We start from the raw sequence: 46,407 nt of genomic DNA, 5'->3' as shown, positions 1-46,407 counted from the left end.
TCAGCTTGGCAGTACTAATAGGTCGAGGGCTTGACCATGAACTTTGGTTCAAGCAATCTGCTTCTTTATTCAGTTTTGAGGGTGCAAATCCCTTTTATATACAGCTTACCCAATAGGGTAGGCTGTTTTTTTGTATGAATAATACATAAAAAATAAAACATTAAATTATCTGCGTAAAATGCACCACGAATGTGAAATACTATTTGTGGTGCATTTTTACTATTTTATATTATTGAAATCACATTAATTTTAATATTTAAGGCTGATTACTTACATAAATCATATATCAAGTACAAAGTTTACCAGAAAAAGCCCTTTTTTTACCAGATATAACAAAATTAAAAAAAGTTATGTTATAATTCTATAAAATAGGAATGAAAAAAGATTTTGCTAATAACGATATAAAAGCGGTGAAAAGAGAAATTTATATCTAATTTTTTATTAATTTAGTGAAAAAAACTGTTGACAATTTATTTGATACGATTTATAATACAATTACCATATTGATTATAAATACAATATATTAGAAGCTTCGTTGTTTTATAATTAATGTGAGATATATTAAAAAGGAGATTTTGTTATGAAGGTAAAAAAAATAATTGCAGGCGTTTTTGCTTCAGCACTTTTCGTTTCTGCGGCACTTAGTGTTTCTGCAGCAACAGAAACAAGAAATATTAGCAGAAATATGAACGAAGATTTTTCTAAGAGCACTAATAATGGAGTAGGATATATGTACTACCATGTTGGAAGTGTTAGACCATATGATGATGTTTTTGCATATTCTGAAACGAAGGTTACGAGCGGAATGGATGGTTATGCAGGTGTATCAATAACTGGAACGAATAATGTTCCGTCAGCCCAATATTCTGATAAGATTATAAACGGTAGTTATATACGCACGGATAATGCTGTGGTAAGTAGTTGTGATGTAGCTAAAAGGGTAAACTTTACAGGTGCGAGAAGGCAAGCAAATACCGACCAATACACTGGATTTAATTATAATATTAACTAAACTTTAGTTTAATTTAAACAATACTTGAAAATATGCTAAAACTGTGCGTTATATTATGCACAGTTTTAGTGTTATTTATAAGGGGGTAGATTATGAAGACTCTAAGGCTTGCGATAAGTAGAATACTTACTTATTTTTCGGAAAATAAGACAATATTTGTCTTATATTTCATAGGTACTATATCGTGCGTTATTATGATGATTTATTACTATGGAAATACGCTTAACTATATGACAGGCTATTCTCCTTTTGATGATATAGAGTTTAGAAAATATAAAGTGGCTTTCTCTTCACCAACAGAGGTAACAGAAGATACTATCGAAAAATTAAAGGAATTTGAACAGAAATATGGTATACAGGATATAGAATTAACAACAATTATTGATTTAGATGGAAATAATATTGAGTTCTCAAGTAATGATGAGGCAATTAATGATTATTGGGTAAAAAAACTCGGAAATCGCGACTCATCAGATACAGATAAAAAATATATTATACTTAGTACATATCTTAATAATAATGAGGATAATTCATTTTCTGATACAAAAGGACGCTTGTTTACCGACGAAGAGCTTTCTAAAAATGTTGCCTCAGTGTCACTGGGTAAAGCTAAGAGCATAAAAGTAGGTAATACTACATTTAATGTTGTTAAAGAAAAAACAGCACAAGGCGATCTCGAAGGTAAGATTGAGAAGTATTATATTCCGGCAGATGCTTACTTTAAAACCGGAATAAAAACATGGACGGTAGATATAGTTATTAAAGAGCGTTTCTCGCAAAATATGATGTATCGCTATGTAAATCATCTTCGTGATGTTTTTAATATAAAATTTGATCCGGCTGTTGATAATGATGGCTTATATGATTATGTTAAAGGACCAAATATATATTATTTTGAAGATGCCAACCAAGTATCATCGCAATTTTATTCTATAGTATATATATTTATGTTGTCTTTGATTTCATTTATGTTCTTGCTGAAATACCTTATGGATTCAAGCAGACGAGAAAATAGTATACTTATGATGGTTGGTGCAAAGAAAAGGGTTGTTATGCTTATAAACTTTATTGAGAATGTTACCCTTATAGTTATTTCTACGCTTATAGCAATCGCAATACATATATTGCTTTATAGCAGTGTGTTCTCGAAAGCTAATTTGTATGAAAATATAAAGTATTCGGTACAGGACTATGCAATTATTGCCTTACTTGCTATCGGACTTTCTATCATTGTGCAAATACCTTTTATATTTACATATTGGTTTAAGAATGTAAGAAATATAAAGGAGGGCAGTAAATGAAAAAGCTTAATCTATTTATAATGTCATTTTCTCAAAATATCATATCTTCAATTATAATGCTTATTATACTTTCATTTGCCCTAATTTCTATGCAAGATGTTATAGGTCAATATAGATATATAACATACTCAAGATATATTATAGAAAACCAATATCTGCAAAACAGTGATTACTTTATGATTAATCCAGAGATAATGATGGTTCCTGACCCAAATGAACAACTCAAGCAGTCCAATTCAATTAAAGAAAAAATATCTAAGTTTGATGGGGTTGAAGGTGTAGCAGTTGCTCAACATTCTAAGGCATCATATAGGTCAACTACTATTAACACTGAAATATATAACGATTCTATGCAAAAGGCTTTTAGTAAAGAGCTAAGCGAAGGTGTATGGTTTGAACAGGCAGATAAGTCTGATATACCTAATGTGGTTATTGGCGGTGCGGTTTTTAATGATATTCCTATCGGCAGTGATATTGAAATAGAAATGCTCGACAAAAACGAAAACTTAGTACAGCAAAAGGTTCATGTTATAGGAAAAATAGGCTATCCGTGGTATGCTGTTAGCTACTCAACTATATCAAATGATGTATCTACAAAGGATTTTCTTATTCAGGTAAATACCATTATATTTGATGACGATAAACAAACAAGTGAGATACTGAGCAAATATGATTCATTTCAATCGCTTTCATTCTCATATTTTGTTATTTATAATAAAGAGTGTACAGACGAACAAAAAGAAGCTGTAAGAGATTACTATAACTCTGTGGGTACATATGAAACCTATGATCAGATACTTGAGAATACAAACGATTATATTCGTGATAATCTTATGAAAAAGATAGTTACACCAATATTCTTGCTAATAATAGCAACATTAACGCTTATAAGTATAGCTACCCTGAATACTTATAAAAAGCTCAAGGACCACTCTATATATTATCTATGCGGTTGCAGCAGAAAGAAGAGCTTTGCCTATCTTTTTGTAGAAATAAGTATCGTAGCAATTTTGGCTACAATCATAAATATTATATATGTTTCGGTAATTATGAGTCGGCTTTCCGCAGGTACAATGAGCTATGCTGGCAGCATAATAGATTATAAGAATATTATATATTCGATGATTTATTGTATAGTAACTATTGTTATTACGGTTATTCTTCCGTTTATTGTCTATAAGAAAAATACACCGCTTGAGGTTTACAGGAGGAATCATAATGATTGAAATATCTAAGCTTAATAAATATTATAAAGTTGGCAAGAGCAAAATGCACGCCCTAAAAGATATAGATTTGACTATAAAAGATGGAGAAAGTCTTGCTATTCAAGGAAAGTCTGGTGCAGGTAAATCTACGCTTATGCATATTATGGGTCTTCTTGATAGCTACGATAGCGGAAGTCTTAAAATTGACGGACAAGAAATTAAAGGTTTGAGAGATGGCAAGCTTGCAGCTATCCGCAATCAAAAAATTGGTTTTGTTATGCAGGATTTTTCGCTTCTTGACCATAAAAATGTTATTATGAATGTTATGCTGCCGCTATATTTCAATCATAAATATAGCTTTAACAAGATGAATAAGCTTGCCCTTGAGGCTTTAGAGCGTGTTGGGATAAAAGAACAAGCTAATAAAAAAGCAAATCAGCTTTCAGGAGGTCAGAGGCAGAGAGTTGCAATAGCGAGAGCCATAATTTCAGAACCTGAAATTATTCTTGCTGATGAGCCTACAGGAGCATTAGACAGCGAAACTTCTGTTGAAATTATGAATCTCCTCAAAGAGCTTAATGAAAAAAATGGTATTACACTTATAGTCATAACACATGATGATTCGGTAGCGGACTATTGTAAACGAAAGATTATTATTAAAGATGGCTGTATAGTGGAATAGATTTTCAGAATTTGAGAATATTTTATATATGAAAATTCCGCAGTATATGTGCTGCGGAATTTTTTGTGCAAACTTTTAAGCAAAGTAAAAAGCCATAATAAAATATCAGGATTTTTCTTTTTCTGATAGATAAAAATTAAGAAGTCAAGGAGTCAACAGGACAACGATATACAAATTAAAAATGGATATAAAACACTTTATAAAATATTTTATAACATTTAATCGACACAAAACACATATATCAAGTACAAAGTTTACCAGAAAACGCACTTTTTTTACCAGATATAACAAATTTAAAATAAATTATGTTATAATTAACATCTAACTCGCAAATATAATAAAGTAAAGTTAAGTTTATAAAATAAATTATAAGAGAGGTAGAAGAATGAAAAAAAAGAAAAGGTTATTGGCTATACTATTGGCAGTAATACTTTCTGTTAGTGCAACGGCGTGCAGTAAACCCATACAGCAGAGTGGAAGCACATCGGAAACAACAAGCAGTAAAAGAATGACTACTGAAGATGTTAAGAAAAAAATTATAAATGAAGCAACAGAATACTTAAAGAAAAATTACCCTGATGATAAGTTTACTTTTGTTTCATTTGGATCGACTAACTGGGCTTATAATTACTACAGATTAAGTTTTAAATCCGAGAATTATAATAATCAACAAGTTATGGTTTATGGTAGCTTGAGTGATAAAAAAGATGAAGATGGCTTCACGATATATACCTATTCAGATGATTACTATCAGTACTATATGAAGGATGATGCAGAAAAGTATTTTTCTTTAAAATTAAAAAAATATTTAAAAAATGAATTTGTAATTAAGGTGAGATTTAAGGATGGAATTGGTTTTACAAAAGCTGTAAATAATAATCAGACATGTGCTGAAAATATTGAAAATGATAATTTTAGATGTTTAGTATATATTTTTTCCGATCAAAAATTTAAAAATGTTGATAATCAAATTGAAAAGTTTGTAAAAGAAATAGCGGATAATAAAATTACTATAAGGTTGTACTATATCTATACTAAACAGTTAACAACAGTATCTAAATATACTACTAACAAAATCTTTGATGAGATTAAATATTATAGTCTTGATGGAGATATAACATTTAAATATTCTACATACGATGGTGTTGTAAATAAATCTTAAATTTATAGAAGAAAAGGAGAATTTTTATGTCAGAAATTACAAATACACAATTACTTTTTTTAGATAATTTAATATATTTAGATTTATATTAAATTAAAGGTGAGTATTATTAAGAGTATTGATAAATAAATTTAGATAAAGAAAAATCCTTGATAATTTTATCAAGGATTTTTAGTGGTTGCGGGAGCCGGATTTGAACCAACGACCTTCGGGTTATGAGCCCGACGAGCTACCAAACTGCTCCATCCCGCGATATGCTATTTTCGAAAGCTTTATTATTATAACTCTTTCGAAATGAAATGTCAATAGTTTTTTAAAGATTTTGTTTTGAAAATATACAATTTCGTTTTGTGTACTTAATAATAGTATATGAGTAAAAAATAAAAGTATTCCGAATGATTTAAAAAAAATTGAGCAGAATATAAGGGCAAAGACGCTTTTTTAGAATAATATATAAAAAACTACTGCAAAATATAAAATTCTCGAAAAGTGAAAAATAAATTTAAGAAAATTTTGTTAAATTTTAAACAAACACTTGTATTTTTTCTCAAAATGCTATAAAATAAAAGCAGTAAAAACTTAGGAGGTATAATTACAATGTCAGTTAAAGTTGCTATTAATGGTTTCGGCCGTATCGGTCGTCTTGCTTTCCGCCAGATGTTTGGTGCAGAGGGTTATGAAGTTGTTGCTATCAACGACCTCACAAAGCCTTCTATGCTTGCAGATCTTCTCAAGTATGATACAGCACAAGGCGGCTACTGCGGTAAGATTGGTCAAAATCTTCACACAGTAGAGGCTGATGACGAGGCCAACACAATCACAGTTGACGGCAAGACTCTTACAATCTATGCTAAGGCTAACGCTGCTGAGCTCCCATGGGGCGAAATCGGTGTAGATGTTGTTCTCGAGTGCACAGGTTTCTATTGCTCTAAGGCAAAGTCACAGGCTCACATCGATGCTGGTGCTAAGAAGGTTGTTATTTCTGCTCCTGCAGGTAGCGACCTTAAGACAATCGTTTACAGCGTAAACGAGAAGACTCTTACAGCTGATGATACAATCATTTCTGCTGCTTCTTGCACAACAAACTGCCTCGCTCCTATGGCTAAGGCTCTTAACGACTATGCTCCAATCCAGAGCGGTATCATGTCAACAATCCACGCTTACACAGGCGATCAGATGATTCTTGATGGTCCACACAGAAAGGGCGACCTCAGAAGAGCAAGAGCAGGTGCTGCTAATATCGTTCCTAACTCAACAGGTGCTGCTAAGGCTATTGGTCTTGTTATTCCTGAACTCAACGGTAAGCTCATCGGTTCTGCACAGCGTGTTCCTGTACCAACAGGTTCTACAACTATCCTTACAGCTGTTGTTAAGGGCAAAGATGTTACAGTTGATGGCATCAACGCTGCTATGAAGGCTGCTTCTTCTGAGTCTTTCGGCTACAACACAGACCCAATCGTATCTTCTGACGTTATCGGTATGAGATATGGTTCACTCTTCGATGCTACACAAACAATGGTATCTAAGATTGCTGATGACCTCTATGAGGTACAGGTTGTTTCTTGGTATGATAACGAGAACAGCTACACAAGCCAGATGGTAAGAACAATTAAGTATTTCGCAGAGCTTGCTTAATCTTAAAACTGTTTAAACTAAACTGATTTATAGGAAGCACTTCGTCATTATGGCGAGGTGCTTCTTTTTGCTTACAAAAAAGGAGTGGCTGAAACCACTCCTTTATTCATTCATCTTTATTATCGAAAGGAATTTCTCCCTCCGTTTTTTCAAACCCTTTTATGCACTGTCGAATAAGATATAAAATTTGTGCATTGGCAGAACGCCCCTCATATTTTGAGATGTAGTGTAGTTTGTAATGAAGTTCAGGGTCTATTTCTATTCCCAAATGTTTATTTTTCTTATTTCTCATATAAAAATACCTCAAAAAATCTTAATTTTAATGTAATAACAATAAAGAGCAACTCATATTTTATTGAGTTGCTCTTTTCTTATGGTGCGGGTAACCGGACTTGAACCGGTACGGAGTATTAGTCCGAGGGATTTTAAGTCCCTTGCGTCTGCCAATTTCGCCATACCCGCAAAATATATATGAGATTTAACTTTTAAATTATAACATAACTTTTTTCACTTTTCAAGCGTTGTAAGAAAAAAATTATTCTTATTATAAATTTATATGGAAATTTTATTGTTAAGGCAAGTAATGAGGTGCGAATGAAATTCGCACCTTTGTGGGAAAAGAATGTTAAGGGCTTTGCCCTTAAAACCCACCAAAGGCTCTGCCTTTGGAAACTGCAAGCTTTTGAAAAAGCTTGACCAAAACTTTTAACTGTCTTAGATGAACTTGTTAGCTAAACGGTAGTTCATTGGAAATTACTTCGACCGCGGTAATAATCTTCATTTATCAACACCGAGCGATTCTGTGTCTTGTCCTGTGTGGTCACGCACCGCGTCTTAGGAGCGGAGGCTCACCGCCTTAGAGAAGTCTGCTAATAACAAAACGGTGATTGCCTTATGCAATCACCGTTTTATAATAGGTCGGATATTTAGATTTATAGAACCTTAGATAAGAAATCTTTGAGTCTTTGGTTCTGAGGATTTCCGAATAATTCCTTAGGATTGTTTTCCTCTTGGATTATTCCATCATTGATAAACATAACTCTGTTTGCAACCTCTCTTGCAAAACCCATTTCGTGAGTGACTATAACCATTGTCATACCCGATTCTGCGAGGTCTTTCATAAGAGAAAGAACTTCTCCAACCATTTCAGGGTCGAGTGCTGATGTAGGTTCATCAAAGAGCATTACATCAGGATTCATTGCCAAAGCCCTTATAATAGCGATTCTTTGTTTCTGACCGCCAGAAAGCTGTGGCGAATATAAATTTGCCTTTTCGGAAAGACCGATTCTCGCAAGAAGTTCATCAGCTTTTGCCGATGCCTCATCTTTTGTCATCTTGCCAAGCTTGACAGGTGCGAGCATAATATTTTGCTTGATTGTCATATTAGGGAAAAGATTGAACTGCTGGAACACCATACCGATTTTTTCACGCATTTTATTTATATCTACGGACTTATCGGTTATATCTGTACCCTCAAATTTTATGACACCGCTTGTAGGTGTTTCAAGGAGATTAAGAGAGCGGAGAAAAGTAGATTTTCCGCAGCCTGAAGGACCTATAATAGCGATAACATCACCCTTTGAAATAGTGGTGTTTATGCCTTTTAGAACCTCGTGTTCACCGAAGCTTTTGCAGAGGTCTTTTACTTCTATAAGAACTTGATTTGTGCTTTTATCTTGCATTGTCATTTTTAAGCTTCCTTTCGAGTTTATTTACACCGGCGGTTAAGAGCATTACTATTATGAGGTAGATAAGTGCAACAGCGATAAGTGGTATGAATGCCTCGAAGGTCTGACTTCTGATAATATCGCCAGCCTTTGTAAGATCTGTAAGTCCGATATAACCGCTGATAGCTGTTTCCTTGAGAAGACTGATACACTCATTGCAGAGTGCAGGAAGGATATTTTTAAAAGCTTGTGGAAGAATGATTGAAAGCATAGTCTGCTTATATGTAAGACCAAGACTGCGACCTGCCTCAAATTGTCCCTTATCTACTGAGTTTATGCCTGAACGGATAACCTCGGCAACATAAGCGGCTGAATTAAGACCGAAAGCGACTATAGCAACAAGAACTTTATCAATATTGACTGACGCAAAGATTACATAATAGATTATAAGGAGCTGAATCATTGCAGGAGTACCTCTTATAATGGTGAGGTATAGCTTGCATATGAAATTCAAAATTTTAAGCTTGTGGTTTTGGTCGTGTATGGTTCTTACGATTGCGATAAGAGCACCAAGCACAATACCGATTATAATAGCAAAGAGTGTAATAAGAAGTGTGTTGCCAAGACCTGTGACGATATAGCTCCAACGGCTGCTATCGACAAAATTCTGTTGGAGTTTCTCGAAAAATGATATGCCAGTTGCACCTGCTTCTGTATTTCTTACAACAATAACTTGTCTTGTTTCAGCGTAGAAATTTGAGAAATCAACATTCTTTTTTCTATCCTCAGTAACAGACATACCGGCAGCACCGACATCTGCTTTACCGGATTGAACGGAAGTTATAATGGAATCAAATTCTATATCTTCAATTTTGAGTTCCATTCCAAGCTTATCGCATATAGCTCTCATCATATCCATATCAATACCGACGATTTTTCCGTCCTCGTAGTATTCATATGGCTTAAACTGGGCGTTTGTTGCAACAACTAAAGTGCCGTTTTTGCGGTCAACATTTTTTTCATTATATGGCTTAGTTCCTATTTCTTTTTCAGAGCCGGTATAGTTTGTAACTATATCTGATAAAGTGCCGTCTGCTTTTAAATCATCTATGGCATTATTGAGTTTGTCGAGAAGTTCTTTATTACCTTTTTTTATACAGAGAGCGTATTGTTCCTTTGCAAATTCTTCATCAAGAATCTTAATATCTGAATTTTTCTCCGTAAAGGATTTTGCTGTTTGTTCATCAATTACAACGCAGTCAATTTTCTGCTGTTTAAGAGATTGAATAGCGTCGGCAGCTTTGTTATAGCGTTCAACTTTCGTGCCTTTTTCATCGCCCTCATATTTGGTGATATATTCATCGCCAGTAGTACCAAGCTGAACACCAACTTTTTTTCCCGGAATGTCTTTAGCACTTGTAATAGTGGTATCGCTTTGACTTGTGGTATCTGCCGCATTTGCTGTGCTGAGCATAAAACAGCTCAAAAGCGCTGTGACGGCAAGTAAAATGCAGATAAACCGCCAAGCCGTCTGATTTTTGTTTCTACTTTTTAACATAATAACTTCCTCCTTCAATATATAAAAAAACTATATCACATATTTTTACTTTTTACAATGAATAAGAAGAAAATTAGGCAAAATGACTTCCTTAAGACAATTAAAAGTTTCGCTCGAGCCTTTGAAAAGGTTCGTAGGTCAAGGGCAACGCCCTTATCGCTCTCCGCAGAGAGCGACATACCTTTGTGCGAAGCCCAACATTTCTTTTTTCTTAAATCGGAGGATTTTATCCGCCGATAAATTCCTCTTGTCAGCAACATTAGTCCCTAAGGGCGGACAAAGTCCGCCCTTGAAAGTCAAGAGATGTTAAGGGCGTTACCCTTAAAACCCACGAGGGACTTCGTCCCTCGACCCTGCGAGCCTTTAAAAAGGCTCGAACGAAACTTTTAAGTGTCTTAGGGAAATCTGTTAGCTTATCGGTAGTTTCTTCGACCGAGTTAACTATCTTCTTTAACTTCACTACGAGCGAGGCAAAGCCGAGCGATTCCGCGTCTTGTCCTGTGCGGTCACGCACTGCGTCTTGGGAGCGGCGGCTCGCCGCCTTGAGCAAAACTTTTAAGTGTCTTAGGGAAATCTGTTAGTTTATCGGTAGTTTCTTCAAATGCGTCAACAGGTTTCTCTTATAAGTGTCGAGCAAATATTAAGGAATTTCTTGCCTTAGAGGTGATATTGTTTTATAATAGCAATAGAATTAACGAATTATTGCTGAAAGGATATGTTATTTATGGAAAGAAAGGCTTCTGATTTTTTTGAATCTCTTAATGGCAAAACGGTTGCTCTCTGCGGTATCGGCGGAAGTAATTTGCCTCTTATAAAAATGTTTGCAAAATACGGTGCAAAAGTTCTCGCTTGCGATAAGAGAGAAAGAACCGCTCTCGGTGAAAATGCCGATAAAGCCGAAGAATATGGTGCAGAACTTCATCTTGGCGAAAATTATTTAAAAAATCTCGGAGCGGATATTATATTCAGAACTCCCGGTATGAAATATTATATGGACGAACTTGTAGAAGCAAGAAACAATGGTGTTGCTGTTACAAGTGAAATGGAAGTGTTCTTTGACATATGTCCTTGCAAAATAATTGCAGTTACAGGAAGTGACGGTAAAACAACTACAACTACAATTATTTTTGAATTTTTAAAGGCAAGCGGAAAGACTGTTCACCTCGGTGGAAACATTGGACACCCACTTTTGCCTGATATAGAATCAATTTCTCCTGAGGATTATGCTGTTGTAGAGCTTTCAAGCTTCCAGCTTATTTCTATGAGAAAAAGCCCTGATATTGCAGTTGTAACAAATCTCGCACCGAATCACCTCGATATTCACAAGGATATGCAGGAATATATTGACGCTAAAAAGAATATCGTTCTCCACCAGAATGCCTTTTCACGCACAGTATTAAATCTTGATAACGAAATCTCAAATAGCTTTAGCGAGTATGTTCGTGGTACTCTCTATAAATTCTCACGCAGAAATTCTGTAAGAAGTGGTGCTTATATGAAGCCTGACGGTGAAATAGTTATGAGCATAAATGGAGAAGAAACGCACATAATGAAAGCTGAGGAGATTAAAATTCCTGGCTTGCATAATATAGAAAATTACCTTGCCGCAATAAGTGCAGTATGGGGCTTGGTTGATGTCGAAACTATCCGCAAGGTTGCTATGGAATTTGCGGGAGTTGAGCATCGTGCGGAACTAGTCAGAGAGCTTGACGGAGTTCGTTGGTATAATGACGCTATCGGAACAAGTCCTACAAGAACCGTCAAGGGTACACTTTCACTTTATGACCGCAAAATTATTCTTATTGCCGGTGGATATGACAAGAAAATTCCATATGACGAAATGGGCGAGGTCGTGCCTAAGACAGTTAAGCTTTTAATTCTTATGGGAGCTACAGCAGATAAGATTGAAGCGGCTACAAGAAAAGCGTCTACATACAGCGAGGGAAATCCTGAAATAATCAGAGTAAATAGTATGGAAGAGGCTGTTAAGATTGCACGAGAGAAAGCCAAGAGTGGAGATATAGTTTCTATGTCACCTGCAAGTGCAAGTTTTGATATGTATAAGAATTTCGCCGAAAAGGGATTACATTATAAAAGATTGGTTATGGAATTGAAGTAATTTCCAGTGAATTACCACTTAGCTGATGTACTTGTTTTAGACAATTAAAAGTTTTGCTCGAGGCGGCGAGCCGCCGCTCCCAAGACGCGGAATCGCTCGACAAGTCTCGCTCGACACTTTCAAGATAAGTTTGTTGACGCGGTCGAAGTAATCTCCAATGAACTACCGAGCGGGCGAACATAGTTCGCCCCTACGATTAGCTAACAAGCTTATCTAAGACAATTAAAAGTTTCGCTCGAGCCTTTAAAAAGGCTCGCAGGGTTGAGGGACGGAGTCCCTCATGGGTGTTAAGGGCAAAGCACTTAACATCTCTTGCCCTCTTAGGGGCGAATGAAATTCACCCCTAAATTTCTTTTGGCAACAACATTAGTCAACAATGGCGGACAAAGTTCGCCATTTAGAAGTAAAGAATGTTGGGCTTCGCCCAAAGGTGTTTCGCTCTCTGCGGAGAGCGACAAGGGCGTTGCCCTTGACCTACAAGCCTTTAAAAAGGCTTGACCTAAACTTTAATTTTCTTAGGAAAGATAAATATTGATTTTAGGACGGAGCCTCTTGTAGTTTTATATGGTGTTGATAGGAGGATTATATGGAAAACATAAAAGAAATACTCACTAAACTTTTGCTTGCTGATGGCGTTTCGGGCGATGAAGATTTCGCTTGTTCTATCGCCGCAACAATTTTGAGAGAATTTGGCGAGGTAACATATAGAGATAACGGAAGTGTTATTCTCACAATGGGCGATAAATCAAGCGATAAGCATATTATGCTTGATGCACATATCGACAGAATAGGTCTTATCGTCACATATATTGACGATAGAGGCTTTATTAAGGCGGCACCTTGCGGTGGTATGGATATGCGTGTTCTTCCGTCAAGTGCGGTAACTATTCTTGGCAAGGAAAATATTACAGGCGTAATCTGCACATTCCCTCCGCATTTAATCAAGAATGACAACGGCGACGCCATTACTAAGGATAAAATATGGATTGATACCGGACTTCCTGTCGAAAAGGTTAAGAGCCTTGTTGAGCTTGGCGATAGAATTATTGTAAGAAGCGAGCCTAAGGAGTTGCTTAATAACAGAATTGCTTCGGCGGCTCTGGACAATCGTGCAGGCTGTGCGGCTCTTATCGAAACAGCAAGACTTCTTAAAGATAAAAAACTTCCTTGCAAGCTTTCAATAGTTCTAAGTTCCCAAGAAGAAACAAGCGAGCTTGGTGCAAGAACTGCCGCATTTGCACTTGAACCGACAGAGGCGATTATAGTTGATGTTGGATTTGCAAAGCAAGCCGAAGTTCCGGAAGAATCAAGCGGAAAATTTGGCTGCGGCGGAATTATCAGCATAGCGCCTGTTCTTTCGAGAAAGGTTACAAATAAACTGATTGAGATTTCGAAGAGCTTTGGCTTAGAGTGCGAATATGAGGTTAACGGCGGAACAACAGGCACAAATGCCGATGTAATCGCAGGAAGCAGAGGAGGAATTCCTTGCGGAGTTCTTTCTATTCCCGAAAGATATATGCACACACAGGTTGAAGTTGTTTCACTTGAGGATATAGAAAGTGTTGCAAAGATTCTTGTAAAGTATGTTGAGGACGGAGGTGCATTTTAATGAACATTGAGCTTTTAGAAAAATTATGCACAGCTTGCGGAGTTTCCGGAGATGAGGACGCTATAAGAGAGATTATCCTTGCAGAAATCAAGCCATATGCAGATGAATTAAAGGTTGATTCTCTCGGAAATATTCTTGCTTTCAAAAAGGGCAAGCAAAGAGCAAAATCAAAGCTTCTTATCTCGGCACATATGGACGAGGTGGGCTTTATCGTTACTAACATAGAAAGTAATGGTACACTGAAATTTGCCACAGTGGGCGGAATCGATAAAAAAGCCGCTTGCGGAAAGGCTGTTCTTATCGGTAAAAACAAATTACCCGGTGTAATTGGTGCAGTTCCTGTTCATGTGCTTAAAGCTGACGAAAGAGCAAAGAATCCTTCCATAGATTCACTTTATATAGATATTGGTGCAGATACTAAAGAACAAGCCGAGAAATGCGTTTCTCTCGGTGACTGTGTTTATTTTGATTCAGTTTTTGAGGCTGATGAACGCATAATCGGAAAGGCTATTGATGACAGAGCTGGCTGTATGGCTCTTATAGAAATGCTTCAAAGTGAGCTTGAGTATGACACATACTTTAGCTTTGTAGTACAAGAAGAAATCGGCCTGCGTGGAGCAAAGGGTGCGGCATTTACACTTAATCCTGCCGTGGCTATTGTTGTTGAGGCTACAACAGCTTCGGATATTCCTGATGTTTCTGGGGCTGACAAAGTATGCTCGGTCGGTTCGGGTGCGGTTGTTTCTTTTATGGACGGCGCAACTATGTATGACAGAACACTTTACAAGCTTATAATGGATAATGCAAAGCAAGCCGGAATCCCTGTTCAAACCAAGACAAAAATTGCCGGAGGAAACGATGCGGGAGCAATCCACCAATCAAGGGGCGGAGTGCGTACAGCGGCAATTTCAGTTCCGTGCAGATATTTACACAGTTCAACATCTCTTATAAGTCGAGATGACTTACAAGCCGTCTGTGACACACTTAAACTTGCGGCAGAATTGGCGGCTGGAAATGATTTTACTCGTTGATGAAAGCAATCGTGCCATAGCCGAAAAATATCTGGATAAGCCGAATCCCTTTGCTTGCCGAATACTTTCACAGCTTTTAGCCTATGGAACAGGTGAACACTTTTTAGAGCATTGGGTTCAGCTTGAGGATAACAAGCCGAGAGCGGTAATCTCCCGAATGGACGGCAATATTACTATTTTCTGCGAAAATGTCAATAATGAGCTTTTAGAATTTATTGATGCCGTGGGATATAACGCAGTTTTTGCGGATAAGGAGCTTTTTCCTCAATACTGGAACGGAGAAGTCTTGATGAAGTGTATCGGAAAATCTGAAACTGAAAATTCCGATAATATAGACATTAATCCTACTATAAGGGAAATTTATTCCGTTCTTGAAAGATGTCGGGGAGAGGGTTTTGAAGTTCCTGACTTTGATAGTTTTTATCCCGATATGTCGCACAGGGTACGACATAATTTGTCGAGAGTTCTGGCATATAGGCTTGACGGACAGGCTATCGCTTGTTGTATGACCTCGGCTGAAACGGATAATTGTGCGATTATAAGTGGAGTTGCGTGTCTGCCCGAATGTAGGGGTAAGGGATACGCAAGCAAGCTTGTTGCGAAAATTGTAGAATCTTTGGGTGATAGAGATATTTTTGTTTTTTGCAGAGAGGAATTAGTTGGGTTTTATAATAGATTGGGGTTTATTGTTGAATAAATCTGAACTTAGGGCTTAAAACTTTCCTACCAAACGGGCGAACACAGTTCGCCCCTAAATCTCTGAAAGCAATTTTTAATTTTTGAGGTATTGTATGAATTATTTTGATTTTGATAAAAAGATAATTTCCGCTTCTGAAAAGGCGGAAGGAATGGCTAATGAGGCATTTCAGAAAACTAACTATATAACAGAGCTTAATCAGCGAAAAATGCTGAAAGCTTTCCAGAATGCAAGAGTCAGCGAAAGCCATTTCACAGCAAGTACAGGTTATGGATATGGCGACAGAGGCCGAGAGGCTCTTGACGAGGTATTCGCATTTGCACTGAATGCAGAGGACGCTCTTGTAAGATATAATTTCGTAAGCGGTACGCATACAATTACTACCGCGCTTTTTGGCGTTCTTCGTCCGAATGATACTATGCTTTCGGTTACTGGCATACCATATGACACACTTCAAGGTGTAATCGGAATCACAAGCGATGGCAAAACTATTTCGGGCAACACAGGTACACTTATTGACTTCGGAATAAATTACGAACAACTTGACCTTTTACCGGACGGAACAGTTGATTATGAAGGTATGAAACAGAGAATCACACCTGATGTTAAGATGGTATACATTCAGCGTTCAAGGGGATATTCGCTCCGTCCGTCACTAAGATGTGAGGAAATCGAAAAAATCGCAAAGCTTGCACACGAGCTTGCACCAAACTGCATAGTTATGCTTGATAACTGCTATGGCGAATTTGTACAGGAATATGAGCCAACTATCGGAAATGTTGACCTTATGGCAGGTTCACTAATTAAAAATCCGGGCGGAGGAATTGCTCCCACAGGCGGTTATATAGCAGGCAGACACGATTTAATAGAGCTTTGCTCGTATCGTCTTACAACTCCCGGTACTGGCAAGGAAATCGGCTGTACTCTCGGACACAATCGAGAATTATTTATGGGAGCATTCAATGCACCTCATGTAACTGGTGAGGCACTCAAGACAGCTATATTTGCTTCTGCATTTTTCGAGCTTTTCGGCTATGGAGTTACTCCAAGATATGACGAGCCTCGTGCGGATATTATCGAATCAATTATGCTTGGCGGAGAAAAGGAGCTTGTCGCATTTTGTCAGGGTATACAGCAGGGAGCGCCTGTGGATTCGTTTGTAGTTCCTGAACCTTGGGATATGCCGGGATATGATAGTCAGGTTATTATGGCGGCTGGTGCATTTACACTTGGTGCGTCAATAGAGCTTTCGGCAGACGCTCCACTCAGAGAGCCATATGCCGCTTGGATGCAGGGGGCATTGAACTATCACAGCGGTAAGCTTGGTGTACTTCTTGCCGCACAGAAAATGCTTGAAAAAGGCGTTCTCAAGCAGTGAAAACTTTAAAAAACAGGCTGAATTTTGTCGGTCTGTCGCTTATTGTAGGAACTATTATTGCGGTTTCTGGCTTAGTATCGCTTATTCCGCAGGAAATGTATATTACAAGACTTGCTTTATTGTCCTTTGCAAAAAATTTATTGCCGTTTATTGTACTTGCATATTTTTTTAAACAGCCGTTAAAGCTTAAAAAGCCGACTAAGCAAAAAATATCTGCGTCGGCTTTGCTTTTATTTACAGTATTTGCTTTTGTGCTATGCTTTTCGTGCAATATCATGACGAATTTAATTTCATATGCTACAGGAATTGACGCAAATTCAAGCTATATATTCAATCCGCTGGATTATCTTGCAATGGCATTTATCCCGTCAATAATAGAGGAAATAGCTTTTCGTGGACTTATTTTAGGAGGATTTTGCGAATATGGGGCGAAATTTGCGGTGCTTATTTCGGCTATGATTTTTGCGATGTCGCATACAAGCTTGACGGCAGTTATGTATTCATTTCTTTGCGGAATAATTTTAGGCTGCTTATATATCAAGACTAATTCGCTTATTTCGTGTATGACAGTGCATTTTTTGTGTAATGCTCTTACCATAACTTGTGGATTGTTTCAAGGTTTATATAATGTGGCAATCGGAATTTGTATTTTGCTTTCGGTGATAATTTTGGTGGTTATAAAGCTAAAACGAAAAATAATATTTCCGCAAGAACCGCAAAAATCGGATATTTTATCATTTAAAACGGCTTTTACAAACCCAATGATAATAATTTTATTCGTCATAGAAATTATAAATATAATTATGATTTATTTTTAAGCAAGGAGATGACGGCAGGTGAGCATTGATGAAGAATTTATGCTTGAGGCTTTAGCAGAGGCACAGAAATCCTATGAAATAGGAGAAGTTCCTGTCGGTGCAGTTGTCGTCAAAGACAGTGAGATTGTCGGGCGAGGTCATAATCTCCGTGAAACCGATAAAAATGCCTTGCGTCACGCAGAACTTATTGCAATAGATGAGGCTTGCACGAAATTAGGCGGTTGGAGGCTTTGGCAATGCGATTTATATGTTACGCTTGAGCCTTGCCCAATGTGTACGGGTGCGATTATAAATTCAAGGATTAAGCGTGTTGTATTCGGAGCGTTCGACAAAAAGGCAGGCTCGTGTGCATCAGTTGTAAATCTCTTTGAATTGCCTTATAATCACAAGCCGGAGCTTATTTCCGGAGTTATGGAAAATGAATGTGCGGAGCTTTTGAGCAGATTTTTTAAAGAACTCAGAGAACGCAAAAGCAAGAAAAAATCCGTTTGATTTTTAGAGGTGACAATATATGACGAAAGAATACGCATTAAAGCAATTAAAAGGACTTCCGCTTGATATGCGAGATGCCGCAAAAAAGGATATAGACCGCAGAGCGTATAAAACAGTTGAAATCGTTCCAAGCTTTGAAATATGGGGAAATTGCTTTCAAATGAGCGTGTATTATAAATTTAAACTTCCTGACGGCAAGGAACTTTATGGCAGAGCGGCAAATTTATCTGTATTTGGCGAAATGCACGATATTGCCGCCAGAGGAGGACCTTTCACAGTAACTTATCTTGAAAATTCGGGGGTAATATTAGAAATAGAGGAAACCAACCCTTAATAAGACAAATAAAAGTTTCACTCGAGCCTTTGGTGGGTTTTAAGGGTGAAGTTCTTAACCTGTCTTGCCTATTAAAAATTCTTTTGTTAGCAATATTAGTCAATGAGGGCGGACTTTGTCCGCCCTTTGGGGATAAAGAGATGTTAAGGGCGTTGCCCTTAAAACCTATGAGGGACTCCGTCCCTCAACCCTGCAAGCTTTTGAAAAAGCTTGAGCAAAACTTTTAGTTTAACAAACTTGGACGCGAATAATAAGCGTTAATTTAACAAAAAAGTAGAACGCGTCTTGCGGAGCGGCGGCTCGCTGCCTTGAGCAAAACTTTTAAGTGTCTTAGAGAAGTTTATTAGATAAGTTGTAGTTCATTGCTAATTTATTTAACCGCGGCAACCAACTACTGCCGCAAATATCGAGCGATTACGCATCTTGTCCTGTACGGTCACGCACCGCGTCTTCACCGTGGGTCGACACTCACTACTTGATTATATTGAATAATTTGGTATAATAAAAAATAGATTAAATTTTATATAGCGGAGGACGGAAAATTATGTCTGATACAGTAAGAACACGATATGCACCAAGCCCAACAGGCTTTATGCATGTAGGAAACCTCAGAACAGCCCTTTATGAGTATCTTGTTGCAAAATCTCAGGGTGGTAAGTTTATTCTTAGAATTGAAGATACAGACCAAGAACGCAAGGTCGAAGGAGCAGTTGACCTCATTTATAGAACACTCGAAAGAGCCGGACTTAAACACGATGAAGGTCCTGATGTAGGCGGAGATTTCGGACCATATGTTCAGAGCGAAAGACTCGGAATGTATCTTCCTTATGCTGAACAGCTTGTAAAAGAGGGTAAGGCTTATTATTGTTTCTGTTCTAAGGAAAGACTTCAATCACTCAAGGATAATGATGAATTCGGTACAGGATATGACAGACATTGCCGCGATTTGCCAAAGGAAGAAGTTGAAAGACTTCTTGCAAGTGGTGCGGAGTATGTTATTCGTCAGAAAATGCCACTTGAGGGCAGCACTACCTTCGAGGATGCTGTTTTTGGAACAATTACAGTTGAAAATTCTGAGCTTCAAGACCAGATTCTTATAAAAGCAGATGGTTTCCCGACATACAACTTCGCTAATGTTATTGATGACCATACTATGAATATTACCCATGTTGTAAGAGGTTGCGAGTATCTGTCTTCTACACCGAAATATAATCTTCTCTATGAGGATTTCGGCTGGGAAATTCCTACTTATATTCATCTTCCACTCATTATGGGTAAGAATGAGGATGGATCTGTATCAAAGCTTTCTAAGCGTCACGGTGCAACAAGCTTTGAGGATTTGACAAATGAAGGATATTTGCCGGAGGCAATCATTAACTATATTGCACTTCTCGGCTGGTGTCCTGAAGATAATACAGAAATATTTACTCTTGAAGAGCTTACAAAAATTTTCAAAATAAGCGGTATAAGCAAATCTCCGGCTGTATTTGACTATGATAAATTGGAATGGTTCAACGGTGAGTATATCAAGGCTATGACAGTAGAGCAGTTTGCAGAAGTGGCAAAGCCATATTTCGAGCAAGTTATCAAAAAACCGCTTGATTTCGTGAAAATTGCTTCTATACTTCAAAAGCGTACAACAAAGCTTACGGATATTCCTGAGAAAGTAGCTTTCTTTGAGGAACAGCCTGAATATGACAAGGAGCTTTTTGTCAATAAGAAGAGTAAGACTAATCTCGAAAATTCACCTGTAATCTTAAAGGCGGCTATTGAAGAGCTTGAAGCTCTCAGCGAGTGGAATTTTGATTCAATTCACGATTGCCTTATAGCTTTTGCTGAAAAGCAAGGTATTAAGAATGGTACAGCAATGTGGCCTGTAAGAATTGCCGCCTCCGGAATGACTGTTACACCGGGCGGAGCAGTTGAAATTCTTGATATTCTCGGTAGAGAGGAATCCTTGAGAAGACTTAATGCAGGTCTTGCAAAGTTCAATTGAAAAGCAAAGTTTAATTAAAGTCTTTTTTGGCTGATATTTTGACCGGAGGGTTATACATGGAAATTTCAAGAGCAAATGAAGAGGATTTGCAGGAAATCCTTAATTTACAATATCTTGCTTATCAAAGTGAAGCAAAATTGTTTAACAGCTCTGATATTCCTCCCCTTAAACAGACCATTTATGAAGTTCGTGAAGAATTTCATAAGGGTATTATACTAAAAGCAGTAGATGACGGTGTGATTATAGGTTCTGTAAGAGCATACTGCGAGGATGAAACCGTTTATATAGGTAAGCTTATGGTTCATCCAATACAGCAAAGAAAAGGAATCGGAACAAGGCTGCTTTCTAAAATTGAAAAATATTATCCGAATAAAAGATATGAATTGTTTACAAGCACTCGAAGTGTTAATAATATTCTAATGTATGAAAAACTTGGGTACATTGCTTTTAAAGAGAAAAGAATTAATGATGAACTGAAATTTATATATTTAGAGAAAAATAAATTTGAGTTTGGAGTATAAAAAGGAGTACAGAATTATGGCAGATGAAATTTTAGAAAATGAAGTCGCCGGTAACTTTATCCACGACTTTATTAAGGAAGATATAGCCGAGGGCGGCAGATTTGAGGGTAAAGAGGTTCATACAAGATTTCCGCCTGAACCTAACGGATATTTGCATATAGGTCACGCAAAGGCTGTATGCATAAACTTCGGAACAGCAGAACGCTTTGGAGGAAAGTGTAACCTCAGAATGGACGATACAAACCCAACCAAAGAAGATGTCGAGTATGTTGATGCTATAAAAGAGGATATTGCATGGCTTGGCTTTAGTTGGGAAGATAGATTCTACTTTGCATCGCAGTATTTCGATAAGATGTATGAATTTGCTATTGAGCTTATTAAAAAGGGTTTGGCTTATGTTTGCGAGCTTTCACCTGAGGAAATGCGTGAAAATCGTGGCGATTTATCCCACCCAGCAAAAAGTCCTTATCGTGACAGACCTATTGAAGAAAGCCTTGACCTCTTTGAGCGTATGAAAAACGGAGAATTCCCTGACGGAAAAATGACTCTTCGTGCAAAAATCGACCTTACATCAGGCAACTTTAATATGCGTGACCCTGTTCTTTACCGTATAAACAGAATTAAGCACCACCGCACAGGCGATAAATGGTGCATTTATCCTATGTATGATTTTGCACACCCTATTGAAGACGCACTTGAGGGTATTACTCATTCTCTCTGCTCACTTGAGTTTGAGGACCACCGTCCACTTTATGAATGGGTTATAAATAATATTTCTGTACCTTCAAAGCCAAGACAGATTGAATTTGCAAGGCTTGGTATTAACAATACAGTTATGAGCAAGAGAAAGCTCCGTAAGCTTGTTGAGGAAAATTATGTAAACGGTTGGGACGACCCAAGAATGCCTACTCTCTGCGGTTTGAGAAGAAGAGGCTATACACCTGCATCTATCCGGAATTTCTGCGAAAGAATAGGTGTTGCAAAGGCTACAAGCACAGTTGAATATAGCTTCCTTGAGCATTGTTTGCGTGAGGACTTGAACGAAACTGCACAGCGTACAATGGCAGTTCTTCGCCCTGTAAAGCTTATTATTACAAACTATCCAGAGGATAAGACAGAAACCTTTGAAGTTGAGAATAATCCAAATCGTCCAAAGGACGGCACGAGAACAGTAACATTTTCTCGTGAACTCTTTATAGAGCAAGATGACTTTATGGAGGAACCTGTAAAGGGATATTTCAGAATGTTTCCAGGAAATGAGGTTCGTCTTAAAACAACCTATATCGTAAAATGCACAGGTTGTAAAAAGGACGAAAACGGCAATGTTATAGAGGTTTATGCAGAATACGACCCCGAAACAAGAGGCGGAAATGCTCCTGACGGCAGAAAAATCAAGGGTACTATCCATTGGGTTGACGCAAAGACAGCCGCTACAGCAGAAGTCCGTCTTTATGATAATCTCTTCACTGTTCCTGACCCAGATGTCGGCGATAAGAATTTTCTTGATTATCTCAATCCAAATTCTCTTGAAATTCTCACAAACTGCAAGGTTGAGCCAGCTATGGCAAGTGCAGAAGCACCGAAATCATATCAGTTTATGCGACTTGGCTATTTCTGCGTTGATAAAGACAGTACACTGGAAAAACCAGTATTTAACCGCTCAGTATCTTTAAAGGATAGCTTTAAGAAAAAATAATATCTTACTGATACAAAAATACCGCCTATGCTTTAAGCAAGGCGGTATTTTTGTTGACAAGATATTACACATTATAATATAATCAAACATAGAGCGTATCACAACGATAGGCGGTCAATCCTGCTCCCAGAAATGGGGGTGTTACATATGGAAAGTTATATTACTTGGTCTGATTTAATTCAGTTTGGTATATTGATAATTGCTATTATCAAGCTTTTCAATGATAATAAAAGGAAATAACCGCCCCACGACCAAATAAGGCGGTTATTTCATAAACAACTTACATTTGGGAGCGACCGTTTTGTGATACGCTCTATCCTTATCTATATTATATAACATAAGAAAATATATGTCAATCTATAAAAACTGGATTTTTAAACAAAACCGCACGAAAGTTAAATACTTCGTGCGGTTTTTGTATGGGAGGAATATAAATATATTCTTACACTCTATAAATTATTTTTGATTAGCAGCTGGGTCGTAGCGTAGGAATTCTATCGTATGATGACCTCTGCCTTGAGTTGCCTGTCGGATGAAGGTTGAAAAATCACTCGTTTCTGCCATAGGAATTTCTGCCTCGATTGTTTGATAACCGTTTCCGGCAGGATTCATACCATAAACACGACCTCGGCGTTTATTGATTTCGCCCATAACATCGCCCATTGCGGAATCAGGTACAGTAGCTTTTAATGTGCCGATTGGTTCAAGGAGAATCGGGTCTGCACTTTCCATAGCTGTCTTGAATGCGATAGCCGCAGCCATTTTGAAGGACATTTCGGAGGAATCGACAGGGTGATAAGAGCCGTCATAAAGAGTAGCTTTAACACCAACAACAGGATATCCAGCAATAGGGCCTTTCTGCATACACTCACGCAATCCTTTTTCAACAGCAGGGAAGAAGCCTTTTGGTACAGCACCGCCGACAACTCTTTCATCAAACTCAAAATCGCCGTCAAATGGCTCAAATTCTATCCAGACATCGCCAAACTGACCATGACCGCCAGTTTGTTTCTTATGTTTGCCCTGTGCTTTAACTTTTTTGCGGATAGTTTCACGATAAGCTACCTTAGGTGTGCTGAGCGTTACCTCAACACCAAATTTACTTTTTAATTTGGAGACAATGACATCAATATGCTGTTCACCGAGAGCAGTAAGAATCATTTCGTGAGTTTCGTTATTGGTTTTAAAGTGAATTGTTGGGTCTTCTTCAGAAAGCCTTAACAAGCCTTGGGCGACCTTTTCTTCATCGCCTTTATTCTTTGGATAAACTGCTTTAGAATAAGAAGGTTCAGGATATTCAATATCCTCAAGAATAACCTTTCTTGCAGGAGCACAAAGAGTATCGCCTGTATTGGTAGATTGTAATTTGGCCGCCGCACCTATATCGCCGGCGGTAATATATGGAGTATCAATGAGCTTTTTGCCACAGATAGTCATAACCTTGGTCAAACGCTCAATCGTACCTGTACGCATATTCATAATAGGAGTTTCAGGAGAGATTTTTCCTGAAATAACCTTAAAGTAAGATAGTTTGCCGACAAATGGGTCTGCAACAGTTTTGAAAACTATTGCAGCAGGAAGAGCGTTTTCGTTTACGGAAAGCTCAACAGGATTACCCTCGGTATCAAGTGCAAGCTCTTCAGATTTATCTTCAGCAGAAGGAGCAAGCCATATAAGACCATTCAAAAGCTGTTCGATACCGTATGTAAGGAGTGCGTCACCACAGAATACAGGGCTGATTTTACCCTCTTTAACGCCCTTACTTACGCCGACAATGATTTCCTCAGGAGTGAATTCTTCGCCTGAAAAATATTTCTCGAACATTTCGTCACTTGTTTCGGCGACAGCCTCGCAAATAGCGGTTCTGAGACCTTCGAGACGAGTTCCCATATCAGGAAGCGGAACGGTTGTGATTTTTCCGTTCTCATATTTATATGCTTTATACTCAAGAAGATTGATATAGCAATCTGCCTGACCGTCAACTATATAGGGAACAACAACAGGGCAGACGGACGGACCGAATGATGCCTTAAGATTTTCAAATACACGGTAGAATCTTGCACTCTCATCGCAAAGGCCGTTTACGAAGAAAATCTTTGTAAGCCCACGCTTATCGGCGGCGGCAACAGCTTTTTCGGTACCAACGCAAACGCCGTTCTTGCCGGAAACATTAATAAGAACTGAATCTGCGGCACGAACACCCTCATAAAGACCGCCTTCAAAATCGAACAATCCTGGGGTATCTATAAGATTTATTTTATGATTTTTCCACTCTACAGGAGCGGTAGCCGCTACAACAGAGCTTTTTCTTTTAATTTCTTCAGGGTCGCAGTCGAGTACGGTATTACCTTCAGATACTTTACCAAGGCGTTCCGAGCCGCCGCAGGTATAGATAATAGCTTCAGCAAGAGAAGTTTTACCGGAACCACTATGACCGGCAATAGCGATGTTAAGGATATTTTTTGCATTATATTGTTTCATACGGGTTTAATTCTCCTTTCGTAGGTAGGCAAGAATCTAAGAAAATTCGCAAAGATAATTGCATAATAATTTATAACATATTATAGATTATTTATGCAAGAAATACAAGAGGAAAATTAAATTTTTTTGTAAGATAGTAGATTAAATATTATTAAGAGTAAGAGAAATTTTTTGTTTTTATAATTTTACCTTATAATAATGCTCCAATATTCCTTTATATCCGATACCCTCCTTAGCCATTTCATTCGCTCCGTATTGGCTCATTCCAACATTATGCCCATAGCCTTTAACTTCAAACTGAAATTCATTGTCATACTTAATGCTAAAGCAAGCACTTCTTAATCCCAAAATTTCTCTTACTTTACTACCGCTAAATTCAATACCTCCGATTTTAATGCTTTTAACACTTCCTGAATCTGTCAATTTAATATTGCTAATCCATTTATCAGCTTTTTCTGAAAAATCAACCTTATCTGAACTTTTTTCAAAAGCTTTCTTGAAATCCTCCTCGGAAATATTTTTTTCGGATTTATAATTTGGTGCAAAGGCGTCATAAGGACTTGAAACTGCTGTAAGATAAGGTAAATCCTTGCCGAAAATATCCTTAAAGCTATCAGTTTTTCCGCTTGAAATTGCAAAATAAGTACAGGTGATAAGTTCGCCTTTATAGGTTAAAACCTCGCCTTTTACACATTCGACAACACCCTTATATTTTGAATAAATTTCTTCGTAGTTTTCTCCGCAGTCTTCTTTCATTCGGTCCGGCGTAAGATAAACTTGTTTTTTTGATAAATCAGCCGAAAAATCTGCACCGTTCAATTCTTCGTGGGGATTGTCTCTCTCATCGGCTCTTTTTTTAGCATAACAAGTGTATGTAGCAACGCATTGAGCCTTTAAGGCCTCTGTTTCATAGCTTGGAGGCATTTCTGCGGCAACTGCTCCGATTAAAAATTCTTCGTCTGTAAGTGTAAGAACTTCATTAGTAGAAGTGTCGAGAATTTTAAATTTTCCATCGGCAGATATTTTATCGCCGTTGCTTACTTCAACATGGCTTTCCTGTGAGCTTTCGGAAACTGATGATGTAGCCTTGCTTTCAGCTTTTTTAGATTCGGCTTTAGAAGAAGTTTTTTCAGCTTTGTTTTCAGGTTTAGAACTTTTGACATCTGATGAAACGGCAGACATATCGGTGTTTGCAGACTTGTCCACACCATATGAAGCACCAATCGCAAAAAGCGGCAAGCTTGCCATTAAAACAAAAATAGCTGTACAGATTAAAAATTCACGCTTGATTTTCATAATTTCCTCCCTTTTGATATATAAATGAAAGAATTTATCAGAATTGTTTCAATAACGATAGGGTATATTCCGAATAAATCGTTTCTAAAGATTTTATTTTGAATTTTAACAAGCGAATTCTTGCAAAAAACTGACAATAAATTATAAATTCCGCTATGGCTAATTATGTAAAGTAATGAATATTTTTTCGTGTACTCTTACTTTCTTGACAGCATAAAGTAATTAGAATAAAATATAATTTATGGCGTATTGTCGGCAGAGTATCGATAATACTTTTAAGAATATAAATCGGAGGCGTTGTCTTATGACACTTGCAAGCACTGACTTCACTAATAGATTATCACAATTATGCGAAGAATATCGTCAGAATAACGGGTTTACTCAGGAAGATTATACTACCTATAATGTTAAGAGAGGTCTTAGAAACCCCGATGGCACAGGCGTTATGGCGGGCCTTACGAGAATTTGTAATGTTCATGGCTTTTTAGTAGATGACGGCGTTAAGATTCCTGACGAGGGTAAGCTTACATATCGTGGAATAGATGTTAATGATATTATAGATGCCTGCATAGCAGAAAACAGATTTGGCTATGAGGAAACGGCTTGGCTCTTGATGTTCGGTAAATTGCCGACCAAGGAACAGCTTGAAATGCTCAAATACTTTCTCTCGGAAGCAAGAGATTTGCCGGAAAATTTCGCTGAGGATATGATTCTTAAAGCGCCTTCAAGGGATATTATGAATAAGCTTGCCCGTTCTGTACTCGCTATGTATTCATTTGATGATAACCCAGATGATAACTCTCTTGAGAATATAGTTCGTCAGTCTATTTCTCTTATAGCTTGTTTGCCTACAATTATGACCTATGCTTATCAGGTTAAACGCAGACATTTTGAGAATAAGAGTATGTATTTTCACCCGATTGATAAGAGTCTTTCTACGAGTGAATCTATTCTTCACGCTTTGCGTCCGGATTGCAAATTTACAGATTCCGAAGCAAAGCTCCTTGACCTATGTATGATACTTCACGCAGAACATGGCGGTGGTAATAACTCTACATTTACAACAAGAGTGCTTTCATCTTCAGGCACAGATACATATTCTGCTATTTCAGCAGCTATTGGTTCACTTAAAGGTCCTCGTCATGGCGGCGCTAATGTTAAGGTTAAGCATATGATGGATGAACTTCTTGATAATATCAAGGATTTGACGGATGAGGAAGAAATTTCTGACTATCTTGGAAAGATTATTAATAAGGACGCCGGCGATGGTTCAGGTCTTATCTATGGTTTTGGTCATGCAATTTATACTCTTTCTGACCCAAGAGCAAAAATCCTCAAGAAAAATGCCGAAAAGCTTTCTGCCGAAAAGGGTATGAGTGATATTTACGAGTTCTATAAAAGAGTAGAAAAACTTGTTCCAAGTGTTTTTGATAATGTAAAGGGCAGCAAGAAGGTTATCTGTGCAAATGTTGACTTTTATTCTGGCTTTGTGTATGATATGCTTGGAATTGAGAGCGACCTCTTTACTCCGATTTTTGCTGTTTCGAGAATTGCAGGCTGGTGTGCTCACAGAATTGAGGAGATTACATACGGCGGAAGAATCATTCGTCCGGCATATCGTTCTATGGTTAAATCTACGGGATATATTCCTCTTGACGAACGTACAATAGACTAAATATACCGTTGAAATATAAACATTTAATAAAAAATCCTTTTTTTGTTGTGCGTAACATTGCAATTATCGGCGGTTTGGTATAAAATATAAGAATATCACTGGTGCATTTACCGTACAAATTTAAAAAGGAGTGCTAATTGAATGAAAATTAAATATAATTGGATTGTCCTTATAATAACGGCGGTCGCATCTCTTGGTTTGGGTGTATGGCGTTCTGTCGTTATTAATAATGGGGGAGAATTCTTCCTCGATAAGTCTATGTATTCAATAGTTATTTTTGGATTAATTATTTTAGGACTTATTGTGGGAGCGGTTCTTACTATTCTCGATAGAGAAACCCCGCAAAATTATGATATTGGGAAAAATTTCTTTGCAGGCTTTTTCGGCTTGCTGATTTCAATTTGCTTTATTACTCATGGCATACTTGGATTTATGTCCATTTCAAATGTTCCTGAAGATAATAATGTGATTTTATATACCATAACAAAACTTTTTGAACTTTTAGCCGGTGGAGTATTCCTTATGGAATCTGTTTCATCACTTATCGGCAGAAATCTTATAAAGACAAAGCCGTTATTTACGGTTATAGTTCCAGTAATGTTCGCATTAAGACTTATAAATCTTTTCTTTGAATATACAAAAGTTTCAGTTCAAAGCTCAGAAATGTTTGATATAGTTGCTGTTGCTATTGCAGCGTTATTTATCTACTATCATGCAGTTATGTTTGCAGGTTTGAAGAAAAGCTGTATAAAATCTTTGTTTTTATTCGGAGCACCTATGATTTGTGCGTGCTTTGCATATGGAGCTGATGTTGTAGTTTCCGCTATCATTTCAGGTAATTTTAAAATAGATGATATGATTATGAAAGTTTCAGACATACTCCTTTGCTTCTATACAATTTCGCTTCTTGTAGAAATTACAAGCAAGGCTGGTAAACAGTATCTTCATAAGCAGGCTGAAGAACTTGAGGAAGCAGAAAAATCTGAACCTAATGAAAAATCTGATGTTCTAGAAGAACAAGCTTATAGCTCTTTTGAGGATATAGCTTCTTTCGGAAAATCTGCACCGCACATTCGCAGAGAAACCATTCTTTCTGAACCTGCTGCAAGTGTAGAGCCTAAGCAGGAGGAAGCGGGAGTTGCTTCTCATGCAGATGCACTTCACAGCGTACTTCAAAACAGCCTCGAAACGCAGGAACCTGAGGTGGAATTACCACAAGCAGCAGAACAAGAACCGGAGCCTGAACCGATTGTTAAAGGAAACCATGTAGCAGAGGCTACTACATTAACAGACAGCAATCCTGATATAGCAAGCGAAAAAATTCCAGCACCAAGTAAGTCTTCATATACACCAACAACAGATGGTGTTGATATGGATAGAATTAATCGTTTGCTTTCAGAATTTGAAAAAGATAAATAATAAGTTAAAAAGGGCGGCTTTGAGCCGTCCTTTTTGCATTAGCTGTAGAATTCTGCTCTGTTCTTTACCCAAATTATTGACATAGAATCCAAATTTTGATAACATTAATGATATTGTTGCATTAAGAATCGAAATGCAAATTGAAGATTGGAGCAATATTTTAAAAAAGGATTTTTGCTATTTAAACAAATTTGCACAAATAAACATTTAGAAGATAAATTGAACAAATCAATTTTCTTTGTGGTTATGTATATTTATGATAAATCGATTGCTATGGCTGCATTAAAATAACTTTCGGAGTTGCCGCAAATAAGCGATAAAAAAGTTAGATATTGTTTTTAGTCAGCGTGTATACTAAGCTAAATTACTGTAATAATGGTTATCAATAGCAAGTCATCGATTATTTGCTGAAATTCGCAAAAACAAAAGGTTTTACCGATATTACACTTACTACTAACACACCTTATGCAATATATATTTATGAAAAGCTTGGTTTTAAGCAAATATCAAATAAATATTTTTAATGATATAAAAACTAACCTTGCTAATAAATAATCTCACTTTGAATTATGACAGAAATTAGTATTATCAATCAATAAGCGATTTTAGACAAGCGTGGAAAATATGAACACAAATGAGCTAATTAATCAAATTGCAGGTGATTTGCAATTAGGAAAAGTTACAGATACAAGTCAATTAACAGGCGGATTTATGCACCGAATGTTTAAGGTAGTGACCGACCAAATGGCTTATGTTATAAAGCTGTTAAATCCCAATGTTATGAAACGACTTGACGCTCTCGAAAATTACAAAAACGCAGAACGATTTGAGAATATACTTGAGCAAAATAATATTCAAGCAGTTTATTCTCTGGAATTTAACGGCTGTAAAATGCAAAAGTTAGGCAATCAATATTATTATGTTTTTGATTGGTATGACGGCAAAACTTTGAAAGACGGAGAAATCACTGTTGAGCACTGCAAAAAAATTGCTAAAGCTCTTGCAGAGATACATAACATTGATTTGAAAAATGAAATGTATAATCGACCTGAAATTCATATTGATTGGCAAAAATATATTGACCTTGCTCGAATCTGTAATTCGCCGATTTATGATATTATAAAAGATAAAATTGATATTCTGAATGAGAGTATGAATAAAGGCAATCAAGCAATAAAAAATATACCACCTGTAAAAGCAATTTGCCATAATGATATGGATAGCAAAAATGTTCTCTGGAGTAACGATGAATTTAAACTGATTGATTTGGAATGTTTGGGCTATTCAAATCCATATCTTGAGCTTTTTGAACTTGCGCTTTGTTGGTCAGGGTATGAAAGCTGTAATATTAACTTTGATTTGTTTAATACTTTTATAAATTCATATTTTGAAAATAGTCAACTTAATAAAAATATTGATTTTGAAACATTATATTACAGCAATTTTGGTCGTCTTGAATGGCTTGAGTATAATATAAAAAGAGCATTAATGATTGAATGTGATACCGAAGAAAAACAACAGCTCGGCATTAGTGAGGTTAAAGAAACTATGGAACATATTGTTTATTATTATCGTATTAAAAATTTGATATTGGAGTATGCGATAAAACTTTAAATTAAATGAAACATTAAAAAGCAGTTGATGTTTCTACAGGCTGAATACGGCAGGATTCCTGTTGTATTTTACTTGAATATAAAGTTATGATTTCTTTATATACTTATTAACTTAATTTCTGATATTATTTATAGTTCCAACCCAAGTCATAATATCATTAACTTTTAATTTTTATGTGATGCTTTGTTCTTTTGCCATTTAGTCAATAAGCTTATTTTCTGTTTTGGCTGCCAATAAATCAATATTGTTAAGATATGAGTTAAGTTTGCCACTTGTGATAAGACGGTGGTATTTGTTTTTGCAATTATCTCTTATGCCTTAGTCCCAAAATACCGATAGAATACTGCTCACTATCAGAAACAGTTCAGTAGGGAATATAGTAATCACCATAATAAATTACACCTACAATCCAATCATTCTGACTTATTACAAAAGCCTAAGGGAGACTACTTCCTTATGAAGTGTCTCCCTTGAGCTGTCTCTTTAGTAATAAAATAGCAGAAAAGGTAAAAAAATACAAGAAATAGCTTGACACGATTATTCATATTATATTATAATTTATATATATTTTTTAGGAGATGTTGTTATGAATAATTATCCACAGGACCCACAAAATCAGCAAAACCCTCAACAATATCAGCAACCACAGTATCCACAGCAGTCATATCAGCCACCACAATATCAACAGCCACAGTATCAGCCACAATATCCAAATCAAAACCCAGAAGACCCGGGCAAGGGTATGGGTATAGCTTCTATGGTTCTCGGTATTATCGGTCTTTGCACAGGCTGGTGTTGGGGCGTTGGTGCTATCCTTGGTATTATAGGTATAGTTCTTGCCATTATGTCAGGCAATAAGAGTAAACAAGTAGGCTTAAAGCAAAATGGTCTTGCAATAGCAGGTCTCGTATGCTCTATCATCGCTGTTGTTTGTGGCGCTGGTTGCCTTATCTGCACAATATCAGCTATTAATGCAGTAAATTCTGCTCCTTATACTACTTATAAATATAATTATAATTGGTAAAAATTAAGCTGATATCAGTTTGTAAATGATATTAGGGTTTAGATTAATCCTATTAAAATCAAAAAGAAGCGTTCATAGTTTATGAACGCTTCTTTTTTAAGAGGTTTTTGAGTTATGTTTCCTGCAATAAATATTTTTGGAATAAATATTCCAAGCTACGGCATATCAGCTATTTTGGGAATAGCGTTAGCAGTTATATATATATGGTTTAGAGTAAGACGGAGAGAAGATATTGACCGTACACAGCTTATAAATATACCGGCAATGGCTTTTATAGGTGCATTTATAGGCGCTCATATACTCTATGGAATAACTCACTTAGACAAGATATGGTGGTGCATAATGCACCTTGACAAGGTTTTCAGCTCGTGGCAGAATTTTTGGTTTTATACTACGGATATTTGGGGCGGAATGGTATTTTATGGCGGACTTATAGGTGGAATTATTCTTGGTGTAATTTATTGCAAAAAACAAAAGCTTGATACAATGTTTTATGCTGATATATATGCTCCTGCGATACCTTTGTTCCATGCATTTGGCAGAGTGGGGTGCTTTTTGGGCGGTTGTTGCTATGGCATAGAATGTAGTTGGGGCGTTGTTTATAATAATCCGAATGTTCCAGAGGCTAATGGTGTAATAAGATTACCAATACAGTTAATTGAGAGTGCCGGAGATTTAATAATATTTGCAATATTGCTATTTCTTTCATATAAAAAGCTTAGAAAGGGAACTCTTTTTCTGCTATATCTTTTTATGTATGGAATATTAAGAATGACAACAGAATTTTTCCGAGGAGATGAAATAAGAGGTTTTCTCTTTGGAATATCTACATCTCAGTGGATAAGTATACTATTGATTATATGTTCATTGACTATCTTGATTTATAGACGTATAAATTCTCAGAAAGAATAAAGGAACGGTTTAAACCCGTTCCTTTTTGCATTATAATATATGATTGCATTATTCAACCTCAACATTATCAAGCCCAAACTCAAGCAAAATTCCAATTATTTCATTTCTGGAGCGATTTGTCTCTTTTGCAAGCTCGTCAAGACGATGTATGATTTCGTCTTTTATTCGAACTGAAATAACCTTGCTTCCGTCTTCACCCTTTAGTGGATTGCGTTTTTTAATGGTTAGCTTGCTTTCTGCCATTACTATCACCTCCAATACAAATTGTAAGATTTTTAGATTAAATAATATATGCTACAAAAAGCTTACTATACTTAAAACATTAAAAATGTAAAAAATACAGTTGACAAAATTGCCAAAATGTATTACAATTTGTAGTATAACGAATACTTTTTAACTATGCTTAAAGTTTGTTTTGAGAAGTATAGTTATATGGAATTGTAGAAAATTATATATGCAATTTATTGAGTTGTTGGTTATATATTATTTATAGATTAAAATATAATTATTAAAGGGTGGTTAAGTATGGAGAAAGCGATAAACTTTAAGATTGACAGCGAACTTTATAAAAAAATTAAGATTAAAACTGTAATGGAGGATATTACTATTAAGCAGTATATTCTTGCTTTGATTAAGAAAGATATTGAAAATAGTGAAGAAAGTATCTCTGATTTTGTAGAAAAATAAGCTTTATGAATAGGAGTGGTCGGAAATAATGGCCACTCCTTATTTATATATTTTTACTGTTCATTCTGCTATATTTTTTAAAGGGTCTTGAATTTAAATTAGAAATATGTCATAATTACTATAAAAATATTTCCAAAATTTATAGGAGGTTAATATGAAAAAGAATGGCTTTTTAAAATCGGGTATTGCGTTTATTCTTGCAGCAATGCTTGTAGGCTCAGCAGTTGGCTGTAAGGGTAATACTGATAATAATGAGTCTAACACAAGCACAACACAGTCTACAACAGAAAGCAATACAGAAAAAGCAAGCGTTAATTATGGCTTGACAGATAACATAAAAGATGGTGCAATTCTCCACGCTTGGTGCTGGTCTTTTAATACTGTAAAAGAAAGTATGCAGGATATAGCTTATGCAGGCTATTCTACAATTCAGACTTCACCAATTAACGAGTGTCTTGTTGGAGAAAATGGCGGTATGCAGATAAGCGGCGAGGGTAAGTGGTATTATCATTATCAGCCAACAGACTGGACAATCGGTAACTATCAGCTTGGCACAAAGGACGAATTTAAGGCTATGTGCGATGAGGCTCATAAATATGGCATTAAGGTTATCGTTGATGTAGTGCCGAACCACACAACACCAAAGCTTGACCAAGTAAATAAAAATCTTCTTGACGCTGTCGGCGGCAAGGAAAATCTTTATCACGCAAACGGCTTTAAGGAAATTACAAAGTGGGGCGACCGCTTTGAGTGTACAACAGGTCAGATGGGCGGACTTCCTGATGTAAATACCGAAAACAAGGATTTCCAGGATTACTTTATAAAGTATCTTAATGATTGTATCGATTGCGGTGCAGACGGTTTCAGATATGATACGGCAAAGCATATCGGACTTCCGGATGACCCTAAGGACAGCAAGTCTAAAGAAAATAATTTCTGGACTCGTGTTATCTCAGAGGTTAAAAACGCTGATAAAATATTTAACTATGGCGAAGTTCTTCAGGGGGATAACGATAGAATCGAAGAATATCAAAAAGTAATTGGCGCTACAACAGCAAGTTCATATGGTGCAACCATTCGTTCATCTATAAATTCAGGCAATCTTCTTGCTTCAAAGATGGAAAATTTACAGATTTCCGCAGACAATCCTACCGCCGTAACATGGGTAGAATCTCACGATAACTACTGCAATGACGGTTCTTATAAAACAGTAGATGATAACGAAGTTATCAGGGCATGGGCAATTATTTGTGCAAGAAAGAACGGAACACCGCTTTTCTATGACAGACCTTATGGTGCAACAGCCGATAATATGTGGGGTACAATGAATAGAATTGGTGCAGCCGGAAATCCTTTCTATAAAGATGCAACAGTTGTTGCCGTAAACAGATTCAGAAATGCTATGGTCGGTCAAGGTGAAAAGCTCATCAACCCTGACGATACAAAGAAAGTTCTCCTTATCGAAAGAGGCACAAAGGGTGCAGTTGTTGTAAACGGCAGCGATAAGGAATATAAGCTTAATGTCAAGACATCTCTTGCAGATGGTACATATACAGACAGAGCAGACGGAACAACACAATATAAAGTTTCTGGCGGAGTTCTTACAGGTACACTCAAGGCTGGTGCTGTAATCGTTCTCTATAATGATGGATATATTGAAGTTCCAAGCATTGCATCAGTATCACTCGATGCAAATAATTTTGTTCTCAAAGTAGGTTCAACCGAAACTGTAACACTTAAATCAGAGAATGCCGCATCAGCAACATATTCTATTGATGGTGGAGCAGAAACAAGCTATAATAACGGCGATAAGCTCGAAATCGGCAAGGACGCTAAGGCAGGTACAACCATTAAGGTTACACTTAAAGCTAATACATCAGCCGGCAACGGTGAAACAGTTATGTCCTATTACTTTAAAGTTCAAGAGGATAGAAGCGTTAAGAAGGGTACAAAGGTTTACTTCATAAAGCCATCAAACTGGGGCAATAATGTTTTTGCATATATCTATGACGAGAGCGGAAGTAAGGTTAAGGAAGCTGCTGCATGGCCTGGCGTTGAATTAAAGGACGAGGGCAATTCTAAATACAGCTATACATTTACTGAGGCTTGGGATAATGCACTTATCATATTCTCAGATGGTACAAACCAAGTTCCAGCGGCAAATGAGCCTGGTATGTTGGTAGAGCCTGAAAAGACTTATACAACAGATTCCGCATCAACTAAGACAGATACAGGAACAGCAGGAACTACTGATACAGATACAAATGCAGAGGGTGTAACAGTTTATTTCACAAAGCCATCAAGCTGGGGAAATACAATCTATGCTTATGTCTATGACGGTGGCGACCAAGTAGCCGCATGGCCTGGAACAGCTTGCAAGGACGAGGGCAATTCAAAGTATAGCTATACTTTTACTAAGAATTGGAAGAATCCGCTGATTATATTCACAGACGGAAAAAATCAGTATCCAGCCCAAAACGAAGCAGGCTTACCCCTTGAATCAGGCAAGACCTATACAGCAAACTAAAATCGAGTAAATCTTATGGAAAAATCTGACAGCGAAAACTGTCAGCTTTTTGCTTAGTATGAATTTCAAAAGTTTAATTATTTTGTAAGCAACATTAGTTAAAAAAGGGGGCGGACTTTGTCCGCCCCCTTTAGGGAGTAAGAGATATGTTAAGGGCTTCGCCCTTAAAACCCACCAAAGGCTCTGCCTTTGGAAACTGCGGGCCTTTAAAAAGGCTCGAGCGAAACTTTTAATTTTCTTTTGGAAAGTTTATTAGCTAATCGGTAGAGCTGAACGGTGTAGCCAGTTCGGCTACGGTAGTTACTTCAATCGCGGCAACAAACTTCTGTTATTCACCACGAGCGAGGCAAAGCCGAGCGATTTCGCGTCTTTGCCGTGGGTCGGCACCCACTACATACGGCGGTAGGTTTTTACCTTGCGTCTGTTGCGGCGGCGTTTGCTGTAAATTGTTAAAATGATTATGTAAATGACTACTAATAATATAACCAATGACGCACATACAATAAACCATGGGTTGGATATTACCTTGCCGATACCGTCCATAGCAACAAGTAAATCGCTTTGGTCGATTGTTTCTGCGGATACTAAATCTACGGTCGCAAGTTCGTTATTTGCGTATTTTAGCGTGACTGTGCCGATTTTATCGCCAGCCTTGACCGGTGCGTTTACACTTTCGGGTAGGTGATAAACCTTATCTATACTTGAAGCCTTAATATCCGACGGAAGAATTGTTGAATAGCTTGTTGCAGGAGAAAGCTTTAATCTGTCCTTGCCCCAAGCAAAATTTATATTTACTTCGTCAACTATGGTCTTTTCGTCAATTACAGTTGTAAGCTGTAGGCTTGTAAATGCCCAGCGGAAAAGATTTTTTGCATCTTTCATAGCGCCATTTTCGAGCTGCTCGCCGTTTTTTGAATAATCTGCACCGAGCGTAACGCATAAATATGAATATCCCTCATAAACTGCTGTTGAAACAAGGCAATAGCCTGAATCATCGCCTGTACAGCCTGTTTTTGTGCCTGTTGCATACTTATAAAAGTAATCTCCGCCACGAACCTCGTCAATGAGGGCGTTTGTTGTAATAAGTGGTCTATCCTCACCAAGACAATCCGAAACGGTTGTGCTTGTGATTTCAGTAAATTTTGGTAAGGTCATTGCATATTCTGTGATTTTTGCAAGGTCAGAGGCGGTAGTGTAGTGGTCAAGATCGTGAAGTCCGTGAGGGTTCATAAAATGCGTGTTTTCGCAGCCAAGTTCCTTTGCCTTTTTGTTCATCATCTTGACAAAGTTAGTTATACTTCCTCCGCCGACATAGTCTGCAAGAATCAAAGCTGCATCATTACCAGATGGAATCATAAGACAGTTTAAAAGTTGGGTGACAGTAAGGGTTTCTCCACCAATAAGTCCGGCGGTAGAGCTTCCTGTACCATTGAGCTTATTGAGTATGCTCTGTTTTACAGTAACCTTTGTATTATCCAAATCTTTTACATTCTCAGCAACAATAATATAGGTCATAATCTTAGTGGTAGACGCCGGATAGCATTTTTTATCCTTATCTTTTTCGTAAACCGAAATTCCGGTATCAAGATTTACAAGGTAGACTGATTTTGAGTTTATGTCAAAATCAATGCTATAAGAAATAGCACTTGCCTTATTCATAGGGATTAATGAAAATAATATACAAAAAACCAACGAGAAAATAAAAAAGCTTTTTAATTTCATAGAAAAAATCAATCTCCTGTGTTATAATTATTTAAATAAAAATATTTATGCGTTCAACAATTATTTTACATTATTTTTCGGCTTATTACAAACCGAATTATTTATAATTTTTCAGACTTTGTCGGGGGATTTTATGGTATATATTACGGGAGATATGCACGGAGAAGTTAAACGTTTTTCCAACCGAAAGCTGAAACACCTTTCGGAAAAAGATGTATTGATGATATGCGGAGATTTTGGCTTTATATGGAATGGTTCAGAGCAAGAAAAGAAATTTCTTGAGGAAATAGGCGAAAAACCATATAAGACGATGTTTGTAGACGGAACACACGAAAATTTCGGGCTTTTAGAGAAATATCCGATAGAGGAGCTTTTTGGGGGAGGGTTCATCATATTTCGGGAAATCTCTATCATATGATTAGAGGAGAGATATTTACGATAGACGATGAAACCTATTTCGCCTTTGGGGGTGGAGATAGTCCGGACCGTGAAATCCGCATTGCGGCGGGAACATGGTATAAGCAAGAAATGCCGACAGTTGACGAGATGACCGATGCGGTCGAAAATCTGAATAAATACGATTATAAGATTGACTATGTTATAACTCACGAACCCTCAGGAAATGCAAGGGGTTTGATAGATTCAAGGGCTGAAATCAGTGCGATAGGTTCATTTTTTGATGAGCTTGCGAAGAATGTTAAGTATAAGTGTTGGTACTTTGGCAGTGTGCATTTTGATAGACGAATTTCGGGCAGGAATTATGCAGTATTTACGGAGATTTTGCCTGTACATATGAAAGTCAAAAAAAGAAGATTATTTATGTAAGAAAGATAAAGCTTGATTTAGTGCAGAAATTAAAAGTTTTCGAGCCTTTTCAAAGGCTCGTGAGTCAAGGGCAACGCTCTTGTCGCTCTCCGCAGAGAGCGACATACTTTATATTTCACAAAGTGCGGGAGGGTAGAAAAATATTCCGGTGGAATATTTTCTCAGGGAACTCTTGCGAGGGGGTTCCCTAAAGGATAAATGTTGACTAAAATTCAGGAGGAATATTATGAAAAGAAAAGACTATATCAGCTGGGACGAGTATTTTATGGGGGTAGCTTTACTTGCGGCAAAGCGTAGTAAAGACCCAAATACACAGGTTGGAGCGTGTATAGTACACGACAATGTAATACTTTCAACAGGGTATAATGGCTTTCCTTATGGTTGTTCCGATGATGAATACCCATGGGCAAGAGAGGACGAATTTCAGAATAACACAAAATATCCTTTTGTTGTACACGCTGAACTTAATGCAATTCTCAATTCTCAGGGTAAATCCTTAAAGGGTGCGACAATATATGTAGCATTGTTCCCTTGTAACGAGTGTGCAAAGGCTATCATTCAATCGGGAATAAAAGAAGTTGTTTACCTTTCAGATAAATATGCCGAATCTCCGGCAACTCTTGCATCAAAGAGAATGTTGGCGTCGGCTGGTGTAACTATTCGCAAAATAGAAACAAACATAAAAGAAATAAGCTTAGATTTTACTGTATAAGCTATTCTAATAGAAATCGCCATAGCACAATTACGAGCTATGGCGATTTTTAACTAACAAACTTTTCCAAAGACAGTTAAAAGTTTCGCTCGAGCCTTTTGCGGCGAGCCGCCGCCTCCAAGACGCGGAATCGCTCGGCTTTGCCTCGCTCGTGGTGAGTTAGGAAGGATAGTTAACGCGGTCGGGGAAATTCCCAATGAACTGCCGATTTAACTAAACAACTTCCCAAAGACAGTTAAAAGTTTCGCACGAGCCTTTTCAAAGGCTCGCAGGGTTGAGGGACGGAGTCCCTCATAGGTGTTAAGGGCATTGCCCTTAACATTCTTTGCTCTTTAAGCGGTGGACTTTGTCCACCGCTCAATTTCTTTTGTAAGTAACATTAGTAAAAAGGGGCGGACTTTGTCCGCCCCTTTAGGGAGTAAGAAAAGTTCAGGGCTTCGCCCTTAAAACCCACCAAAGGCTCTGCCTTTGGAAACCGCAAGCCTTTAAAAAGGCTTGACCTAAATTTTAATTATCTTAAGGAAAGTTTGCTCGCTATTATCTGGTTGCTCTGGCTGCGATGATGTGTGCCATTTCACCGACATTCTTCATAGAGGAGATTTCGCCCATTTTGAACTTCATACCGAACTCTTTCTCAACTGCTGAGATAAGTGTGATATGCTCAAGGCTATCCCAATCTTCAATATCGTTTGCTGTTGTTGCAGGCTTTACAACGATACTGTCATCATCAAATACATCTCTGAAAACCTCATTAAGTCTTGCGAAAATTTCATTTCCTGTCATAGTTATTATCTCCTTTGTTAATTAAAATATATTTACTCGTTATCGGAAACCTCAATATAACGGTTCTGATTTTCATAACCCTCTATCGGAAGTTCCCAAACGGTATTACCATTTTCATCTTCACTTATCTTTGTAAAGCCGAATGTTCCGTAAAGTTCACGAACCATTCCGTTTTTCTTTGTTGGATAATAATATCCTCTTATTTTAGAGATGCCATTCTGACGGCATTTTTCTACGAGAGTATCGAGCATAGCCTGTTCCATATCTCTTTTTAATACTCGACAACTCATCAACCAAAGGTCGATATGAAGTGTATCTTCACGCTTTTCGCCGATAACTACTGAAACAACGCCGTTATCTCCGAATTTATCAATAAGCTTTCCGTAAAGTCTGATATAATTTGGGCTGTGCCAGACTTCTTCCATTTCAGTTTGTGTATAACGCTTGGTAGTAAGATTGAACTGATTACTTTTATTAGTAAGCTGTGTTATTCTTGCAATATATACAGGGATAAAATCGTCGATAGTTGCCTTCATATCAAGGCTCTTTAGATATTCGCCATAATCAGCGAAAGAGGCTTGCTGTGCATTTCGCATAGCATTTTCCTTGTACATTTCATTACGCTTGAGGTCGTCCTCGTTGAATGTAGTAACCTCGAAAAATCCGCTTCTGTCTATTGTTGTGATGTAGTTTTCGACAGAATCCATTACAGGAGCTTGTACCCCTTTTAATTGTGCCTTGACAATTTCTCTTTCGGCTGGGTTATCGTCAACAAAAACAATAGATTCAGGCAAGATGTTAAGCTCTGCGGCGGTTTCTGCAATGTTTCTGTCCTTATTTTCCCAGTTTGCTTTGATGATTATAAAATCATCCGGCTTGAGTATGCCCTCAGGGTGATTAAGTCCTGCGATAGCGTTTTCGTGGTCATTCTTTGAGCATACAGTGAGGATTATTCCGAGAGATTTAAGCTGTTTGATGTAGCTTTGGAATTCATAATAAGATTGTGAAACGCCGTTTTCTTGACCGATTTCGATTCCGTCCACACCGTCATCACCGACAACTCCACCCCAAAGAGTATTGTCGAGGTCGAGGGCAAGAGCCTTTTTATTCTTGCCGAAAATAGACTTAATGATATTAGAAACCGAGAAAGCCAAAGATGGAATAGCCTCAAAGCACATAGCGTACTTATACATATTCCAGAAACTTGGATTCGACCATTCTTTCAAGCCGTAATCGGCGGAAAGGTAGTTAATATCGTTGATATAAAAGCCCTCTGTCTTTTCTGCAAAATCGTAGAAAGCTTGATTAAGACGGCTTATGAAGTTTGTTCTGCCACGATAATCTGAGCAATCCTTGTTGCCCATAAGGCGATAGAATGGCATTTCAAAGTTATTTTGAATGATAGGGCAGTGGAATTTATCTCTTATGCTGTTCCAGATATTCTCGAAACGGGCAAATTCAGCCTTTAGTTTTTCGTCAACAATTTCCTTGTTGTCTGCAACCTCAGGTAGATTGCGGATATTACGGTTTGTTGTATGCACAAATACAATATCAGGCTTAAAGCTGAGAAGTTCCTCGCTCGGAAAAACTGCGTCCTGTTCATATTGTGCATATTCTGATTCGTAAAATTCTGCCTCTATACCGGCATTAAGTAGAAAAAGCTCAAGAGTATTTATAATTTCATTTGTTGTAGAACCACCGAAAACGGCGATTTTCTTTTTGATTCTTGCCGAACCGTCTGCGAGTAATTCACGCTTAATAGACTTGCGTTTCTTAATGATATATGACGGGTCGAATGGATAATTCAATTCCTGCATTTTATTTACCTCCTTATATTGCGGTTTCTTTATCCGCATTAACCAAATTTTCTTAATTCACTAATCAGGTAGTTACTTGACGCAATTCCGCATTTTGACGACAAGTGTCATTCTAACGAAAAAGTTGAACGCATCTTCGTTGTGGGTCGGCACCCATAGGGAACCCCCTGCGAGGGTTCCCTACGAAAAACATTCCACTGGAATGTTTTTCTACCCTCCTGCGCTTTGTGGAGCATAAAGTATTTCGCTCTCTGCGGAGAGCGACAAGGGCGTTGCCCTTGACCTACGAGCCTTTGAAAAAGGCTCGAGCGAAACTTTTAATCGTCTAAGGAAAGCTTGTCAGCCAAACGGTAGTTTCTTTGACCGCGTCAACAAACTTCTTTTGAAAGTGTCGAGCGAGGCTTGCCGAGCGATTCCGCGTCTTGGGGGCGGCGGCTCGCCGCCTTGAGCGAAACTTTTAAGTTTTATAAAGTTACAATTAAATAGTTTTTGATAGTCTTATGCACCCATAGCTAATGATTGAGCTATGAGTGCATAAACTGTGGAATTAGTCAGTACTTTCCTCTTTTTTAGCGACCTGTTCATCAACTATTGTGCTTGATGAATCTTGAGTCATAAGATTTGCGATGTTGTCTGCATTATCACCAACAACTGAATATGCTGACATTGTGAAGAGAATATCTGTTGCTCCAACTGTCTTGATGAAGTTTACAAGATTTCTCTCGAAGTATCTTACATCAACTACATAAATTTCCTCAAAGGAACTTGTGTAGAATGGAATTTCAGCGTTGCCATAGCTATCCTTAATGACAACTAATTTTCTGCCATTGTTTACAGCAGTCTTAACCTTGACAACATAGCTGTCACCACCCATATATCTGAGGTAGGAGTTTGCAACGTCAACATCGTTAAGCAATGCCCAACTGCCCTGATAATTAAAGCTTTGGTCGTAATAGTAGGTTGTATACTTAGCTGATGGCTCATAGTAGGTGAATGTTTCAGGGTCGTTGAGAAGTCTCGAATCTCCTGAGAACGCATAAAGAGTACCGACATAGCCCTCAGTATCAACCTTTTTATACTTGCTTATATCAGCGAAGTCTACGCCGGCAGCCTTTGCAAAAGCTTCTGAAGCATAGTATGCACCAAGTGCCTGCCAGTGGTGGTCTGTACGGCAGTAAATCGGCTCTTCTGTATGTTTTCTGAGAACACTTGAAATATTAACCGAAGTTATGCCTTCATCAAGCTTAGAGGCGATATTATTAAAGCAATCCTCTTGGCTTGCAGAATAGTCTGCAAAGTTAGCAGGAGTATAGAATTCACTTGCAAGAGGTGCAGGCATAGAATAAATCTTAACCTTACCACCAAGCTGTTTATTAAGCTCATTAAGGCTTGAAGCATAATTATTACCCGAACCGTTGCCGAAAAGCTCAAGACCACGCCAATGACCGTCTTGGTTGATGATGAGCATACCGTTCTCATAACCGCCCTCAGCCTCTTCCTGACGGAAATCCTTCTGGTCTTTTTCAGAGGTTTCTTCACTCTGACTTGTTGTGGAGTTATCACTCTTGCTTGTTGTATCTGACTTTGAAGTTTCAGATTTGCTTGAATCGCTGTTATTCTTAACAGGCTTAACCGGTTTACCGATAATAACGGCAGTATCGTTAGTTGTGATACCGAAAAGTCCCTTGATGTTGTTACCCATATTTTTGAAATCATCACGATATGGAACTGTATCGTCATACCAGTTTGTTACACCGGAAGTGAATTCTCCTTTAAAGTAGCTTGCAAAAGAGAAATTCGGGAAGGTTGCCAATTCACGCTTTTCAATAACGGATTGCTTAGAGCGTGGGAAAAATATCAAAAATCCTGTACCAATAGCCAGCAAAATCAATAGAAGAAGTACGGATATAGTCGAAAAGCCGTTTTCTAAGGCTCGTCTGCTCATACCGTTCTGTCTGTGTACAGGCTGTGGCCTTTGTCTGTCGTTTTGCATATTAACAGTCCTTTCAGTATGTCACAAATCGAGGTTTAAATTAGAATCTCCAGTAAAGGAATGGGTTATTTGTAGAATCAACAAGCAAAATACTTGATATTACAAGAAGTACGCCGCAACATACTGTTGAACCCATTCTGCCGATTGCATAAATTGTGTTGTTTCTGTTCTCAAAGAAGAACTTTTTGATAGCAGGGAGAACAGGCATACAAGCAATCATTGCAAATATAATGAGGAAGCAGTTATTTACAAAGGAATTCCATGTTAGCTGGTCTGTAAACGAACTTCCGTTTGAAATCATACTTATACCAGTGATATTGAGGAAGAACTGTCCAAGTTGGCTCATATCTTCAAAATAGAATATTCCGAAACCGATTATAATAACAAGCTTGCTATAAATATGTTTCCACCATAGCGGCCATTTTTTGATTTTTTTCTTACCGAGTTTTTGCTCGAAGAATATGAAGAAGCCGAAATAAAGTCCCCAAAGAATGAAGTTCCATGCGGCGCCGTGCCACATACCTGTGCAGAACCATACGAGGAAAAGACTAAGATATTTTCTATTTTTGCCGAAAATAGGTACATAAAGAAGATAATCTCTGAAGAATGAACCAAGAGAGATGTGCCATCTCTGCCAGAATTCAGCTATAGTTTTGCAGGCAAACGGATGCTTGAAGTTTTCATCAAAATGGAAGCCAAACATTCTGCCAAGACCGATGGCAATATCTGAATATCCGCTGAAATCGAAATATACATACATTGAATATACTATAACGGTATACCATGTACCGAGAGTGGATAGTGTAGAAATATCCTGACCGAAGAACTGTGTTACGATGGCGTAGAGGTTATTTGCGATAATAACCTTTTTTGCCAAACCGACGATGACTCTTAATGAGCCTTCGCTTAGGTCTGTTGCAGTAACTCTGCGGTTAGAAACCTCCTGCTCAACAACGCTGTATCGAACAATAGGACCCGCGATAAGCTGTGGGAAAAGTGACAAATAAAGCAGGAATTTACTGAATTGTCTTTGAGGCTTAACATTTTCCCAATAACAATCAAGAACATATGATATTGCTTGGAAGGTATAGAAGCTTATGCCTATTGGTAGGGTAATGTGTGGAACAGGTATTGATGTGTGGAAGATTCCATTAAAGGTTTCTGCGAAGAAGCCGGTATACTTGAATATTAAGAGAAGAAGTATATCGACTATAATAGCCGAGGCTATAAAAACTTTACCCTTTGGTTTATTCCTGTTAGCGCCTATGTGCATACCCATTATCCAGTTGAATGCAGCGCTGAATAAGAGAAGAATTATCCAGACAGGCTCTCCCCAAGCATAGAAAATGAGGGAGAATACGATTAGCACCTTGTTTCTTGTTTCGAGCTTTTTCGTCGCGAAATAACAAATAAGGCACAGGGGCAGAAAGAAGTAGATAAAGAACAAATCTGCGAATACCATTTGTGCAACTCCTTAAAAATTTTTTTATTCCTAAACATTATATATCCACCACTGAGTATTGTGGATTGATTATACCCATACAGTTTCAGTATAACATACCTAATGCGATTTTGGAATATATTTTTCAAAAAATTAACTTTCTTTTTCCGATGAATTTTTTTCCTTTTTTTAAATGTTTTTTGTAGTAGATTTTTGTATAAAAGCTATGTTAAAAATCGGCAAAATCACTAATACTCCTTGCTTGACAAATATTATTGAGAAAATTATAATTAAATTGTAGTATTGTGTAAAAAAGTACTATGATTATATATTTTATTTTAGGAGTTGATTTTTGATGTTTTGCGAAAATTGCGGAGCTAAGATAGCAGATAACGATATGTTTTGTCAAAATTGTGGCAAAAGAATAGAACTTCCTGCTGCACAGCCTGCACCTGAACAAAGCGTAAACCAAGCAGAACCGGAAACTTCGGTGCAAGAATCAGAACAAACTGTTCAATCAGAAGAAATTCCTGCACAACAGGTAACAACAGCGGTTGCTGAGCCTC

40 protein-coding genes and 2 tRNA genes are annotated in these 46,407 nt (G+C 37.5%); 29 read left to right on the top strand and 13 right to left on the bottom strand.

Annotated features, from left to right (window positions below; translation table 11 throughout):
• Nucleotides 1-580: 580 nt before the first annotated feature.
• The 5 genes from ACLU24_RS10940 to ACLU24_RS10920 all read left to right on the top strand — a co-directional run bounded on the left by ACLU24_RS10940 (nt 581) and on the right by ACLU24_RS10920 (nt 5,362).
• A complete protein-coding gene (locus tag ACLU24_RS10940; RefSeq protein ID WP_412612615.1) occupies nt 581-1,012 on the top strand; it encodes a hypothetical protein in 432 nt (143 codons plus the stop codon).
• A gap of 92 nt (nt 1,013-1,104) precedes the next feature.
• Nucleotides 1,105-2,313: an ABC transporter permease gene (locus tag ACLU24_RS10935; protein WP_412612613.1), complete on the top strand. Its 1,209-nt coding sequence runs from the start codon at nt 1,105-1,107 to the stop codon at nt 2,311-2,313.
• A complete protein-coding gene (locus ACLU24_RS10930; protein ID WP_412612612.1) occupies nt 2,310-3,539 on the top strand; it encodes an ABC transporter permease in 1,230 nt (409 codons plus the stop codon). Before ACLU24_RS10935 ends, ACLU24_RS10930 begins: the two co-directional genes overlap by 4 nt.
• Nucleotides 3,532-4,200, top strand: a complete 669-nt coding sequence (locus ACLU24_RS10925; protein WP_412612611.1) for an ABC transporter ATP-binding protein — start codon at nt 3,532-3,534, stop codon at nt 4,198-4,200. Before ACLU24_RS10930 ends, ACLU24_RS10925 begins: the two co-directional genes overlap by 8 nt.
• Before the next feature lie 385 nt (nt 4,201-4,585).
• Nucleotides 4,586-5,362 carry a hypothetical protein gene (locus ACLU24_RS10920; RefSeq protein ID WP_412612609.1) on the top strand — a complete coding sequence of 259 codons (777 nt, stop codon included), beginning with the start codon at nt 4,586-4,588 and terminating at the stop codon, nt 5,360-5,362.
• A 175-nt stretch (nt 5,363-5,537) separates the two neighbouring features.
• Here the strand turns inward: ACLU24_RS10920 and ACLU24_RS10915 are convergent.
• A tRNA-Met gene (locus ACLU24_RS10915) sits at nt 5,538-5,614 on the bottom strand.
• 345 nt (nt 5,615-5,959) lie between these two features.
• On the opposite strand from ACLU24_RS10915, the gene gap reads away from it, so the two are divergent.
• On the top strand, nt 5,960-6,997 hold the full coding sequence (gene gap, locus ACLU24_RS10910; protein WP_412612608.1) for a type I glyceraldehyde-3-phosphate dehydrogenase: 1,038 nt from the start codon (nt 5,960-5,962) through the stop codon (nt 6,995-6,997).
• Nucleotides 6,998-7,103: 106 nt separating this feature from the next.
• Here gap and ACLU24_RS10905 read toward each other — a convergent pair whose 3' ends face one another.
• The 4 genes from ACLU24_RS10905 to ACLU24_RS10890 all read right to left on the bottom strand — a co-directional run bounded on the left by ACLU24_RS10905 (nt 7,104) and on the right by ACLU24_RS10890 (nt 10,222).
• Entirely contained in the window at nt 7,104-7,289 is a 186-nt protein-coding gene (locus ACLU24_RS10905; RefSeq protein WP_412612607.1) for a type II toxin-antitoxin system antitoxin, read from the bottom strand.
• An 82-nt stretch (nt 7,290-7,371) separates the two neighbouring features.
• Nucleotides 7,372-7,459 (bottom strand) — tRNA-Leu (locus ACLU24_RS10900).
• Nucleotides 7,460-7,929: 470 nt separating this feature from the next.
• Nucleotides 7,930-8,679, bottom strand: coding sequence for an amino acid ABC transporter ATP-binding protein (locus ACLU24_RS10895; protein ID WP_412612616.1), 750 nt, complete (start codon nt 8,677-8,679; stop codon nt 7,930-7,932).
• Nucleotides 8,669-10,222, bottom strand: a complete 1,554-nt coding sequence (locus ACLU24_RS10890) for an ABC transporter substrate-binding protein/permease (RefSeq protein WP_412612606.1) — start codon at nt 10,220-10,222, stop codon at nt 8,669-8,671. The genes ACLU24_RS10895 and ACLU24_RS10890 overlap by 11 nt, the downstream gene beginning before the upstream one ends.
• Nucleotides 10,223-10,946: 724 nt before the next feature.
• On the opposite strand from ACLU24_RS10890, the gene murD reads away from it, so the two are divergent.
• From murD to ACLU24_RS10830, 12 genes are all read left to right on the top strand, one after another.
• Nucleotides 10,947-12,341: a UDP-N-acetylmuramoyl-L-alanine--D-glutamate ligase gene (gene murD / locus ACLU24_RS10885; RefSeq protein ID WP_412612605.1), complete on the top strand. Its 1,395-nt coding sequence runs from the start codon at nt 10,947-10,949 to the stop codon at nt 12,339-12,341.
• A gap of 330 nt (nt 12,342-12,671) precedes the next feature.
• Complete coding sequence (locus tag ACLU24_RS10880; protein WP_412612604.1) at nt 12,672-12,839, top strand: hypothetical protein; 168 nt, start codon at nt 12,672-12,674, stop codon at nt 12,837-12,839.
• Between the two features lie 88 nt (nt 12,840-12,927).
• On the top strand, nt 12,928-13,950 hold the full coding sequence (locus ACLU24_RS10875) for a M20/M25/M40 family metallo-hydrolase (RefSeq protein WP_412612603.1): 1,023 nt from the start codon (nt 12,928-12,930) through the stop codon (nt 13,948-13,950).
• Entirely contained in the window at nt 13,950-14,981 is a 1,032-nt protein-coding gene (locus ACLU24_RS10870; RefSeq protein ID WP_412612602.1) for a M42 family metallopeptidase, read from the top strand. Before ACLU24_RS10875 ends, ACLU24_RS10870 begins: the two co-directional genes overlap by 1 nt.
• Entirely contained in the window at nt 14,965-15,678 is a 714-nt protein-coding gene (locus tag ACLU24_RS10865) for a GNAT family N-acetyltransferase (RefSeq protein ID WP_412612600.1), read from the top strand. Before ACLU24_RS10870 ends, ACLU24_RS10865 begins: the two co-directional genes overlap by 17 nt.
• Before the next feature lie 94 nt (nt 15,679-15,772).
• A complete protein-coding gene (locus ACLU24_RS10860; protein ID WP_412612599.1) occupies nt 15,773-17,056 on the top strand; it encodes a methionine gamma-lyase family protein in 1,284 nt (427 codons plus the stop codon).
• Nucleotides 17,053-17,874, top strand: a complete 822-nt coding sequence (locus tag ACLU24_RS10855) for a CPBP family intramembrane glutamic endopeptidase (RefSeq protein ID WP_412612598.1) — start codon at nt 17,053-17,055, stop codon at nt 17,872-17,874. The genes ACLU24_RS10860 and ACLU24_RS10855 overlap by 4 nt, the downstream gene beginning before the upstream one ends.
• A gap of 18 nt (nt 17,875-17,892) precedes the next feature.
• Nucleotides 17,893-18,366 carry a tRNA adenosine(34) deaminase TadA gene (gene tadA / locus ACLU24_RS10850; RefSeq protein ID WP_412612597.1) on the top strand — a complete coding sequence of 158 codons (474 nt, stop codon included), beginning with the start codon at nt 17,893-17,895 and terminating at the stop codon, nt 18,364-18,366.
• A gap of 19 nt (nt 18,367-18,385) precedes the next feature.
• Complete coding sequence (locus ACLU24_RS10845; protein ID WP_412612595.1) at nt 18,386-18,700, top strand: hypothetical protein; 315 nt, start codon at nt 18,386-18,388, stop codon at nt 18,698-18,700.
• Between the two features lie 544 nt (nt 18,701-19,244).
• Nucleotides 19,245-20,696 carry a glutamate--tRNA ligase gene (gene gltX / locus ACLU24_RS10840; RefSeq protein WP_412612594.1) on the top strand — a complete coding sequence of 484 codons (1,452 nt, stop codon included), beginning with the start codon at nt 19,245-19,247 and terminating at the stop codon, nt 20,694-20,696.
• 56 nt (nt 20,697-20,752) lie between these two features.
• Nucleotides 20,753-21,217, top strand: a complete 465-nt coding sequence (locus tag ACLU24_RS10835) for a GNAT family N-acetyltransferase (protein ID WP_412612593.1) — start codon at nt 20,753-20,755, stop codon at nt 21,215-21,217.
• A 16-nt stretch (nt 21,218-21,233) separates the two neighbouring features.
• Complete coding sequence (locus ACLU24_RS10830) at nt 21,234-22,913, top strand: glutamine--tRNA ligase/YqeY domain fusion protein (RefSeq protein ID WP_412612591.1); 1,680 nt, start codon at nt 21,234-21,236, stop codon at nt 22,911-22,913.
• A gap of 456 nt (nt 22,914-23,369) precedes the next feature.
• Here ACLU24_RS10830 and ACLU24_RS10825 read toward each other — a convergent pair whose 3' ends face one another.
• Both ACLU24_RS10825 and spoIID read right to left on the bottom strand, forming a co-directional pair.
• Entirely contained in the window at nt 23,370-25,394 is a 2,025-nt protein-coding gene (locus tag ACLU24_RS10825; protein WP_412612589.1) for an elongation factor G, read from the bottom strand.
• A 177-nt stretch (nt 25,395-25,571) separates the two neighbouring features.
• Nucleotides 25,572-26,690: a stage II sporulation protein D gene (gene spoIID, locus ACLU24_RS10820; protein WP_412612587.1), complete on the bottom strand. Its 1,119-nt coding sequence runs from the start codon at nt 26,688-26,690 to the stop codon at nt 25,572-25,574.
• Nucleotides 26,691-26,994: 304 nt separating this feature from the next.
• Here spoIID and ACLU24_RS10815 point away from each other — a divergent pair, with 304 nt between their 5' ends.
• The 5 genes from ACLU24_RS10815 (at nt 26,995) to lgt (ending at nt 33,334) form a co-directional block, all read left to right on the top strand.
• Complete coding sequence (locus ACLU24_RS10815) at nt 26,995-28,365, top strand: citrate/2-methylcitrate synthase (protein ID WP_412612586.1); 1,371 nt, start codon at nt 26,995-26,997, stop codon at nt 28,363-28,365.
• Between the two features lie 141 nt (nt 28,366-28,506).
• Nucleotides 28,507-29,784, top strand: coding sequence for a hypothetical protein (locus tag ACLU24_RS10810; RefSeq protein WP_412612585.1), 1,278 nt, complete (start codon nt 28,507-28,509; stop codon nt 29,782-29,784).
• 624 nt (nt 29,785-30,408) lie between these two features.
• Nucleotides 30,409-31,398 carry a phosphotransferase gene (locus tag ACLU24_RS10805; protein WP_412612583.1) on the top strand — a complete coding sequence of 330 codons (990 nt, stop codon included), beginning with the start codon at nt 30,409-30,411 and terminating at the stop codon, nt 31,396-31,398.
• Between the two features lie 586 nt (nt 31,399-31,984).
• Nucleotides 31,985-32,422 carry a DUF4190 domain-containing protein gene (locus ACLU24_RS10800; protein ID WP_412612582.1) on the top strand — a complete coding sequence of 146 codons (438 nt, stop codon included), beginning with the start codon at nt 31,985-31,987 and terminating at the stop codon, nt 32,420-32,422.
• A gap of 114 nt (nt 32,423-32,536) precedes the next feature.
• Nucleotides 32,537-33,334, top strand: a complete 798-nt coding sequence (lgt, locus tag ACLU24_RS10795) for a prolipoprotein diacylglyceryl transferase (RefSeq protein WP_412612580.1) — start codon at nt 32,537-32,539, stop codon at nt 33,332-33,334.
• Nucleotides 33,335-33,382: 48 nt separating this feature from the next.
• On the opposite strand, the gene ACLU24_RS10790 is transcribed toward lgt, so the two are convergent.
• The gene (locus ACLU24_RS10790; protein WP_412612578.1) at nt 33,383-33,577 is read right to left on the bottom strand and encodes a ribbon-helix-helix protein, CopG family; all 195 of its coding nucleotides are present in this window, start codon (nt 33,575-33,577) and stop codon (nt 33,383-33,385) included.
• 282 nt (nt 33,578-33,859) lie between these two features.
• Here ACLU24_RS10790 and ACLU24_RS10785 point away from each other — a divergent pair, with 282 nt between their 5' ends.
• Together ACLU24_RS10785 and ACLU24_RS10780 are read left to right on the top strand one after the other, a co-directional pair.
• Nucleotides 33,860-34,021, top strand: a complete 162-nt coding sequence (locus ACLU24_RS10785) for a hypothetical protein (protein ID WP_412612577.1) — start codon at nt 33,860-33,862, stop codon at nt 34,019-34,021.
• A 154-nt stretch (nt 34,022-34,175) separates the two neighbouring features.
• Nucleotides 34,176-36,548 carry a starch-binding protein gene (locus ACLU24_RS10780; RefSeq protein ID WP_412612575.1) on the top strand — a complete coding sequence of 791 codons (2,373 nt, stop codon included), beginning with the start codon at nt 34,176-34,178 and terminating at the stop codon, nt 36,546-36,548.
• 390 nt (nt 36,549-36,938) lie between these two features.
• Here ACLU24_RS10780 and ACLU24_RS10775 read toward each other — a convergent pair whose 3' ends face one another.
• Entirely contained in the window at nt 36,939-38,270 is a 1,332-nt protein-coding gene (locus ACLU24_RS10775) for a D-alanyl-D-alanine carboxypeptidase family protein (RefSeq protein ID WP_412612573.1), read from the bottom strand.
• 133 nt (nt 38,271-38,403) lie between these two features.
• Here ACLU24_RS10775 and ACLU24_RS10770 point away from each other — a divergent pair, with 133 nt between their 5' ends.
• The 3 genes from ACLU24_RS10770 (at nt 38,404) to ACLU24_RS10760 (ending at nt 39,807) form a co-directional block, all read left to right on the top strand.
• Nucleotides 38,404-38,688, top strand: coding sequence for a metallophosphoesterase (locus ACLU24_RS10770; protein ID WP_412612571.1), 285 nt, complete (start codon nt 38,404-38,406; stop codon nt 38,686-38,688).
• On the top strand, nt 38,685-39,095 hold the full coding sequence (locus ACLU24_RS10765; protein ID WP_412612569.1) for a hypothetical protein: 411 nt from the start codon (nt 38,685-38,687) through the stop codon (nt 39,093-39,095). Before ACLU24_RS10770 ends, ACLU24_RS10765 begins: the two co-directional genes overlap by 4 nt.
• Before the next feature lie 226 nt (nt 39,096-39,321).
• The gene (locus ACLU24_RS10760) at nt 39,322-39,807 is read left to right on the top strand and encodes a deoxycytidylate deaminase (RefSeq protein WP_412612568.1); all 486 of its coding nucleotides are present in this window, start codon (nt 39,322-39,324) and stop codon (nt 39,805-39,807) included.
• A gap of 537 nt (nt 39,808-40,344) precedes the next feature.
• On the opposite strand, the gene ACLU24_RS10755 is transcribed toward ACLU24_RS10760, so the two are convergent.
• From ACLU24_RS10755 to ACLU24_RS10740, 4 genes are all read right to left on the bottom strand, one after another.
• Entirely contained in the window at nt 40,345-40,590 is a 246-nt protein-coding gene (locus ACLU24_RS10755) for an acyl carrier protein (protein WP_412612566.1), read from the bottom strand.
• A gap of 32 nt (nt 40,591-40,622) precedes the next feature.
• Complete coding sequence (locus tag ACLU24_RS10750) at nt 40,623-42,407, bottom strand: HAD-IIIC family phosphatase (RefSeq protein WP_412612565.1); 1,785 nt, start codon at nt 42,405-42,407, stop codon at nt 40,623-40,625.
• 547 nt (nt 42,408-42,954) lie between these two features.
• Nucleotides 42,955-44,400 (bottom strand): DHHW family protein, encoded by a 1,446-nt coding sequence (locus ACLU24_RS10745; protein WP_412612564.1) that lies wholly within the window; start codon nt 44,398-44,400, stop codon nt 42,955-42,957.
• Between the two features lie 40 nt (nt 44,401-44,440).
• Entirely contained in the window at nt 44,441-45,862 is a 1,422-nt protein-coding gene (locus ACLU24_RS10740; RefSeq protein ID WP_412612563.1) for an MBOAT family O-acyltransferase, read from the bottom strand.
• A gap of 334 nt (nt 45,863-46,196) precedes the next feature.
• Here ACLU24_RS10740 and ACLU24_RS10735 point away from each other — a divergent pair.
• Nucleotides 46,197-46,407, top strand: a 211-nt coding sequence (locus ACLU24_RS10735) for a zinc-ribbon domain-containing protein (protein WP_412612562.1), incomplete at its 3' end; no start/stop codon positions are given.

It is taken from the genome of Pseudoruminococcus sp., assembly GCF_047012705.1.
Classification (GTDB): Bacteria; Bacillota; Clostridia; order Oscillospirales; family Acutalibacteraceae; genus Pseudoruminococcus.
Note: the sequence above shows the minus strand (reverse complement) of the source record. Positions and strands in the feature narration are given on the sequence as shown.

What these genes read in the sequence shown, in the direction of transcription:
- ACLU24_RS10940 (WP_412612615.1), top strand. Translation starts at nt 581, where the DNA reads ATGAAGGTAAAAAAAATAATTGCAGGCGTTTTTGCTTCAGCACTTTTC.
- ACLU24_RS10935 (WP_412612613.1), top strand. Translation starts at nt 1,105, where the DNA reads ATGAAGACTCTAAGGCTTGCGATAAGTAGAATACTTACTTATTTTTCG.
- ACLU24_RS10930 (WP_412612612.1), top strand. Translation starts at nt 2,310, where the DNA reads ATGAAAAAGCTTAATCTATTTATAATGTCATTTTCTCAAAATATCATA.
- ACLU24_RS10925 (WP_412612611.1), top strand. Translation starts at nt 3,532, where the DNA reads ATGATTGAAATATCTAAGCTTAATAAATATTATAAAGTTGGCAAGAGC.
- ACLU24_RS10920 (WP_412612609.1), top strand. Translation starts at nt 4,586, where the DNA reads ATGAAAAAAAAGAAAAGGTTATTGGCTATACTATTGGCAGTAATACTT.
- gap (WP_412612608.1), top strand. Translation starts at nt 5,960, where the DNA reads ATGTCAGTTAAAGTTGCTATTAATGGTTTCGGCCGTATCGGTCGTCTT.
- ACLU24_RS10905 (WP_412612607.1), bottom strand. Translation starts at nt 7,289, where the DNA reads ATGAGAAATAAGAAAAATAAACATTTGGGAATAGAAATAGACCCTGAA.
- ACLU24_RS10895 (WP_412612616.1), bottom strand. Translation starts at nt 8,679, where the DNA reads ATGCAAGATAAAAGCACAAATCAAGTTCTTATAGAAGTAAAAGACCTC.
- ACLU24_RS10890 (WP_412612606.1), bottom strand. Translation starts at nt 10,222, where the DNA reads ATGTTAAAAAGTAGAAACAAAAATCAGACGGCTTGGCGGTTTATCTGC.
- murD (WP_412612605.1), top strand. Translation starts at nt 10,947, where the DNA reads ATGGAAAGAAAGGCTTCTGATTTTTTTGAATCTCTTAATGGCAAAACG.
- ACLU24_RS10880 (WP_412612604.1), top strand. Translation starts at nt 12,672, where the DNA reads ATGAAATTCACCCCTAAATTTCTTTTGGCAACAACATTAGTCAACAAT.
- ACLU24_RS10875 (WP_412612603.1), top strand. Translation starts at nt 12,928, where the DNA reads ATGGAAAACATAAAAGAAATACTCACTAAACTTTTGCTTGCTGATGGC.
- ACLU24_RS10870 (WP_412612602.1), top strand. Translation starts at nt 13,950, where the DNA reads ATGAACATTGAGCTTTTAGAAAAATTATGCACAGCTTGCGGAGTTTCC.
- ACLU24_RS10865 (WP_412612600.1), top strand. Translation starts at nt 14,965, where the DNA reads ATGATTTTACTCGTTGATGAAAGCAATCGTGCCATAGCCGAAAAATAT.
- ACLU24_RS10860 (WP_412612599.1), top strand. Translation starts at nt 15,773, where the DNA reads ATGAATTATTTTGATTTTGATAAAAAGATAATTTCCGCTTCTGAAAAG.
- ACLU24_RS10845 (WP_412612595.1), top strand. Translation starts at nt 18,386, where the DNA reads ATGACGAAAGAATACGCATTAAAGCAATTAAAAGGACTTCCGCTTGAT.
- gltX (WP_412612594.1), top strand. Translation starts at nt 19,245, where the DNA reads ATGTCTGATACAGTAAGAACACGATATGCACCAAGCCCAACAGGCTTT.
- ACLU24_RS10835 (WP_412612593.1), top strand. Translation starts at nt 20,753, where the DNA reads ATGGAAATTTCAAGAGCAAATGAAGAGGATTTGCAGGAAATCCTTAAT.
- ACLU24_RS10830 (WP_412612591.1), top strand. Translation starts at nt 21,234, where the DNA reads ATGGCAGATGAAATTTTAGAAAATGAAGTCGCCGGTAACTTTATCCAC.
- ACLU24_RS10825 (WP_412612589.1), bottom strand. Translation starts at nt 25,394, where the DNA reads ATGAAACAATATAATGCAAAAAATATCCTTAACATCGCTATTGCCGGT.
- spoIID (WP_412612587.1), bottom strand. Translation starts at nt 26,690, where the DNA reads ATGAAAATCAAGCGTGAATTTTTAATCTGTACAGCTATTTTTGTTTTA.
- ACLU24_RS10815 (WP_412612586.1), top strand. Translation starts at nt 26,995, where the DNA reads ATGACACTTGCAAGCACTGACTTCACTAATAGATTATCACAATTATGC.
- ACLU24_RS10810 (WP_412612585.1), top strand. Translation starts at nt 28,507, where the DNA reads ATGAAAATTAAATATAATTGGATTGTCCTTATAATAACGGCGGTCGCA.
- ACLU24_RS10805 (WP_412612583.1), top strand. Translation starts at nt 30,409, where the DNA reads ATGAACACAAATGAGCTAATTAATCAAATTGCAGGTGATTTGCAATTA.
- ACLU24_RS10800 (WP_412612582.1), top strand. Translation starts at nt 31,985, where the DNA reads ATGAATAATTATCCACAGGACCCACAAAATCAGCAAAACCCTCAACAA.
- lgt (WP_412612580.1), top strand. Translation starts at nt 32,537, where the DNA reads ATGTTTCCTGCAATAAATATTTTTGGAATAAATATTCCAAGCTACGGC.
- ACLU24_RS10790 (WP_412612578.1), bottom strand. Translation starts at nt 33,577, where the DNA reads ATGGCAGAAAGCAAGCTAACCATTAAAAAACGCAATCCACTAAAGGGT.
- ACLU24_RS10785 (WP_412612577.1), top strand. Translation starts at nt 33,860, where the DNA reads ATGGAGAAAGCGATAAACTTTAAGATTGACAGCGAACTTTATAAAAAA.
- ACLU24_RS10780 (WP_412612575.1), top strand. Translation starts at nt 34,176, where the DNA reads ATGAAAAAGAATGGCTTTTTAAAATCGGGTATTGCGTTTATTCTTGCA.
- ACLU24_RS10775 (WP_412612573.1), bottom strand. Translation starts at nt 38,270, where the DNA reads ATGAAATTAAAAAGCTTTTTTATTTTCTCGTTGGTTTTTTGTATATTA.
- ACLU24_RS10770 (WP_412612571.1), top strand. Translation starts at nt 38,404, where the DNA reads ATGGTATATATTACGGGAGATATGCACGGAGAAGTTAAACGTTTTTCC.
- ACLU24_RS10765 (WP_412612569.1), top strand. Translation starts at nt 38,685, where the DNA reads ATGATTAGAGGAGAGATATTTACGATAGACGATGAAACCTATTTCGCC.
- ACLU24_RS10760 (WP_412612568.1), top strand. Translation starts at nt 39,322, where the DNA reads ATGAAAAGAAAAGACTATATCAGCTGGGACGAGTATTTTATGGGGGTA.
- ACLU24_RS10755 (WP_412612566.1), bottom strand. Translation starts at nt 40,590, where the DNA reads ATGACAGGAAATGAAATTTTCGCAAGACTTAATGAGGTTTTCAGAGAT.
- ACLU24_RS10750 (WP_412612565.1), bottom strand. Translation starts at nt 42,407, where the DNA reads ATGCAGGAATTGAATTATCCATTCGACCCGTCATATATCATTAAGAAA.
- ACLU24_RS10745 (WP_412612564.1), bottom strand. Translation starts at nt 44,400, where the DNA reads ATGCAAAACGACAGACAAAGGCCACAGCCTGTACACAGACAGAACGGT.
- ACLU24_RS10740 (WP_412612563.1), bottom strand. Translation starts at nt 45,862, where the DNA reads ATGGTATTCGCAGATTTGTTCTTTATCTACTTCTTTCTGCCCCTGTGC.